Origin of the sequence: Collinsella sp. CLA-ER-H10, assembly GCF_040092475.1 — a bacterium.
Lineage (GTDB): Bacteria > Actinomycetota > Coriobacteriia > Coriobacteriales > Coriobacteriaceae > Collinsella.
The window spans coordinates 57306-114554 of record NZ_JBBNLM010000006.1 but is presented as its reverse complement, the minus strand read 5'-3'; the positions used below and the strand labels follow the sequence as shown (position 1 = coordinate 114554).

52 protein-coding genes and 2 tRNA genes (2 of these 54 running past the window's edge) are annotated in these 57249 nt (G+C 62.7%); 41 read left to right on the top strand and 13 right to left on the bottom strand.

Annotated features, from left to right (window positions below):
* The 12 genes from mltG to AAAX36_RS04555 all read left to right on the top strand — a co-directional run.
* Positions 1-490 carry the end of an endolytic transglycosylase MltG gene (gene mltG / locus AAAX36_RS04610; protein ID WP_349074267.1) on the top strand. The gene continues 896 nt to the left of window position 1, outside the view, so 490 of the gene's 1386 nt are visible here — the last part of the coding sequence; its start codon lies off the left edge, out of view; its stop codon occupies positions 488-490.
* A gap of 1 nt (position 491) precedes the next feature.
* Positions 492-989 (top strand): YqeG family HAD IIIA-type phosphatase, encoded by a 498-nt coding sequence (locus AAAX36_RS04605; protein WP_035138189.1) that lies wholly within the window; start codon positions 492-494, stop codon positions 987-989.
* An 8-nt stretch (positions 990-997) separates the two neighbouring features.
* Positions 998-1531: a shikimate kinase gene (locus AAAX36_RS04600; RefSeq protein WP_035138190.1), complete on the top strand. Its 534-nt coding sequence runs from the start codon at positions 998-1000 to the stop codon at positions 1529-1531.
* The gene (locus AAAX36_RS04595; RefSeq protein ID WP_349074263.1) at positions 1528-2637 is read left to right on the top strand and encodes a hypothetical protein; all 1110 of its coding nucleotides are present in this window, start codon (positions 1528-1530) and stop codon (positions 2635-2637) included. The genes AAAX36_RS04600 and AAAX36_RS04595 overlap by 4 nt, the downstream gene beginning before the upstream one ends.
* A 132-nt stretch (positions 2638-2769) precedes the next feature.
* Complete coding sequence (locus AAAX36_RS04590) at positions 2770-3900, top strand: Xaa-Pro peptidase family protein (RefSeq protein ID WP_349074262.1); 1131 nt, start codon at positions 2770-2772, stop codon at positions 3898-3900.
* Positions 3901-4059: 159 nt separating this feature from the next.
* Positions 4060-4623 carry an elongation factor P gene (gene efp, locus AAAX36_RS04585; protein ID WP_117799248.1) on the top strand — a complete coding sequence of 188 codons (564 nt, stop codon included), beginning with the start codon at positions 4060-4062 and terminating at the stop codon, positions 4621-4623.
* A 24-nt stretch (positions 4624-4647) separates the two neighbouring features.
* On the top strand, positions 4648-5010 hold the full coding sequence (locus AAAX36_RS04580; protein WP_035138197.1) for an Asp23/Gls24 family envelope stress response protein: 363 nt from the start codon (positions 4648-4650) through the stop codon (positions 5008-5010).
* Positions 5011-5013: 3 nt separating this feature from the next.
* Positions 5014-5601, top strand: coding sequence for a transcription antitermination factor NusB (gene nusB / locus AAAX36_RS04575; RefSeq protein ID WP_346963840.1), 588 nt, complete (start codon positions 5014-5016; stop codon positions 5599-5601).
* A gap of 2 nt (positions 5602-5603) precedes the next feature.
* Positions 5604-5843: an exodeoxyribonuclease VII small subunit gene (locus tag AAAX36_RS04570; RefSeq protein ID WP_006233978.1), complete on the top strand. Its 240-nt coding sequence runs from the start codon at positions 5604-5606 to the stop codon at positions 5841-5843.
* A 35-nt stretch (positions 5844-5878) separates the two neighbouring features.
* On the top strand, positions 5879-6682 hold the full coding sequence (locus AAAX36_RS04565) for a TlyA family RNA methyltransferase (protein WP_349074280.1): 804 nt from the start codon (positions 5879-5881) through the stop codon (positions 6680-6682).
* A complete protein-coding gene (locus AAAX36_RS04560) occupies positions 6679-7539 on the top strand; it encodes an NAD(+)/NADH kinase (protein WP_349074258.1) in 861 nt (286 codons plus the stop codon). Before AAAX36_RS04565 ends, AAAX36_RS04560 begins: the two co-directional genes overlap by 4 nt.
* Entirely contained in the window at positions 7529-9157 is a 1629-nt protein-coding gene (locus AAAX36_RS04555) for a DNA repair protein RecN (protein WP_349074256.1), read from the top strand. The genes AAAX36_RS04560 and AAAX36_RS04555 overlap by 11 nt, the downstream gene beginning before the upstream one ends.
* Positions 9158-9377: 220 nt before the next feature.
* Here AAAX36_RS04555 and AAAX36_RS04550 read toward each other — a convergent pair whose 3' ends face one another.
* Positions 9378-10235, bottom strand: coding sequence for a MurR/RpiR family transcriptional regulator (locus AAAX36_RS04550; protein ID WP_349074253.1), 858 nt, complete (start codon positions 10233-10235; stop codon positions 9378-9380).
* A gap of 272 nt (positions 10236-10507) precedes the next feature.
* Between AAAX36_RS04550 and AAAX36_RS04545 the strand changes: the two genes are divergently transcribed.
* The 10 genes from AAAX36_RS04545 (at position 10508) to AAAX36_RS04500 (ending at position 21311) form a co-directional block, all read left to right on the top strand.
* A complete protein-coding gene (locus AAAX36_RS04545) occupies positions 10508-12511 on the top strand; it encodes a fructose-specific PTS transporter subunit EIIC (RefSeq protein WP_349074251.1) in 2004 nt (667 codons plus the stop codon).
* A gap of 522 nt (positions 12512-13033) precedes the next feature.
* A complete protein-coding gene (locus AAAX36_RS04540) occupies positions 13034-13297 on the top strand; it encodes an HPr family phosphocarrier protein (protein WP_022094575.1) in 264 nt (87 codons plus the stop codon).
* Positions 13298-13430: 133 nt separating this feature from the next.
* A complete protein-coding gene (ptsP, locus tag AAAX36_RS04535) occupies positions 13431-15134 on the top strand; it encodes a phosphoenolpyruvate--protein phosphotransferase (RefSeq protein ID WP_035138206.1) in 1704 nt (567 codons plus the stop codon).
* Positions 15135-15208: 74 nt separating this feature from the next.
* Positions 15209-16141, top strand: a complete 933-nt coding sequence (locus AAAX36_RS04530; protein WP_006233969.1) for a 1-phosphofructokinase family hexose kinase — start codon at positions 15209-15211, stop codon at positions 16139-16141.
* 189 nt (positions 16142-16330) lie between these two features.
* Positions 16331-17263, top strand: coding sequence for a 1-phosphofructokinase (locus AAAX36_RS04525; protein WP_138112436.1), 933 nt, complete (start codon positions 16331-16333; stop codon positions 17261-17263).
* 164 nt (positions 17264-17427) lie between these two features.
* Positions 17428-18822: a CCA tRNA nucleotidyltransferase gene (locus tag AAAX36_RS04520; protein ID WP_349074249.1), complete on the top strand. Its 1395-nt coding sequence runs from the start codon at positions 17428-17430 to the stop codon at positions 18820-18822.
* A gap of 127 nt (positions 18823-18949) precedes the next feature.
* Positions 18950-19026 (top strand) — tRNA-Glu (locus AAAX36_RS04515).
* Positions 19027-19048: 22 nt separating this feature from the next.
* A tRNA-Glu gene (locus AAAX36_RS04510) sits at positions 19049-19125 on the top strand.
* A gap of 150 nt (positions 19126-19275) precedes the next feature.
* On the top strand, positions 19276-20583 hold the full coding sequence (locus AAAX36_RS04505; RefSeq protein WP_349074247.1) for a lysylphosphatidylglycerol synthase transmembrane domain-containing protein: 1308 nt from the start codon (positions 19276-19278) through the stop codon (positions 20581-20583).
* Between the two features lie 116 nt (positions 20584-20699).
* Positions 20700-21311 (top strand): TetR/AcrR family transcriptional regulator, encoded by a 612-nt coding sequence (locus AAAX36_RS04500; RefSeq protein WP_175406030.1) that lies wholly within the window; start codon positions 20700-20702, stop codon positions 21309-21311.
* 188 nt (positions 21312-21499) lie between these two features.
* Here the strand turns inward: AAAX36_RS04500 and AAAX36_RS04495 are convergent, their stop codons facing one another.
* The 6 genes from AAAX36_RS04495 to AAAX36_RS04470 all read right to left on the bottom strand — a co-directional run bounded on the left by AAAX36_RS04495 (position 21500) and on the right by AAAX36_RS04470 (position 28563).
* Complete coding sequence (locus AAAX36_RS04495; protein WP_349074244.1) at positions 21500-22933, bottom strand: radical SAM protein; 1434 nt, start codon at positions 22931-22933, stop codon at positions 21500-21502.
* Between the two features lie 188 nt (positions 22934-23121).
* Positions 23122-24324: an ABC transporter ATP-binding protein gene (locus tag AAAX36_RS04490; protein ID WP_349074241.1), complete on the bottom strand. Its 1203-nt coding sequence runs from the start codon at positions 24322-24324 to the stop codon at positions 23122-23124.
* 12 nt (positions 24325-24336) lie between these two features.
* Positions 24337-25359: an iron ABC transporter permease gene (locus AAAX36_RS04485; RefSeq protein ID WP_195503389.1), complete on the bottom strand. Its 1023-nt coding sequence runs from the start codon at positions 25357-25359 to the stop codon at positions 24337-24339.
* A 22-nt stretch (positions 25360-25381) separates the two neighbouring features.
* Entirely contained in the window at positions 25382-26953 is a 1572-nt protein-coding gene (locus tag AAAX36_RS04480; RefSeq protein ID WP_349074238.1) for an ABC transporter substrate-binding protein, read from the bottom strand.
* A gap of 4 nt (positions 26954-26957) precedes the next feature.
* A complete protein-coding gene (locus AAAX36_RS04475) occupies positions 26958-27491 on the bottom strand; it encodes a hypothetical protein (protein WP_035138217.1) in 534 nt (177 codons plus the stop codon).
* Positions 27492-27636: 145 nt separating this feature from the next.
* On the bottom strand, positions 27637-28563 hold the full coding sequence (locus tag AAAX36_RS04470) for a sirohydrochlorin cobaltochelatase (RefSeq protein WP_349074236.1): 927 nt from the start codon (positions 28561-28563) through the stop codon (positions 27637-27639).
* Positions 28564-29021: 458 nt separating this feature from the next.
* Here AAAX36_RS04470 and cobM point away from each other — a divergent pair, with 458 nt between their 5' ends.
* From cobM to cobK, 17 genes are read left to right on the top strand one after another with little or no spacing between them, the layout of a single operon-like run.
* Positions 29022-29813 carry a precorrin-4 C(11)-methyltransferase gene (gene cobM / locus AAAX36_RS04465; protein WP_161161413.1) on the top strand — a complete coding sequence of 264 codons (792 nt, stop codon included), beginning with the start codon at positions 29022-29024 and terminating at the stop codon, positions 29811-29813.
* 1 nt (position 29814) lies between these two features.
* Positions 29815-30999, top strand: coding sequence for a cobalt-precorrin-5B (C(1))-methyltransferase CbiD (gene cbiD / locus AAAX36_RS04460; RefSeq protein ID WP_225093541.1), 1185 nt, complete (start codon positions 29815-29817; stop codon positions 30997-30999).
* Complete coding sequence (locus AAAX36_RS04455) at positions 30992-31225, top strand: hypothetical protein (protein ID WP_195361484.1); 234 nt, start codon at positions 30992-30994, stop codon at positions 31223-31225. The genes cbiD and AAAX36_RS04455 overlap by 8 nt, the downstream gene beginning before the upstream one ends.
* A gap of 42 nt (positions 31226-31267) precedes the next feature.
* Positions 31268-32359, top strand: coding sequence for a cobalamin biosynthesis protein (locus AAAX36_RS04450; protein WP_349074232.1), 1092 nt, complete (start codon positions 31268-31270; stop codon positions 32357-32359).
* Positions 32359-33102 carry a precorrin-3B C(17)-methyltransferase gene (gene cobJ, locus AAAX36_RS04445; RefSeq protein WP_035138228.1) on the top strand — a complete coding sequence of 248 codons (744 nt, stop codon included), beginning with the start codon at positions 32359-32361 and terminating at the stop codon, positions 33100-33102. The genes AAAX36_RS04450 and cobJ overlap by 1 nt, the downstream gene beginning before the upstream one ends.
* Positions 33090-34337 (top strand): precorrin-6y C5,15-methyltransferase (decarboxylating) subunit CbiE, encoded by a 1248-nt coding sequence (cbiE, locus tag AAAX36_RS04440; protein ID WP_349074228.1) that lies wholly within the window; start codon positions 33090-33092, stop codon positions 34335-34337. The genes cobJ and cbiE overlap by 13 nt, the downstream gene beginning before the upstream one ends.
* The gene (locus AAAX36_RS04435; protein ID WP_349074227.1) at positions 34334-35716 is read left to right on the top strand and encodes a cobyrinate a,c-diamide synthase; all 1383 of its coding nucleotides are present in this window, start codon (positions 34334-34336) and stop codon (positions 35714-35716) included. The genes cbiE and AAAX36_RS04435 overlap by 4 nt, the downstream gene beginning before the upstream one ends.
* Positions 35709-36851, top strand: a complete 1143-nt coding sequence (cobT, locus tag AAAX36_RS04430) for a nicotinate-nucleotide--dimethylbenzimidazole phosphoribosyltransferase (protein WP_349074225.1) — start codon at positions 35709-35711, stop codon at positions 36849-36851. Before AAAX36_RS04435 ends, cobT begins: the two co-directional genes overlap by 8 nt.
* Positions 36848-37396 (top strand): bifunctional adenosylcobinamide kinase/adenosylcobinamide-phosphate guanylyltransferase, encoded by a 549-nt coding sequence (locus AAAX36_RS04425; RefSeq protein ID WP_349074222.1) that lies wholly within the window; start codon positions 36848-36850, stop codon positions 37394-37396. Before cobT ends, AAAX36_RS04425 begins: the two co-directional genes overlap by 4 nt.
* Positions 37393-38160, top strand: a complete 768-nt coding sequence (gene cobS / locus AAAX36_RS04420; RefSeq protein WP_349074220.1) for an adenosylcobinamide-GDP ribazoletransferase — start codon at positions 37393-37395, stop codon at positions 38158-38160. The genes AAAX36_RS04425 and cobS overlap by 4 nt, the downstream gene beginning before the upstream one ends.
* A gap of 41 nt (positions 38161-38201) precedes the next feature.
* Complete coding sequence (locus AAAX36_RS04415; RefSeq protein ID WP_324252585.1) at positions 38202-39158, top strand: histidine phosphatase family protein; 957 nt, start codon at positions 38202-38204, stop codon at positions 39156-39158.
* On the top strand, positions 39158-40132 hold the full coding sequence (gene cbiB / locus AAAX36_RS04410; protein WP_195544716.1) for an adenosylcobinamide-phosphate synthase CbiB: 975 nt from the start codon (positions 39158-39160) through the stop codon (positions 40130-40132). Before AAAX36_RS04415 ends, cbiB begins: the two co-directional genes overlap by 1 nt.
* The gene (locus tag AAAX36_RS04405; protein WP_349074218.1) at positions 40129-41352 is read left to right on the top strand and encodes a threonine-phosphate decarboxylase; all 1224 of its coding nucleotides are present in this window, start codon (positions 40129-40131) and stop codon (positions 41350-41352) included. Before cbiB ends, AAAX36_RS04405 begins: the two co-directional genes overlap by 4 nt.
* Positions 41345-42844, top strand: a complete 1500-nt coding sequence (locus AAAX36_RS04400) for a cobyric acid synthase (RefSeq protein WP_349074215.1) — start codon at positions 41345-41347, stop codon at positions 42842-42844. The genes AAAX36_RS04405 and AAAX36_RS04400 overlap by 8 nt, the downstream gene beginning before the upstream one ends.
* The gene (locus tag AAAX36_RS04395; protein ID WP_349074213.1) at positions 42841-43356 is read left to right on the top strand and encodes a cob(I)yrinic acid a,c-diamide adenosyltransferase; all 516 of its coding nucleotides are present in this window, start codon (positions 42841-42843) and stop codon (positions 43354-43356) included. Before AAAX36_RS04400 ends, AAAX36_RS04395 begins: the two co-directional genes overlap by 4 nt.
* On the top strand, positions 43357-43998 hold the full coding sequence (locus AAAX36_RS04390; protein ID WP_349074211.1) for a precorrin-8X methylmutase: 642 nt from the start codon (positions 43357-43359) through the stop codon (positions 43996-43998).
* Positions 43995-44768 carry a precorrin-6A reductase gene (cobK, locus tag AAAX36_RS04385; protein WP_349074208.1) on the top strand — a complete coding sequence of 258 codons (774 nt, stop codon included), beginning with the start codon at positions 43995-43997 and terminating at the stop codon, positions 44766-44768. The genes AAAX36_RS04390 and cobK overlap by 4 nt, the downstream gene beginning before the upstream one ends.
* 211 nt (positions 44769-44979) lie before the next feature.
* On the opposite strand, the gene AAAX36_RS04380 is transcribed toward cobK, so the two are convergent.
* From AAAX36_RS04380 to metK, 6 genes are all read right to left on the bottom strand, one after another.
* Positions 44980-46194: an ABC transporter permease gene (locus tag AAAX36_RS04380; protein ID WP_349074206.1), complete on the bottom strand. Its 1215-nt coding sequence runs from the start codon at positions 46192-46194 to the stop codon at positions 44980-44982.
* Complete coding sequence (locus AAAX36_RS04375) at positions 46191-46964, bottom strand: ABC transporter ATP-binding protein (RefSeq protein WP_349074205.1); 774 nt, start codon at positions 46962-46964, stop codon at positions 46191-46193. Before AAAX36_RS04375 ends, AAAX36_RS04380 begins: the two co-directional genes overlap by 4 nt.
* Positions 46964-48400 carry an efflux RND transporter periplasmic adaptor subunit gene (locus tag AAAX36_RS04370; protein WP_349074203.1) on the bottom strand — a complete coding sequence of 479 codons (1437 nt, stop codon included), beginning with the start codon at positions 48398-48400 and terminating at the stop codon, positions 46964-46966. The genes AAAX36_RS04375 and AAAX36_RS04370 overlap by 1 nt, the downstream gene beginning before the upstream one ends.
* A 132-nt stretch (positions 48401-48532) precedes the next feature.
* On the bottom strand, positions 48533-50266 hold the full coding sequence (locus AAAX36_RS04365; protein WP_349074202.1) for a L,D-transpeptidase: 1734 nt from the start codon (positions 50264-50266) through the stop codon (positions 48533-48535).
* Positions 50267-50415: 149 nt separating this feature from the next.
* Positions 50416-52023 carry an L-serine ammonia-lyase, iron-sulfur-dependent, subunit alpha gene (gene sdaAA / locus AAAX36_RS04360; RefSeq protein WP_349074199.1) on the bottom strand — a complete coding sequence of 536 codons (1608 nt, stop codon included), beginning with the start codon at positions 52021-52023 and terminating at the stop codon, positions 50416-50418.
* Between the two features lie 312 nt (positions 52024-52335).
* Complete coding sequence (gene metK / locus AAAX36_RS04355; protein ID WP_349074197.1) at positions 52336-53616, bottom strand: methionine adenosyltransferase; 1281 nt, start codon at positions 53614-53616, stop codon at positions 52336-52338.
* Between the two features lie 310 nt (positions 53617-53926).
* Between metK and gltX the strand changes: the two genes are divergently transcribed.
* Together gltX and priA are read left to right on the top strand one after the other, a co-directional pair.
* A complete protein-coding gene (gene gltX / locus AAAX36_RS04350; protein WP_349074196.1) occupies positions 53927-55402 on the top strand; it encodes a glutamate--tRNA ligase in 1476 nt (491 codons plus the stop codon).
* Positions 55403-55491: 89 nt separating this feature from the next.
* Positions 55492-57249, top strand: partial view of a primosomal protein N' gene (gene priA / locus AAAX36_RS04345; RefSeq protein ID WP_349074195.1) — the 5' portion only. 696 nt of this gene lie beyond the right edge of the window; 1758 of the gene's 2454 nt are visible here — the first part of the coding sequence; it begins with the start codon at positions 55492-55494; the stop codon falls past the right edge of the window.

The following is a 57249-nucleotide window of genomic DNA, read 5'->3' as shown; positions in this document are numbered from 1 at the left end:
GCCGACGGCCGATGACGTGATTCGCGCCATGCTCGATCAGTTTAAGACCGAGTACAAGTCGCTTGACTTTGCGAGCTGCGAAGCCAAGATCAAGGAACGCTACGGCGTGGAGATGTCCGACTACGACATCGTCAACTTGGCCTCTATCGTTGAGCGCGAGGGCCTCAACGCCGATCAACGTGCGCACGTGGCCTCGGTCTTCTACAACCGCCTTGCCGGCAAACTCGACGGTCTGCGCTATCTCAACAGCGATGCGACCATGATGTATGTCACCGGTGGCGAGGTTACCGCCGACGACCTGCAGAGCGATAGTCCGTATAACACCTATAAGCACGAGGGCCTACCGCCCACGCCCATCTGCTCTCCATCGCTCGAGGCACTCAAGGCCACGCTTGAGCCGACCGACTCCGATGACCTGTATTTCTACATTACGCAGGACGAGGAGTACTTCTCGCAAACCTACGAAGAGCATCAACAGTCTTGGAATTAGCATGAGGATTTTTAGCCCCAAACGATACGTTGCCTCGGTCGATCGCATCGATCTCGATACCCTGTGGGCCGACGGCAAACGCGCCATTCTGCTCGATCGCGATAACACCCTGGTGCCGCGCGACACCGAGCAGGTCCCCGCCGCGATTTCCGCTTGGCTCGACGCCGCCCGCGCCAAAGGCTTTAAGCTGTGCATGGTGTCCAATAACTGGCATCGCGACCAGGTCATGGCGTCGGCACGCGAGCTGGGACTCGAGGCCATCAGCCACGCCATGAAGCCGGCGCCGTTTGCCCTCAAGGCGGGTCTTAAGCGCCTCGGCGCCACGGCTGACGAGGCGGTGCTGATCGGTGATCAGCTCTACACGGACGTGTGGAGCGGCAACTTCGCCGGCGTCGATACCATCCTGGTAAAGCCGCAGGCGACGCAGGACCTGTGGTATACGCAGATCTTCCGTATCTTTGAGCGCCGGGCCCTGCGCGACCTTCCTTGCGAGGAATAGGTCTCGTCATGTCCCAGCACATCAAACACGGCTGCGACCATATCTTCTTTATCGGCTTTTTGGGCGCGGGCAAGTCGACGCTTGCGCGCAACGTGGGCACCATGTTCAAGCGGCGTTTTATCGATACCGACCGTCTGGTCGTGCGCCGTTGCGGCAAGTCGGTAACCGAGATTTTTGAGACCGAGGGCGAGGATCGTTTTCGCGAGCTCGAGACCTCGGCGCTCCGTTCGCTCCAAAGCGAGCGCAGCCTGTTGGTTTCGTGCGGGGGCGGTATCGTCGAAACGCCGGTGAATATTGAACTGATGCACGAAATGGGTACGTGCGTGTACCTCGAGGGCGACTTCGAGGATTCGATTCGACAGATTCGTCGGTCCGACACGCGCCCCGATTTCCGTTCGCCCGAGCATGCTGCGCGCCTGTTTGAGCATCGCCGTCCGCTGTATCGCCAGGCCGCCGACCTTACCCTTGATATTCGCAACAAGTCCTTCGAGGACGTTTCCTACCTTTGTGCCGAGATGCTTTTGGAGCGTGGGCTGCTATGATTCGTCGTCAACTGATCAATTTCCAAAACCGCAGCGTCGATGTCCGTGTCGGATTGGGCGCGTTCGATGAGTTGTCGCGCATGTTTGCCTCGACTGTGGGCAAGCCTAAGCGCGCGATGGTCGTTTGGAAAGACGCCACATCCAAGCGTTTTGGTGAGGTCGTCGAGCATGCGCTGGTCGACGCCGGTTTTGCCGTGTCGCCGCTAGTCCTCGAGGTTTCGCCTGCTGGTGCCACGCTGGCCGATGCCGATGCGATCTTTGGCGCCCTGTCTGCCAACGGCGTTACCTGCGACGATCTGGTTGTCGCCGTTGGCGATGCCGCAACCTGCTCGGTTGTTAGCTGGTGCGCCAACCAGTGGTGTGGCCGAACCGAGTGCGCGCTGCTGCCGACGACCTTCGACGCCATGCTCACGGTCGCGACGACCATGAAGCCGCTCGTCGCCTCGCCGGCGAATGCGCTTCCCGCTATCGCGTTCCGTCCTGAGCCGGGCTTGGTCGTGTGTGACCTCGACCTTGTTCGCGAGGCGGACCCCGAGTACCTCAAGTTCGGCTATGTGGTGCTTGTTGGCACCATGCTTTCGAGCAGCAAGTCCCGCTGGAATCAGTTTACTGAGACCGTTCCCGAGATTCTCGCGGGCGAGGAGGTCGCGCTCCTCAATGCAGTTCAATGGTCTCAGACTGCCCGCAAGGACGTACTGATGGCCACGAACCCGAGCGCCCGCCATGCGCTCGATTTTGGCAAGACGGGGGAGCGTACCCTGCGCGCTTGCTTGGGCGATGCTGCTTCGCAGGTTCCTGCCTACCAGCTGTTGTCCGAGGGCATGCGCTTTGAGGCGCGCCTAGCACATGATGCCTGCGACTTCGATATCGATTACGTCTTTGAGGTCGATGACTGCCTAGAGGACTTTGGTATCGAGGAACTTGCCCTCGATCTGGAGCCTGCCGCATATATCGAGGAGTTCCGCAGGCAGCAGTTCGCTCGCTCGAATCGCAGCATGCTGCCGCTGCCCGCGGCACTCGGCGCCATTCGCCTAACGAGCGTTGAGGACGAGGTTCTTGAGCGCCATGCTCACGCTTACTTGGCTTCTCGCAAAGAACTTCTCTAAGATTTATTGACATCCATCGTCTTTCGTATCATGTTGAGGGACGGGTTTCCAATCGGTTGCGGTTCGCATGCGATTCCGACGTTCGGTTGAGACCCGTCCCGTCTTTATAGAGACAATAAGAAAGGAATCTGCATGTCTGAGTTTGCTGCCGGTCCTGCCGGTCGTATCGAACGTGTCCGTGCCCTGATGGTCGAGCGCGGCTACGACGCTATCGTGGTACGCGACGAGGCCAATCTTCGTTGGCTCACGGGCGTGAAGGGCGTCTTCGACTACACCTTCGAGTTCCCGCACGCGGCGTTTATTACGGCTGACCAGTGCCTGTTCCATACCGACTCGCGCTACCTCAACAGCTTTGAGGAGAACACGCCCGCCGGCAGCCCCTGGGTCTACGACATGGACGAGGGCACCATCCCCGGTTGGGTCGCCGGCAAAATCGCGGCCAACAAGTGCCGCGTCTGCGCTGTCGAGGACGACATGCAGATCAACTTCTATCAGGGTATTCAGCGTGGTCTGGAGGATCGTTCCGTCGCCTGCATGCTGTCGCTGATGCATGCCGACATTCGCAAGATGCGCGCCATCAAGGACGCCGAGGAGATCGAGCTCATGCGCCATGCGCAGTCGATCACCGACGCCGCCTTCCAGCACATGCTCGGCTTTATTAAGCCTGGTATGACCGAGAAGCAGGTTCGCAACGAGCTCGAGAACTTTATGTTCGCCAACGGCGCCGATAGCCTTGCCTTCGGCTCCATCGTGGCGAGCGGTCCCAACACCGCCAACCCGCATGCCGTGCCGAGCGACCGCGTGATCGAGAAGGGCGATTTCGTTCTCATGGATTATGGCGCGGGTTATTGCGATTACCGCTCCGACATGACGCGCACTGTCGTGATGGGCGAGCCCACCCAGGAGCAGCTCGACCTGTACGCACTCGTGCGCCGTACGCACGAGGAGTGCGTCGCCGCCATCCATCCGGGCGTTGAGGGCAACGACATTTTCAAGCTTTCCAAGAAGATCATCGGCGATGCCGGCTATGGCGATTACTACAACCATGGTCTGGGTCACGGCGTCGGTATCGACATCCACGAGCTGCCCAACTTTAACCGCAGCAAGAACACCATCGCGATCGGCTCAGTTATCACCATGGAGCCCGGCGTGTACCTGCCCGGTGTGGGCGGCGTGCGCCTGGAGGACTACGGCGTCGTCACCGAGAACGGATATGAGCCCTTCACCAAGACCCCGCACGACCTGCACGTCATCGATTGCTAGCCCATTTCGATAGATTTTTGGGGCGGGGCGTCCGAAATGATTCGGGCGCCCCGCGTTCTCTTTTTATGCGCTCGCTGCAGGCGCCGTCTGCAAGTGTATAATTTCGGTCGTATGTAATTTGGACGCTTGTGCGTTCTGCCCATAACAAGAAAGGTCGCTATGCCTACCATTTCTACCGCCGACTTCAAGAACGGCCTCGGTCTCCGCATTAAGGACAAGGTCTACACCATCGTCGAGTTCCAGCATGTCAAGCCGGGCAAGGGCGGCGCGTTTGTGCGCTACAAGACCCGCGACATCAAGAGCGGCCGCGTCGTCGAGAACACCTGCAACGCCGGCACCAAGTTCGAGAGCGTCATGCTCACCACCCGTGAGTTCCAGTACCTCTACAACGATGGCACCGACTATATCTTCATGGACAACGAGTCCTATGAGCAGGTTCCCGTTCCCGAGGACATGGTGGGCGAGAACTCCAAGTGGCTGCGCGAGAACGACGTCTGCCAGCTGCTCTTCGCCGACGATGAGCTCATGGGCGTGACCCCGCCGATGTTCATCGAGACCACCATCGTCCAGACCGACCCGGGCTTTAAGGGCGACACCGTCCAGGGTTCCACCAAGCCGGCCACGATCGACACCGGCGCTGTCATCCAGGTCCCCATGTACCTCAACGAGGGCGAGGTCATCAAGGTTGACACCCGCGACGGCAAGTTCGTCTCCCGCGTCTAGCAACCAACTCTTATAGGAGGACTCATGCCCCAGGAAATCAAGATTGACGGCATCGGCATTTCGCCCGATGTTCTGACCGCCATCGTTTCGCGCGCCGTGTCGGATGTCGAGGGCATCGCCTCCGTTGGCGTCAAGGACCTTGCCACCAACCTTGTCTCCATGATGCTCTCGTCTAAGGCCCCGGCTTCCGAGCCGGCGGTCGAGGCCGAGGTCATCGGCGACAAGCTCGCACTCACCGTGCGTGTCGTGGTGTTCTTTGGCTATCCGTTCAAGAAGCTCGCCGAGGCCGTTCGCGCCGCCGTGGTCGCTGCCATCGATGCTCAGGTGGGCGTTGAGGTCGAGCGCGTTGACGTTTGCATTGACGGCCTCGTTTTCCCCAAGGAGTAACCTTTGAGCCTTAAGGTTTATCGCGGGCGCACGCTTGCCCGCAGTCAGGCGCTGCAGCTGCTGTTCCAGGCCGAGGCCACGGACAGTCCGCTCGAGCGCGTCCTCGAGGGCGATTTCCTGATCTCGAAGGGTCCCCTCGACCCCTATGCACTGGAGCTTTGCCGCGGTGCCTACGAGCACATCGATCGCATCGATTGTGCCCTGCGAGCCGTCGCCAAGAACTGGGATCTTATGCGCATGCCCGGTGCCGACCGCAACCTGCTGCGTATCGCCGTCTACGAGATGCGCTTCCTTACCGACGAAGAGGTCTCGGACGCCATCGTCATCAACGAGGCCGTTGAGCTTGCCAAGGCTTATGGTACCGACCAGTCCGCATCGTTTGTCAACGGCGTGCTGGGCAAGATCGCTCGCAGCGAGGAACTGCCGGGCGAGGACCTGTACCAAGAGCTGCTGGCCGAGGATCGCGCTCGCGAGGAGGCACAGGCTGCCGAGGCAGCCGCCAAGGTCGCTGCTGCTCAGGCTGCTGCCGGTGTACTTGCCGAGGACGCGGACGCTGCTGGGGCCGTCGAGGCCGACTCCGTCGAGGAGTAGCCATGCCAGAGGGTTCTGTCCGCAACTTTGACGAGATTTCGGACCGTCTGGACCAGATCATCGCTACCGTTCGCTCCAAGGATACCTCCTTGGAGCGTTCACTCGATTTGTTTGACGAAGCGATTGAGTTGGGTTCCCGCGCGGTCGATATGGTCGACAAGTTTGAGTTGACGCCGCGAGAGGCCGACAAGCTCGAGCAGGAATACGATGAGGATGCGGCAAACGAATCCCAGGATAGCTAGGCCGCATCTCCGGATACGAATGGTTGATGGCATTCATGAAACGCGTGCGTCTTGATGACGAACTGATTTCACAGGGCATCTGCGCCGATCGCGCGGATGCCCTTCGCACTCTTATGGCCGGCTTGGTCTCGAGTGGCGGCGAGCGCTTGACTTCGCCGGGTCTTAAGGTGACCCCGGGCCTGTCGCTGCACGTGAAGGGGTGCATTCCCTATGTTGGCCGCGGCGGTCTTAAGCTCGAAGGCGCACTTGATGCGTTTGGCATCAATCCGACGGGCCTTGCCTGCCTGGATGTGGGCTGCTCTACCGGCGGCTTTACCGATTGCCTGCTCAAGCGCGGAGCTGCGACCGTTGTCTCGGTGGACGTGGGTCGCGCCCAGTTCGATTGGTCGTTGCGTCAGGATGATCGCGTGACGCTGCATGAGCGCACAAACGTGACGCAGCTGCCTGAGCTTGGCTATGCCGGCGCCATCGACCTGGCTGTGTGTGATGTCTCGTTTACCAGCATCGCGAACATTATCGATGCGGTACTGGCGTGCATGGCTCCTACGGGTGCATTCTGTACGCTCGTAAAGCCGCAGTTTGAGGCTCCGGCGGCGCTGGTGGGCGAGGGCGGCATTGTGACCGATCCCGCCGTGCGCCGCGATACACTCGTGGCGGCGGTTGAACTCTTTGCTGCCAAGGGCCTGTTTCCGGTCGATGTGTGCGTGTCACCCATTCATGGTGCCAAGGGCAACGTTGAGTTTTTCCTGTACGGCACGAGGTTTGCCCCCGGCGAACGCACCGACGATGAGCTGCAATCCCAGGTATCGGTTATGAGCGAGAAAGCTGCAACGCTATGAAGGTCTTTCTGGTTCCCAATTACTACAAGCAAGAAGCGGTCGAGAGCGGCCTGATGCTCGAGCTTTGGCTGACGCGCCAGGGCTATGATGTCGCATGGGCTGCCGACCAGCGATCCAAGATTCAGAGCACGCCTGATATTGACGGCTCCGATCTGGTCATTACGCTCGGCGGCGACGGTACGTTGCTACGCGCTGCCCGCATCCTCAACCATCGCGAGATTCCTATCCTCGGTCTTTCCTATGGTCACCTGGGCTTTTTAACAGCTGCGAGCCCCGAGGAGCGCGACATTCTGCAGGTCGTGAGCGACGCCCTTTCCGGCGAGCTGCACGTGAGCCGTCGCGCCACCATCGCCGCGGATATCGTGTCCGTGCGCGAAGACGGTACGAAGGATGTCGTGCGCACCTTCGCCCTCAACGACATGGCGCTTACCCGCGGTCCGCTGTCCGATATGGTCGAGTTTGACATCACGGTGTCGGGCCACCATATCGACCGACTGCGTGGCGACGGCGTGGTCGTGTCCACGGCGACTGGTTCTACGGGTTACGCGCTCAGTGCCGGTGGCCCCATCGTGAGCCCCGACTATACGGGCATGGTCTGCGTACCCATTGCGCCGCACACCATTCAGGCCCGTGCCTTCTTGACTTCGCCGAGTGATGTCGTCGAAATCTTTATGTCTGATGATCGTCCGAGCGTTCCGGCGATCGCTATCGATGGACAGTTTATTACCTGCGATGGCACCGTTGAGAGCGTGGCGGTGCGCCGCGGGCCCGGAGATGTGTTGCTGCTGGATTACGGCCCCGAGAGCTTCTATAACTCGGTGAGCCGCGTATTCTACGGAGTCCGTCATGATCGATGAGCTGCAGGTTTCTAACATTGCGCTCATTCGCGAGGCGACGCTGCTGCCGAGTGCTGGCCTGACTGTCCTGACCGGCGAGACCGGCGCCGGCAAGACCGCGCTGCTCTCGGCCCTCAAGCTTATTTTGGGTGAGCGCGCGGATTCGTCTACGGTGCGCGAGGGCGAGGCGCTGGCGAGCGTCGAGGCGCGCCTGTTTGACGGCCCGCACGACACGGAGGGCTTCACCGTGCAGCGCAGTCTTTCTGCCGAGGGCCGCAGCCGCGTGAAGATTGACGGCCGCATCGCCAGTGTGCGCGAGCTTTCGGAGCGCGTTGGCGTGATGATGGATCTGTGCGGCCAACACGAGCACCAGCGCTTGCTCGATCCGGCGCATCATGTTGCGATGGTCGATGCCTGGGCAGGGCGCCCTGCACTCGAGGCGCTCGAGCACTACCGTGCTTGCTTTAAAGCCTCGCGCGCGGCTGCCAAGGAGGTCCGTCGCGTCGAGGAGGCCTCACGTGCGCAGGGGAGCCGCGTCGAGGAAGCGCGCTTTGCGCTCGAGCGCATCGGCGAGGTCGACCCCAAACCGGGCGAGTATGAGGAACTCGAGGAACTGCTGCCGCGCTCCGAACATGCCGAGGTACTGGTTGCCACGGCTAACGATGCCCATGGATCGCTTGCCGCCGAAGGGGGAGCGCTCGATGCCGTGAACAGCGCCGTGGCAGAGCTTTCCCGCATGGCTACCGTCGATCGCAAACTGGGCGATATTGCCGATGCGCTTTCGGATGCCTGTATTTCCCTTGAGGATTGCGCGAACGAGCTTCGTGCCTATCGCGATGGCGTCGCCTTTGACCCGCGCGAGCTCGCTCGCATGCGTGAGCGGTATTCCGACCTCAAGGGCCTGTTGCGTCAGTGGGGTCCCACCATGGACGATGTTTTTGCCATGCGCGATCGCTCGCAAGAGCTGCTGTCCCTGGTCGATGATGGCGATGAACAGATCAGAAAGGCGCGTGAGGCACTCGGGAGCGCCGAGCACGAGTTGTTTGCCGCTGCCAAGGCACTTAAGCGCGCCCGTAATACGGCGGCCCCGCGCTTCTGCCACGAGGTGGGCCGCCAGATGGCTCGCCTGGAGATGGGCGGCGCCGAGCTCGTCTGGGAGTCACGTGATCTTCCCCGTGCTGAGTGGACGCCGGTTGGTCCTTCGAGCTACGAGCTGCTATACCGCAGCGGTGCCGGTTTGACGCCGCGCCCCCTGCGCCGCATTGCGTCGGGCGGCGAGCTCAGCCGCGTCATGCTGGCAAGCAAGGTTGTTCTCGGCAATGCGGACGGCGTCGACACTCTGGTATTCGACGAGGTCGATGCCGGTGTCGGCGGCTCTACGGCTCGTGCTCTTGCTGGTGTGCTGGCCGATCTTGCCGCTACTCATCAGGTCATCGTCGTAACGCACCTTGCGCAGGTTGCGGTCATGGCCGACAAACATTATGTTGTCAGTAAGGAACCGGGCGATGTTCCCCAGACGCATTTGGACGAGGTAACCGGCGAAGCGCGTACCGCCGAGATCGCCCGCATGTTGAGCGGCGATCAATCGGAGGCAAGCCTGGCGCACGCCAGGCAGATGCTTGCGGAGGCGCGTGCCTAGGCGGAGCCGCCACATGCATGTCCAACCCGGCCGCCACGAAACGGGTCCATCTACTACGTTTGGTAGGGCATCGGCAACTATGCCAAGAATTGCAAAAAGAAAACCGCAGGTAGAACACCTGCGGTTTTCTCTATTTTGGGTGTATGGTTGGCGGTTGCGGTTAAACGTAGTAGATGGGCGGGTTTCGTGACGAGAGGCGTCTATCGGCACCCCAATCTACCTACTCAACGACCTTGTCCGGCTGGATGAGCTCCTCGTAGTAGCTGATATGCTCACGCGCGTCTTCAATCTCGGGCAGCAGGAAGTTGTAGATGACCTCGATGATCATCGTGGCGCTCATCTTGGAGAACGCGAAGTCGCCCGTTGTCAGCAGTGCTTCGTGGTTGACGGTATTAAAAGTGTAGTCTGCCAGGCGCGCGAGTGGAGACTTGCTGTCGCTGCTGATGACGACTACGGTTGCGCCGCAGTCGCGAGCCGCTTTTGCCATGCGATTCAGTCGGCGCGATTTGCCGGAGTTTGAGATTAGCACGATGACGTCACCCGGGCGCAACGTGAGCGCAAAGCCGATTGATGTCTCGCTAATGGTACTCGTCATGCAGCGCAGACCCAGCTGCGAAAACTTAAATGTCGCGTCGAGCGCGACCGCGTTTGTATTGCCCACGGCGGCGAACTCAATAACGCTGGCATTCTTAAGCGCGTGTACAACTGCGGTCAACGTGTCGTGATCAATGCCGTCGATGGTCGCATTAAGCTCACTCACCTTGGCGGCGAGGATATTTTTAAGGCTCTGCTCCATGTTGTCGAGCGAGACCTCGTCGGTCAGGCCCTCGTTGCGCTGACTCTCTAAGTCGCGTGCCAAAGAAAACTGAAAGCTGCGGAAGCTGCCAAAGCCCAGCTTGCGGCAGAAACGCGAAACGGTCGCCTCGGACGTGGCGGCAGCGCGCGAGAGCTGAGCGGCCGTGAGGCGTGGCGCTTCGGACTGGTGCTCCAATATATAGTCGACAATGCGCTGCTCGGACTCGCTGTATCCCTGATGGGTACTAATGAGGGAAAGTGCGCTCTTGCTACTATCGGTCATGGATGGCTCCTGGTTGGCATGAAAATCTAGCTTGATTTGCAATGCCATAGTATACGGGCATTTTCAATTACAAGATACACCTTGCCGTTTCAAGTGTTGATGGTAAACTTTCACTTGCCGTTTACGGTTATGAAAGAACCTTTCACCGGAGAATTGCGCCTTGTCTCTTCTCACTCGGACGGTAGGTTGGTATCTTTCAAGTGTGGAAAAACGCGCATCGAAGCGCGTGTAGGGGAGCGCCCGCGGGCGCTGTACTCAAGAAGGAGGGACACATGGCTAAGTTTGACATCATCGCCGCGACCGGTTGCCCGACCGGCATTGCGCACACCTTCATGGCGAAGGAGGCGCTGGAGAAGGCTGCTGCTGAGCGAGGTCTGACCATTAAGGTCGAGACTCATGGCCAGGTCGGCGTCGAGAACGAGCTCACCAAGAGCGAGATCGCCGGTGCCAAGGCCGTCGTCGTCGCAGCCGATAAGGATGTCCAGGCTGAGCGTTTCGCCGGTAAGCCCATGGTTTCCGTTGGTGTTTCCAAGGCCCTGTCTGTCGAGGCTGCTGGTAAGCTGATCGACCGCGCGCTCGCCGCCAAGGGCGACGACACGGTTGCCGCTGCCGCCGATGTCGAGGACGAGGTCGAGGAGAAGGAGTCCATCGGTCACGTCATCTACAAGCACCTCATGAACGGCGTCAGCCACATGCTGGTCTTCGTCGTTGCCGGTGGTGTTCTGACCGCCATTTCGTTCCTGTGGGGCATCACGTCCTTTGATTCGACGGCTGCCGACTACAACAGCTTTGCCGCGATGCTCAAGATTATCGGCGGTATCGCCATGAACCTCATGGTTCCGGTGCTCTCCGCTTACATCGCCGAGTCCATCGGCAAGCGCCCGGCGCTCGTCCCCGGTTTCGTCGCCGGTATGATTGCCATCCAGGGCTTGCCTGTTAACGCCGATACCGGCATGATCGACGCCGGTGGCGCAGGTGTGGGCTTTGGCTTCCTAGGCGGCATCGTCGGCGGCTTCCTCGCTGGCTATGTCATCCTGCTGCTCGAGAAGGTTTTCTCTAAAATTCCTGCGAGCCTTAATGGCCTGAAGGCAATCTTCCTGTATCCGCTGTGCTCTACCGCCATCGTCGGTCTGGTCATGCTCGGTATTTCCGGCCCCATGGCTGCCATTAACCAGGGCATGATGGATTTCCTGCAGAGCCTCGGTAACTCCGGTCCGGTGATCCTTGGCCTGGCCATCGGCTGCATGTGCGCCTTTGATATGGGCGGCCCGGTCAACAAGGCTGCTTACGCTACTGGCACCTTCCTGCTCGGTACCGCTCTCGAAGCTGGCGTCGGCACCGAGACCTACAACTTCGGCACCAACTTCATGGCTGCCGTCTCCGCCGCTTGCATCGTTCCGCCGCTGATCACCACTTTTGCCGTCGTTGTCGGCAAGAAGTACTTCAGCCAGGAGGATCACGACGCCGGTGTCGTTAACCTCATCCTTGGTTGCACCCACATCACCGAGGGCGCCATTCCGTTCATGACCAAGAACATCTGGCCCGTGATGCCCATCATGATGCTCGGTTCCTCTATCGCTTCGATCCTGACCATTATGTTCAACGTTCACGATCCGGCGCCTCACGGTGGCTTCCTGGTCCTGCCCGTTGTCGAGAACGGTCCGCTGTGGGTCCTCGCGATCCTCATCGGCGCTGTGGTCGGTGGCATCCTGTTCGTGGCCTTCAAGAAGTACGACTTCGAGAAGAATCAGAAGGCCGCTCCTGCAGCCAAGCCGGTTGAGGCTCCCAAGGCCGCTGCCGTCGAGGCCCCCAAGGCCGAGGCTGCCGACTTCGTGAAGGTCGAGAATGTCTTTGTCGCCGAGGACTTCGCTTCTCGTGACGAGGCTCTGAGCTTCGTTTCCAACCAGGCCGTCAAGGCAGGTATCGCCAGCGACGCCGACGCCGTGATGAACGCCTTCCTGGCCCGCGAGGCCGAGGGCACCACGGGCATGATGGAGGGCTTCGCCATCCCGCATGCCAAGTCCGACGCCATTACCGAGGCTGCCGTCATCGTCGTCAAGGACGAGTCCGGCGTGACCGGTTGGGACACCATGGACGGCGCTCCCGTCAACGTGGCTATCGCCCTGCTCATCCCCGGTGCCCAGGCCGGCACTACGCACCTCAAGATCCTGTCCAAGGTCGCCGAGGCGCTCATGGACGAGGACTTCCGTGCCACCGTCAAGGGTTCCACCGACGCCGCCGAGATCGCCAAGACGATCAACGCCCGCCTGGTCTAATCCCCCAGCTCGCGAATAACATCGCCCCCTGTATATAAGGCGGAGTCCCTCTCCAGGGCCTCCGCCTTTTTCATCCCCAAATAAGTTGCGGTGAAATAGGGACTGTTTAAACGATTCAACCCCAAATTCAGTCCCTATTTCACCGCAACTTATAAAAGGGCATAGAGGGGGCTACCTATCGAGTCTTTGTCGCGAACAGATCATCAGCCAGAATTCCGTTCGCACGATATCGCTCTGGACCGACCGAGTTTCCGCAGCTCGCCCGCCGGACGGGGCGATTAAGTTTGTCGCGAGTTCCGCACACAAAGGAAAGCACTTAATGTGCTTTCCGTCTTGCGCAGGACTGTAGAGCAGCAAACTTAATCGCCCCGTCCGGCGGGCGAGCGCAGGGATACGACATCTGTCCAACAATTCGTGTGAAACACAATGAAAAACCGTTTGATGTGAGTTAATATAAACAACGTCGTGAATCTGACTCCTGCCACATGCATGACAGGGGTTAAACACAAAAAGGAGTCAACTATGGTTTCTGAGAAGGCTACCCTCGTTAATCCTCAGGGTCTGCACATGCGTCCGGCTGGTCTGTTCGCCTCCACCATGGGCAAGTACGCCTGTGACGTGACGGTCGTCACCCCCGAGAAGGAGGTCAACGGCAAGTCCCCGATGGCCCTCATGGCTGCTGGTATCCCCTGCGGCACCGAGGTCGAGGTAAAGTGCGACGGCGCTGACGAGGCCGAGGCTCTGGCTGCTGCCATCGAGCTCATCAAGAGCGGTCTTGGCGAGTAGAACTCAAACGGGTCGCATGTTGAACAACTAAGTTCATATTTGGGGGCGCAGTGACCTGTTGTAAGGTAACTGCGCTCTTTTGTCATGGATATGGCAAAACGCTTTATCACATGACACGGAGAGAGGAATGGGAATGTATCAGGGAGTCAACGCTTCCGAGGGCATCGGTATCGGCACCGTCATGGTCGCTGTCGATCCCGACTTGACGTTTGAGCCGCACGAGGTTGCTGATTCGGCAGCAGAGAAGGAGCGCTATCAGTCCGCTCTTTCGGTCTTCTGCGAGAAGACCCAGGCTCAGGCCGACCACATGAAGGAGACGGTGGGCGAGGCCGAGGCCGAGATCATGAGCGGACATATTGTCCTGGCTCAGGATCCGGGTATGACCGACGCCATCAACGCCGCCATTGACGGTGGTACCTGCGCCGAGCAGGCGCTTATGGACACCTCGACCATGTTCGAGAACATGTTCCTGTCCATGGACGACGAGATGTTCCGTCTGCGCGCGGCCGACATCGCCGACATCCGCACCGGTATTCTGGCCGAGCTGCTGGGCAAGGAGGTCGTCGACCTCTCCGTCCTGCCCGAGAACACCGTCGTTGTCGTGCATGACCTCACGCCGTCCATGACCGCCACGATCGATAAGGCCCACGTTGCCGGTATCGTCACCGAGACCGGTGGCCGCACGTCGCACTCCGCGATCATCGCGCGTGCCCTCGAGATCCCGGCTGTCCTTTCGGTTTCCAACAGCTGCACCGCGCTGCGCAACGGTATGACCGTTGTCGTCGACGGTGGCAAGGGTATCGTTGAGGCCGATCCCGACGAGGAGACGCTCGCTGCCTACACTGCCAAGGCCGAGGCCTTCGCTGCCGAGAAGGCAGCCCTCGAGGCCTTCCGTGGCAAGCCGTCCGTGACTGCCGATGGCATCAAGAAGATCATCGCCTGCAACATCGGTAACCCTGATGACGTGCCCAACGCGCTCGATCACGATGCCGAGGCCATCGGTCTGTTCCGCTCCGAGTTCCTGTTCATGGACTCTGCCGAGCTTCCTTCCGAGGAGGAGCAGTTCAACGCCTACCGTAAGGTCGCCAGCGCGCTCAAGGGCGCTCCGGTCATCATCCGCACGCTCGATGTGGGTGGCGACAAGGAGATTCCGTATCTGCACATGGTCAAGGAAGATAACCCCTTCATGGGCTTCCGCGCCGTGCGTTACTGCCTGGCCAATCCCGACCAGTACAAGGTCCAGCTCCGCGCTCTGCTGCGCGCTAGCGCCTTCGGTGACGTAAAGATCATGATCCCGCTCGTCACCTGCGTCGAGGAGGTCTTGGCTGTCAAGGAGCTTGTCGAGCAGTGCAAGGCCGAGCTGACTGAAGAGGGTCGCAAGTTCAACGAGAACATCGAGGTCGGCATCATGGTTGAGACGCCTGCCGCTTCGCTGCTCGCAGACCGTCTTGCCGAGGTCGCCGACTTCTTCTCCATCGGCACCAACGACCTGATCGGCTACACCATGTGCGCCGACCGTGGCAACGACACCATCTCCAACCTGTACCAGGTTTACTATCCCGCCGTGCTCCGCTCGCTCAAGAACATCATCGAGAGCGGCGTGAAGGCCGGCATCATGGTCGGTATGTGCGGCGAGGCCGCTGCCGATCCGCTGCTCGAGCCGCTGCTGATCAGCTGGGGCCTGGAGGAGTTCTCGATGAGTGCTCCGTCGATCCTGCGCGCCCGTAAGACCATCAGCCAGTGGACCAAGGCCGAGTGCGACGAGCTCGCCGAGAAGGCGCTCGCCTGCAACACCGCCGCCGAGGTCAAGGCACTGCTCGAGTCCGCAGCTCGCTAATTTGGTATCAGAGGTAACCGCGTGGTTGGAATGGGCCGGCCACGCGGCCCTCACATATACAGGGGGTACTGTAAATGTTCTACACGCTAACCGCTAACCCGGCTGTCGACATGACGGTTTCGAGCTCTCCGCTCGAGCCCGACGAGAACGTCCGCACCGGTTCGGCCAGCTACACGGCTAACGGCAAGGGCCTCGACGTGTCCTTCGCCTTTAAGAAGATGGGCGTCGACACCGTCGCGCTCGGCTTCTTCGCTGGCTTCACGGGCAAGTTCATCGTCGAGGAGGTCATGAACCTGGGTTGCCTCTGCCGCCCGGTCTGGACCGACGGTATCACGCGCATTAACACCTACGTCAACGATGGCCAGCACGAGTACGGCATCCTGAACCCGGGTGCTCCGATCACGCCGCAGCACCAGGAGGAGCTCTACAACATCCTGGACACCGCGGGCGATCTCGAGTGCCTGATTGTCTCCGGCTCCGTGCCTCCCAAAGCTACGCCCGACTTCCTGGCTCAGGTCATGGAGCACGCTCAGGCTCGTGGCGCTGACGTCGTCCTGGACCTGTCCTCCGACAAGCTCAAGGAGCTCGCTCACAAGAAGCCGCTGCTCATCAAGCCGAACCATCACGAGATGAAGGCCATCTTCGGCGTGCCGGTCGACACCGACGACGAGGTCCGCGTTGCCATGAAGATGGCTCACGACGCCGGCGTTCAGAACGTGCTGCTCACCCGTGGTAGCCGCGGCGACGCTTACTTCTCCAACGGCGAGGACATCTGGTACGCCAAGCGTGAGTTCAACATCAAGCTGGTCTCTTCCGTCTGCGCCGGCGACTGCACCCTCGCTGCGTTCCTGCACAAGTGGTACAGGGATCGCGACAACGTCGAGGAGGCCATGAAGCTCGCTATGGCCACCGGCGCCAACGTTGCCGAGTCCGTCGGCATTGGTGACTTCGGTCACGTCGACGAGTACAGCAAGCGCGTTGCTGTCCGCAAGCTCGATCGTCAGTAATCGAAACGCGACATATTCGTGCGCATGCGGCGCCCCGGTTTCGGCCGGGGCGCCTTTTTTGTTCCGCCATGGGGGAGAGGTGTCCTGCCGTACTTCATCGCTTCCACACCGTTCACCGAGTTGTCCTAGCCTTTTACCGATGCGTGGAATATACTTTCATTAACACGTTGCTTCGTGAAAGGAACATTCATGATTTACACGCTCACTGCTAATCCCGCCATTGATTACAACATCGCCTGCGACGGCCTTACTGCCAATACCGTCACGCGTACCCGCAATGCCGTCTACACGCCCAACGGCAAAGGCCTCAACGTCTCGTTTACGCTTGACCACTATGGTGTCGACACCACGATCCTGGGTTTCTTCGCCGGCTTCTCGGGTGAGTTTATCGTTAAGGGCGCCGAGGCCCTGGGCGTGCCCGTCAAGCCCGTGTGGACCGACGGTATTACGCGCGTCAATGTGTTCCTCAACGCCGGTCCCGACACCGAGTACAACATGGTCAATGCCGGTGCCGCCATCAATGAGGCCAACGAGCAGGAGATGTTTGAACTTATCGATTCGCTCGATGACATGACCTGCCTGGTCATCAGCGGCTCGCTGCCTCCCAACACTTCCGAGGGCTTCTTGGCCGAGGTCCTGCGCCGTGTCAAGGCCAAGGGGGCCGAGTTCGTCCTCGACATCTCGAGCCATCAGCTGGCAGACCTCATTGCTCTGGAGCCACTGCTGATCAAGCCCAATGACGATGAGCTGCTTGACATCTTTGGCATCAAGGTGAGCGGTGGCGACGACGAGTCCGTCAAGGGCGCTATGGCCGAGCTGCACGCCAAGGGCGCCAAGAACGTGCTGCTGACCCTTGGTGGCGCCGGTGCGTACTTCTCCAACGGCGAGCATATCTGGTTTGCCAACCGCACCTTCGACGTCAAGCTGCTGTCGACGGTGTGCGCCGGCGATTCCTCGCTCGCTGCCTTCCTGTCCGTGTGGCACGACGCCCCCGAGCGCGTCGGGGACGCCCTGCGCCTTTCGATGGCCACTGGCGCCAACGTGGTCGAGTGCCCCGGTCTGGGTGATTTTGCCAAGGTGGACGAATATAAGAAGCACATCGAGGTTCGCCAGGTCTGCTAGTTCCGGCACCTTGTCTGAATAGTTTGATTATTTCGCATCCGTCTTAGACTAGGACGGATGCGTTTTTGTTTATCGGACTTGCGTGTGCAGTGGAGGCTGTTTCTTGCTAGACTTCTTGCAGACGCAATCGATAGCCAATTTGATAGTCGCAGGAGGCCATAGGCATGTGCAATGTTTCGCTCAACGGTACTCAACCGTCCGATGCGTCCCTGCGCGTCCTGCGCGCGCTTGAGGCGGCTGGTCTTGAGGCTTGGTACGTGGGCGGTTGGGTGCGCGACGCCCTGATGGGGTACCCCAGCCACGATGTTGATATGTGCTGTAGCGGCCTGTGGCAGGAGTCCAAAGCGGCGCTCGAGGCCGCCGGCATCGCGGTTGTGGAGTCGGGCATTAAATTTGGCGGAATCACGGCTATTTCCGATGGCGAGCGTATCGAGGTCACCACGTACCGTCTGGATGGCTTTTACACCGATGGTCGCCATCCCCAGAGTGTGGAGCGTGCCGCCTCGCTCGAGGACGATCTGGCGCGCCGCGACTTTACCGTCAATGCCATGGCCTGGCATCCCGAGCGCGGGCTTGTCGACCGCTACGACGGCCAGGGTGACTTGGAGCGCAAGCTGATTCGCGCTGTCGGCGATCCCAAGCGTCGCTTTAACGAGGACGCCCTGCGCATGCTGCGTGCTGTGCGCTTTGCCTGCCGTCTGGACTTTATGATTGAGCCCGAGACCAAGCGTGCGCTTGCCGAGTGCGCGCCGCTGCTCGATGCCGTGGCGCGTGAGCGTGTGGGTATTGAGCTCGAGGGCATTCTTTCGACCGGTCACGGGGGAGACGCCATGTTGCGCTACCCTGAGCTCATCTGCGCCGCTGTGCCCGAGTTGGCAGCGGGTCGCGGGTTTGATCAGCGAAGTGTCTATCATGCGTTTAACGTCTACGAGCATATCGCCCGTGTGCTGACGGTTGCAGGGGAGCTGGCGCTGTGCGACGGCGTCGCGCCATCGTCGAGCCTTATGTGGGCGGCGTTTTTGCACGATGTCTCCAAGCCCGAGTGCTTTACGGTCGATCACGCCGGCAGCGGACACTTCTACGGTCATCCCGAGCTCGGCGCCAAGAAAGCGCGCGTCATTATGGATCGCCTGGCACTCTCGCACGACCTGGTGCGCGACGTTTGCCTGCTCATCAAATATCACGATAAGCCGTTGCGCCCCGAGCGCTCCTGCCTGCTCAATATGATGCGCGCGCTTTCGGGTGAGGGCGTCGACACGGCCCGCCTGATTGACGAGCTCATGGACCTCAAGCGTGCTGACACGCTTGGCAAGGCCCCATCGTGCTTCTATTACGTTGAGACGATTGAGGAGATGCGCGCGATGGCGCACGAGCTGCTGAGGGCGGGGGAGCCCTATACGCTCAAGATGCTCGCCATCAACGGCGGCGACCTGATCCGTGCTGGAGTCAAGCCCGGGCCGGAACTGGGGCAGCTTCTCAACTCCGCCCTCGACGCCGTGATCGAAGACAACATTCCCAACGATCGCGAAGCTCTTTTGGTCCATCTCAACTTGAATTAGCTACCTAGTTTACCTGCGTGTTCCATAACCTGCCGACAATTTTTCGGCAATTTGGAATTTCTTCTTGCGCTGACGTTTTTTGTCCCGTAATATATTACCTCGCAGCACGGCAGTGCAGATGTCATGTGGCCCGTTCGTCTAGCGGTTTAGGACGCCGCCCTCTCAAGGCGGAGATCACCAGTTCGAATCTGGTACGGGCTACCACTTCTTTTCTGCTGAGGCTTATGGCCCGTTCGTCTAGCGGTTTAGGACGCCGCCCTCTCAAGGCGGAGATCACCAGTTCGAATCTGGTACGGGCTACCACGCATCTGATACCCGGACTTCCTATGGAAGGCCGGGTTTTTTATTTTTAAACAACCGTCTGCAATTCCCGTTTGAACCAGAGCTTTGCGTTCTGCCTATGGCCCTTACGGGTACAATATCCAAGATATTTTGACTGTTAGAAGGAGTCTCATGACGGAGTCCTCTCAGCATACGTCTAAGCCCCAGGTCGAGGTTGAGGCCTCGGGCGGAGATGACAATAAGAGCGCACGCCGCGGCGCCATCTTTATCGGCGTCGTGCTGGTAGGTTATATCGTCTATCTGGTGGTAACCGGGCAGATGGGGCAGTTCTGGGCCGCTATGTCGAGCGTCCAGGCGTCATGGCTCGTTGTCGCGTGTCTTTGCATGTCCATGTACCTGTTCTTTGGCATTGTGGCCTATGCGATCGCCGTCTGGCTCGATCCCAATTCGCCCGTCGGCATCCGCGACCTGATCTCGGTCGAGGCGAGTGGCATCTTCTTTGGCAACCTGACGCCCATGATGATGGGCTCCACCCCGGCTCAGATCTATCGCCTGACCAAGGCCGGCCAAAACGTGGGCGAGGCCGGCGCCACGCAGTTCACGCGCTTTATCGTGTATCAGTTTGGCCTCGTTGCCTGGGGCGCTATCCTACTGCTTGCTCGCATGCCTTTTTTTGCCGAGCGCTATGGCGACATGACGCTGCTGTGTGTCTTTAGCTTTGGTGGGCACTGCTGCATCTTGCTTGGCATCTTCGCCGTCGCGCTCATGCCTAAGACCGTCACGCGCGTCGCCCATTGCATCATCAATTGGCTCGAGCGCATTGGTGTCTCGGCCACTAAGATCGAGGGTTGGCGCACGTTTGTCGATGGCGAGATCTACTCGTTCTCTGAGAAGTTCAAGCTTTCGGCTGGCCACTTTTCGTCCATGCTGCTCACGGTGGTCATCACCATGCTGCAGCTCGCGTTTTTCTACCTCGTGCCGTATTTCCTGATGCTTGCCTTTGGCCACCATGAGGTCGACTTTTTCTCGGTCATGGCCGCGAGCGCCTTTGTCCAGCTGTTGAGCTCTGCGGTCCCCCTGCCCGGTGGAACTGGTGGCGCTGAGGGCGGCTTTGCATTGTTCTTGGGTCATTTCTTTGGGTCGGCTTCGACCGCCGGCTATCTGCTGTGGCGTCTCATTACGTTTATTGCGCCGACCATTTTGGCTGCGCCCCTGTTGGGACTTAAGAGCGCCCACAACGAGAGCATCCATGCGCGCTGGGATCGCGTGATGCGCAAGCTCGGCCGCACGCCTCAGACGCCCTCTGCGCCCACTAAGCCGCACCCCACTAATGCTGTTACCGTTGATCCCAAGAAGCACGCTCAGAAGGCTTCTGGGACCGCTAAGCCGGCTCATAAGGCCTATGTGCGCCAGACAGGCGATGGTATTCGCGTATCTCCGTCGGCACTCAATAAGAAGAAGCACCCTAAGTCGCAGTAGGGCAGTCGTGCGTTCTTCATGATGCGGGGCATATTTGTACTGTATGGGGGATAATCCTCTTACGTAGATTATCTCTCATCTGTTGATGAATGCTCGCATATCGAAGGGACATGCCCATGGCAACCAGCAAACCGCGTCTTGACCGCCGCATCGTTCGCAGCCGCAATGCCATCCTTTCCGCTTTCGAGCGCCTGCTCATGGAAAAGCCGCTGGCAGACATTACGGTGAGTGCCATCGCGCGCGAGGCCAATGTCGACCGCAAGACCTTTTACGTTCACTTTGGCACGGTTGACGGCCTGCTCGATGCCATTGCCGTCGATGTGGTGGAGATGATTGTCGACTCGGTCGAGAAAACGCTTGCTTCCATGGACGGCGACACCAACGAGCGCGCCCTGGGCGCGGCGGCGACCTTCTTTAAAACCGTTAACGAGGCACTGTGCAACAACTTGGTGCTCAATCGTCAGCTGATCGAGAACATTCCGCTCGATGATTTTATGGCTCGTCTTCGTGCGCCGCTCGAGCACGAGATTGCCGAACGCGATCTGCTGCCCCAAGGTCTCAAGGACGAGATGTTCGACTACTATCTGGCGTTTTTGCTGTCGGGTATTATCGGTATCTATCGCACGTGGGCGCTGTCTGACGGTTCGGTTCCTATCGAGCGCGTCTCTGGGGTCGCCAACGATCTGACTCTCAATGGTCTGTCGAGTCTGGAATCTCGCTTCGAATAGCATCGATAATTCAACAACTTATAGAAGTTGCGGTGGAATAGGGATTATTTTGGTTATTGGAAGGCCGTTCTGGTCCCTATTTCACCGCAACTTAGTAAAACTGTTTTGATGGTAAGGCGGAGCAGCCTCGAAGATGAGCCTCGAGACTGCTCCGCTTCATTTCTGAGCGTTTGTCGTGTAGGGCAGCATTAATCGCCGTTTTTGAGTATGCGGCCCTGTTTTTCGAACTTGTGCATGTCGCTATCGGCCATGCCCTGCGACTTGTCCTCGTGACGCTTGGCGTATAACGGATCGTCGGAGTCGTTCCAGATGCGGTCGGCGACAGGTGACCATGCCTCGGCGGCAGCCTGGGTCTTTTCGCGCAGCTGCTCGGGTGACTCCTTCTCGATTAGGTCGGTGCTCATTGCGCCACTCTCGGCGACCAGTTTGGGCAGCACGTCGGGATTCTCGAGCATGGGGCATGGTTTGAGGTAGTTGTCGTTAAACGGCATGTTCTCGTAGTACTTCATAAAGAGGGGAGAGCGCAGCGCGTCGAGTAAACTCACATCGTGGATGTTGGCGTTTGAGTAGTGGATGAACACGCACGGCTCCACGTCTCCGGCGGCGTTGATGTGCAGGTAGCGGCGGCCGCCGGCGATACATCCGCCTACAAACTCGCCGTCGTTTTGGAAGTCGAGCGTAAACAGCGGCTTCTTCTCACGCATTTCGCGGATAAAGTGATACATGTGCTCGCGCTGCTCGGGCGTGGGCATGAGCTCGGGGGTTGCATTGCGGCCAACCGGCATAAAGTGGAAGTACCAGCAGAAGAGTGCTCCCTCGCCGATCATCCAGTCCATGTTCTCCTCGGTAGCAACCGTATCGGCATTGGCGCTGGTCCAACAGGTGGAGATACCAAACGGCAAGTCGCGCTCGCGCAGGAGTTTCATGGCGTGCTCGATCTTTGCGTAGGTACCCTCGCCGCGACGGGCGTCGGTGGTGTGCTCATTGCCCTCGGCGCTGATGGCGGGGACAAAATTACCTACGCGAATCATATCGTCGCAGAAGGCCTCGTCGATCAGCGTGGAGTTGGTAAAGCAGAGAAACACGCAGTCCTGATGTTTTTCGCAAATTCTGATCAGGTCGTGCTTGCGGACGAGCGGCTCGCCGCCGGTATAGATGTAGATATGCGTACCGAGCCCTTTGCCCTGCGTAACGATAGAGTCGATGTCTTCGAACGAGAGATTCTGCTTGTAGCCGTACTCGGCGGCCCAGCAGCCCGTACAATGCAGGTTGCAGGCGCTCGTGGGATCGAGCAGGATGGCCCACGGAACGTTGCACTGGTACTTTTCGCGGTTCTTTTCCTGCTCTGGCCAAGCTAGCAGGTTGGCGTCGACAATGAGGGTCTTAAGCAGTTTGGTTCGCATCTGGGGATTAAGGCTGAACACACGCATGATCAGGTCATACCAATTGCCGCGGCTCTTGATGACATTGGTGAATGCCTCTCGCTGTACAGGAAATACGCGATTGGGGACCAGCTTGTTCACGAGGTCCATGATTTTGTCGATGTTTTCTTGCGGGTTGTCGTCGAGATAATCGATGAGCTTGTTGAGCGCTGCACGCTCTGCTGACCGTGTAAGCGACATGGGTATATCCTTTCACGTGTGCTTAATGTGTGATAATACCCACTTGTGGATTAAACGAAGTCTAAAGATTTGTAGTGTGTCTATTCAACGAATCAATTTAATTTGGGGTGAAGCGTTATACGCCGACACCTTCTAAGTTGCGGTGAAATAGTGTCAGATGGGGATGCGGACGATTTCTTGGACCGCGCCTAGGCGTATCCATTGGAATCCTCCGATGCGCCTTCGCACGCTTGCATGACCTCGATACCATGCGATCGTGCGAACTCGACGAGCTCTGCGTTGCGGGCGTTTATGGTGCCGAAGGCGGCGGGGCACACGATAAGGCGCGCGCAGTGGACGAGGAGCTCTTTGGCGCGGGCTATGGTTTTATCCCCGATCGGCTCGAAGGCGCGCTCGGCCACGCATTCCGTCGCCAGGTCGCGCGCGAGCTCGCAGTCGATGTCCCCTTCGTGCAGAATGCCCGCGTAGAACGCCTTGCCCTGCCGGATGAGCTGGCGAAACACAGCTGACCCCGTACCTGCGCCGGCGATGACGAACGTGTGCGCATCGCCGTGTGGGCGCCCAATTTCCACGCTGCCGAAGCGCTCGTTGAAGGTGCCATGTTGAAGGCCGTAGAGCTCGCCAATCGTCTCGCGCGTGAATATGTCCTCGGGTGCGCCGGCGCGGAAGACCCGGCCGTCCTTCACGCAAATCACCTTGTCGGCGCTTTTCTGCGCGAGCTCGAGTTCGTGGATGGACATGATGACAGCAACATTCCGCGATTTCGCAAGGTGGCGAAGTATTCGCAGCAGGTCGATCTGGTAGCGGATATCGAGATACGACGTGGGCTCATCGAGCACGAGCACACGCGGATCCTGCGCGATGGCGCGTGCGAGCATGACGCGCTGGCGTTGCCCGTCGCTTATCTGCATGAAGTCGCGCTCGGCGAGCCCTTCCACATGTGCGGTTTTCATGGCCTCGTCGACCCGATTATGGTCATCGGGCGTGAGTGTGCCCATTCGCCCGGTGTAGGGATGCCTTCCCGCCTCTACGATATCGCGGCAGGTGAGGAGCTCGGTCCGGGGGCGATCTGTCAGCATAACGGCAAGGTTCCTTGCGAACTCCGCCGTCTTCCATCGGGAAATCTCTCGCCCGTCGAGCTCGACCGTGCCGGCATGCGGTGCCAGATGGCGTGTGATTGTTTTCAAGATGGTCGACTTGCCCGAGCCGTTCGGCCCGATGAGCGCCACGACGTCGCCCGCGCGAACCTCCAGATCGACGCCTTCGACTACGACCTTCTTGTCGTAACCCGCCGACAGGTCGCTTATGCGGAAAAGCGGCGCTCCGTCAGCCTGCGTTTCGACCGGGGTTTCGAGGTTCGACTCCCCTCCGAGCGTTTTGGGCTGCGGCACGAATTTCCCCATCTACCTCACCCGCTTCTTCAACATGAGTGCGATAACCACCGGCGCGCCGAAGATGGCGGTGACGGCGCTGATGGAAAGCTCGACGGGGGAGAACAGCGTGCGTGCGATCAAATCGCAGCCCGCGCAGAAGATGGCGCCTCCCAAGAAGCACGCAGGAATCACGCGGATGGGCTTCGACGACTTCAGCGCCGACTTAACGAGATGCGGAACCGCGATGCCTACGAACGACACCGGACCAGCGAACGCGGTCACGCAGGCGGAGAGCATGCTTGCTAGAAGGACGAGCACCACGCGGAAGCGTGCGACGTTCACGCCGACGCTTTTTGCGTAGGCTTCTCCCAGCTGGAAGGCGGAAAGGGGCTTCGATATCGCGAATACGCATGCGCTCACGGTGATCACCACGACCGCGATGACCGCGACGTCGTCCCAGCTCGAACCCGAGAAGCTACCCAAAGACCAGTTGTGCAGGTTCACGATGGACTGGTCGTCGGCGAAGGCGATGAGGAAGTTCGTCGCCGCCGAGCAGATGTATCCCACCATGACGCCCGCCACGATGAGCATGGCCATGGAACTTATGCGCCGTGCGATGAGGAGCACGAAGCCGATGGTGATAAGCGATCCCAGAAACGCTGCGGCCACCATGACCGGCGAGGACATGGCCTGGTTCGCGCCCAGAAGCACGATCATCGTAAGCGCGACGACGAACTTTGCGCCCGAGGAGACGCCCAAGATGAACGGGTCGGCGATGGGGTTGTTGAAAAACGTCTGCAGCAGGAACCCGGAGAGCGAAAGTGCCCCGCCGAGAAGTATGGCTGAAAGCACGCGCGGCAGGCGAATCTCCCAGATGACCTGGCTTTCCATGGAATTGGCCGCGCCGCCCGAAAGGATGTCGGGGATGTGGTCTGCGGGCACGAGCACGCTCCCGATGCACAGGTTGGCCCCGACGAGCACGATGAGGGCAACAGCGAGCAGCGCCGTCACGACGCGACACCGCGCGGCGCGCCCCGATTCGTCGTATGCCATGGTAAGCCGGCTTCTCATGGCGCTAGCCGAGCTTCCTCAGATAATGGAAGTCACTCGTGTCATCGCCGGTGAACGCCCCGTGCAGCTCGTCGATAATGTCGGCGGTAGAAGTCATCTGCTGGTACATGTCGGCGCTTGTGACCCAGACGTTGCCGTTCTTCACGGCTTTGAACTGCGACAATAGCGCGTTTTTGCCTACGAAGTCGTTCAAGGTGGCAACCGATTCGTCGATGGTGCCGTTGTAGACGATGATGTCGGCATCCTTCGCCGTCGCGTAGAAGCGCTCCATTTCGAGCGTTACTGACGAACCTGACGTCGACGCCGCCTGCGCGTCATCGAGCGCGTAGCTGCCGCCTGCAAGCTCGATCATCTGCGCCACGTAGTCGCCCGCCCGCCGCGTGACGGCGGCCCCGTTCGAGTTAATGTAGAAATACGCCACGGTTTTACCTGACGACGCGAGCCTCGACGTTTGCTCGACGCGGGCCTTCTGCTCGTTGAACAGGTGCGCGGCCTCGTCTTCCTTGTCGAACAGGACGCCGAAAAGCTTAATCCACTCGACGCGCCCGAGTGCTTCGGGCTCGCTCGACGACTGTTCGGTGAGCACGACGAGCCCGAGCTTCTGCAGCTTTTCCTTCACATCGGGCGTGTGGTTGATCATGGTGTTCTCGATGGCGAGCGTGCAGCCCGAGGCCGATATTCGCTCGTAGTCGGGCGCGCTGTACTTGCCGCCGTAGGCGATCGCCCCACTTTCGAGCGCGCTTTTGAAGCCCCCGACCGAGCAATCGTCGGCCTTCGTGCCCGACATGAGGATATTGTCGTTCGCATCGAGCGCGTCGACCAGGCACATCGTCGCCGACGACACGAGGTACACCTTGTCGGCGGGGCGCCTTATGACCGCGATGTCGGAGCTCAACCCATCAGGTACCTTTGCATTTTGCGGCACCACGAGGAAGCGCTCCCCGTTCGAAATGCAGATAAGCCGCAGGCCGCCTTCGTACTCGTCGACAGTGAAGTGCTTGGCGTATTCAAGCTGAAGCGCCCCCGTCGGCTCCCAGCCGCAGCCCAAATCGGCGTTGTGGAAGTCGGCCGCGGCGCTTGAAGCCGTTCCCGCAGGGGAGTCGCCGCTTGCATCGTCGCCCGTTTTCTTCTTCATGGTGGATGAGTCGAAGTAGAGCGTGTAGTCGATGGTGTGCGGCGTCGACATGGCGACGGTCTCGGCCGACACGGCGATGTCCTCGTCGAGCGTGACGGGTATCTCGAACGTGGAGTTGCCGCCGTCGTTTACGGGCGCGTAGTCTACGCCGTCGACGGTCATCTTGTCGTAGTTCGAACTCGACCAGGTGATGGTCGCGGTGTAGGTGTCGCCATCCTTCACAATTGTGGTGGGTGAGGCGATGCTTGCGCGCCCTGACCCGCCGGAGAGCGAGACGCTCACAGTGTATTCCTGAGAGCCTGCCGTGCCACCGGTCGCGTTCGGGCTCGCACTGCACCCCGCGAAGGGAAGCGCGAGCAGGGCGACGAGAACGCAGGCGATCGCGCGCACCGCGATGCTGCGACGCTTCCTGCTTTCCCCCTTGGGAAGAATCGACCGCATGGCGTTACTTCAGTGCGTCGGCGCGCAGATCGACGCCGGCGGATTCGAACACGAGCGTGCGGTCGTACCACTGCTCTTTTCTAATACTCCACGCGGCGCAGGCGGTGTCCTCGTCGAGCGCTTCAACGGGCACGTCGTAGGTGTACTTGCCTTCCGCGTTTTCCACATAGGGGATGAAGTCGGCCTCGCTCGCGGCGGCAGCCTCGTCGCCCGTGCCCATGAAGAGCTTGCCGTAGCCCGTGCCGGAAAGCGTCATTACGCAGTGCATGGAGCCGTTTTCCACGATGAGCTGGGCGTCCACAATCCTGAACATGTTCGAGCTGGAATCTACGGTGATCGGATAGGTGCCGTCGGCCACCTTGTCGGCGGTGATGGGGGCAGCGCTTGCGCCCTCGGGCGCATCGGCCGCCTGTTCGGTCTTTTCCTGGGAATCGGCATCGCTTGCCTTTGCGCTGTCGATTGAATTTCCGCCGCAGCCGGCGAGCGAGAACGCGAAAAGCGCCGCTGACAGGGCGAAGGCGAGGGTTTTCTTCAACATGGAGGGGGTTCCTTTCAATCGCTTCGACCGCCCGCGCCGTGCGGTGGGCTGACGGGATGCGAATGCAACGGGCATGCGCCGTCAGTCGGGGAAGGCGCATGCCCGTTGCACGGGGACGCGACCGGCGCCCCCGTGCGCGGCGAGTTTACAGCTTGGCGATGGCGTCGTCCACGTGTGAGACGTAGATGTCGTCGACCGCGGCGTTCTGTCCCAGACCCTGGAGCAGGCACGTCACTTCGAAGCCGGCGGCCACGAACTTCGCAGCCCAGCTGTCGGGGTCGGTCTCGTCTGCCATGTCGTTGTTCGCGTGGTCGCCCGCGACCACCATGAACGGCGCGAGCACGGCCTTCTTGTACCCTGCGGCGCTCGCGGCGGCGATAACATCCTCGCAGGTCGGTTCAGCCTCGACGGTGCCGACGAAGAACTGCGTCAAGCCCTCGTTCTTGAACACTTCCTGCATCTTGGCATAGTCGGCGTTGGAACCGGCTTCGGTGCCGTGGCCCATGAGGCACAGCGCCGTCTTGCCGTCGTCGAAGGACGCCATGTTCTCCTTAATGGCGGCGGCCACCTTCTTGTAGTCGTCGTCGGAGGTGAGCAGCGGGTCGCCGAGCGAGATCTTGTCGAACTTGTCGGCGTACTTGTCGAGCTCGTCTTTCACGTCGGCGTATTCCAGGCCAGCCATGAGATGCGTCGGCTGCACGACGATTTCCTTCACGCCGTCTTCCACGCAGCGGTCGAGCGCCTCGGTCATGTTGTCGATCGTGATGCCGTCGCGCTTCTTCAGCTTGTCGATGATGATCTGCGCGGTGAAGGCGCGGCGGATGTCGTAGTCCTGCCAGTACTTCTCGCGGATAGCGTCTTCGATGGCGCCGATGGTGATGTGGCGCGAGTCGTTGTAGCTCGTGCCGAAGCTCGTGACGAGGATGACCGGCTTCACGGCCTTCTCCTTTTCACTCGATTTCTCGGAACTCGCGGAGGTGTTGGAGCAGCCCGCGAGCGCGACTCCGGCGAGCGCGACGACTCCGGTTGCTGCGGCGCCCATGAAGCCGCGGCGTGACATCTGGTCGGACATGGTTTTTCCTTTCCTCGGTTTGCCGGTCCCCCGGCGACAGTTGCTTGTCGGCACAAGCGAAAGAAAAGCGCACCCCTCGGGGTTCACAAGGAGCTAACGCCACGGCGATGCCGTGAGGAAAAGGCGAAGCAGTCTGGCTTGGGGCGCGAGGCGGTTCGCCCGCGCGTCCTATACAGTAATGTCCCTTGCCCAGGATTCCCACCTGGTTCCCTCCGCAAGCCAGCGCAGGCTGTGCGGGCGCCGCGCCGGTCATTTCCTTTTATCCGATTGTCATATGCTCGTTGCCGAAACTTTTACTATGATAGTGGGCACTTGTGAACGTGTCAAAGCCAGGGCGGGCGGCATTGCGCCTCCTGCCTGCGTATTTGCGCCGATTGCCGCCGCAGACGCCGTGTTTTGCCCGCTGCGCGAAGGGCGGCGTAAACGGTTGCGATGAGAAACGGGAAGGGAAGGCTCGGATGATTCATATCGTTGGCGCAGGCTCGGGCGCCGCCGACCTTATCACGCTGCGCGGGGCGCGCCTTCTGCGCGCGGCCGACGTGGTCGTTTGGGCGGGAAGCCTTGTGAACCCCGAGCTGCTCGCTGAGTGCAAGGAATCCTGCATCGTCTACGACAGCGCGCACATGACCTTGGAGGAAGTGCTCGACGTGATGTGCGCGGCGGATGCGCGGGGCGAGGAAGTGGTGCGCCTGCACACGGGCGACCCGTGCCTGTACGGCGCCATCCAGGAGCAGATGGACGCACTCGACGCGCGCGGCGTGGACTACGAGGTGGTGCCCGGCGTGTCGAGCTTTTGCGGTGCCGCGGCGGCGCTTCGCCAGGAATACACGCTGCCGGGAATCAGCCAGTCGGTCGTGATCACGCGACTTTCCGGACGTACCCCCATGCCCGCGGGCGAGGGCATGCGCACCATGGCGGAAAGTGGCTCGACTATGGTCATCTTCCTGAGCTCGGGTATGCTCGCCGAGCTTTCCGCCGAGCTTTTGGCCGCGGGCCGCAGCTCCGACGAGCCGGCCGCGCTCGTGTACAAGGCGACCTGGCCTGAGGAGCGCGTGGTGCGATGCACAGTGGGCACGCTCGCCGATGCGGGCGCGCGAGAGGGCATCGACCGCACGGCGCTCGTGGTGGTGGGCCGCGTGCTCGGAGCTCGCGGCGGGTTTTCGCACAACGGCGCGCAAGCAGAGTCGTACGAGCGCAGCAAGCTTTACGACCCTTCGTTTGCCACGGGGTATCGGAAGGCGAGCAGCTAGCGTGGCCTTCGAGCACTACATATATACCGGGACGACCCGCCTGCGCTGCGGCTACACCACGGGGAGCTGCGCCGCGCTCGCGGCGAAGGCGGCCTGCGAGATGCTTTTGTCACGAAAGCCCGTCGGCCGCGTGTCGATCGTCACCCCCGGCGGGCTGCCCGTCGAGGCGAACGTGGTCGACGCATGCATCGGCGAGGGGTGCGCCCAGTGCGCCGTGCGAAAGGACGCAGGCGACGATGCCGATGTGACTGACGGCGTACTCGTGTACGCGCACGTGGAACATGCGGGGTCGGGCACGGGTGCTGCGGGCAGCAAGGACGTGCCCGCGCGCGAATCGGAAGTTTCCGTCGATGGCGGCGTGGGCGTGGGGCGCGTGACATTGCCCGGGCTCGAGCAGCCGGTGGGGGCGGCCGCCATCAACGCGACGCCGCGCGCGATGATCACTTCGGCGGTGCGCGAGGTGTGCGCCGCGCACGGCTTTTCTGGAAATATTGCTGTGACGATTTCGGTACCCGAGGGTGTTGCCCTTGCCAAAAAGACCTTCAACCCGCATCTGGGGATAGAGGGCGGCATCTCCATCCTGGGCACGACGGGCATCGTCGAGCCGCGCAGCCTCGCTGCCTTGCGCGACAGCATCGAGCTCGAGATCCGGCAGCATGCGGCTATGGGGCGGCGCGGAGTCGTGCTCACGCCCGGCAACTACGGCGGGCAGTTCATCTCGGGGCATTTCCACCTAAACGGTGCGCCGGTGGTCTTCATCTCCAACTTTGTGGGCGATGCGATTGACTGCTGCGTTCGCGAGGGATTTACCAATGTCCTTCTTGTGGGACACATCGGCAAGTTGGTGAAGGTCGCGGGCGGCATCATGGACACCCATTCGCGTACCGCCGACTGCCGCGCGGAGATTCTGGCCGCCCACGCGGCCATGGCCGGCGCGGGCGCGAAGACCGTGCGCGAGATCATGTCGTCCGTCACGACCACGGCGGCGCTCGAGGTAATCGAGGCCGCCGGCGTTGGGGACGCTGCGCGCGCCTCGCTCGCTGCGGCAATTGAGGACAGGTTGCGCCGCCGCGCGGCGGGCGCATGCGACATCGCCGCGGTCGTGTTCGACGCCGAGCGCCGCGAGCTTTTCCGCACGTCGGGCGCCGATGCAGTTATCGGGAAATTGGGGGCGACGTATGAGTAAAGGCGTGCTGTACGAGGTGGGCCGCGCAATCGGCTGGCCGGGGACGAAGGTGGTCATGAAGGCGCGCCGCTCGCTTGCGGACACGAAGCGCATTCTTCGCGAGGAGGGCGCCTTTGACGGTGCCGAGCTCGTAGAGGACTGTGGGCTTCCGGGCGAGCGCGTGTACCGCTCGCTTGACGATGTGCCCGATCGGGGCAGCTACTTCTCGACGATGGTGGTGCGCTAGATGAGGATTTCCTGCATAGCGTTCACTGAGAGGGGGTATGCGTTGGCGGAGCGCACCGCACGCGCGCTTTCCGATTGCGCGCAGACAGGTGAAGATGACCCTGGCTGGGACGTTTCCGTTTCGCGCGGGTTCGGCGAGGGGAAGGCCGACCTGCGCGCATGGACGGCGCTCGCGTGGGAAGCGTCGGACGCGCTTCTGTTCGTGGGCGCGGCGGGCATCGCCGTGCGGGCGATCGCGCCGCATGTCGCTTCGAAGGCAACCGATTCCGCGGTTGTGGTGATTGACGAGGCGGGGCGCTTTGCCGTCCCGCTTTTGTCGGGGCATTTGGGCGGTGCGAACGAGCTTGCGCAAACTGTGGCCCGCGCGGTAGGGGCCATCCCCGTCATCACCACGGCGACCGACGTCCGCGGCGTGTGGGCGGTGGATACGTGGGCGCGCTGTGCGGGGCTCGCCGTTTCGAATCCCGAGGCCATCAAGCGAGTGTCGGCGCGGCTGCTTTCGGGCGGGCGCGTGGCACTCTATTCCGACATGCCGATTTCGGGACAGCCGCCTGAGGGGGTAGACATTGCGTCCGACCGCGCTCGGGCCGATATCGTCGTGTCGCCGTTCGCTGGCGCGAATGCAGGCGCGTTCGTTCGCGCGGCGGAGACAACGGACGAGGTCGTGCCCGCCGGTGAGACGGGGATGCCGGCGGGCATGCGGGCGCAGGCGCCTGCGCCCGAGCCGCTTCGCCTTGTCGTGCCCTGTATCGTTGCGGGCATAGGGTGCCGTCGCGGTGCGTGCGCCGAAGCGATCGGGGAGGCGTTTCTTCTCGCGTGCGGGCAGGCGGGCATCTCGCCTTTGGCCGTGCGCGAGGCGGCGACGATCGACGTGAAGGCGCACGAGGAGGGTCTGCTCGCCTTCTGCCGCGCGCGCAATATCCCGCTTGCGACGTATTCCGCAGAGGAGTTGTCGCAGGTCGAAGGCAGCGTTTCGCCATCTGATTTCGTGCGCGCGACGGTGGGGGTCGACAATGTGTGCGAGCGCGCGGCGCTCGCGGGCGGGGGCAAACTTATCTTCCCGAAGCTCGCTCACGGCGGCGTGACCGTCGCGTTTTCCAAAGTATCTATCGAACTTTCGTTTAAGGAGCGGTGATGGGAAAGCTCTTCGTGGTGGGGATCGGCCCGGGCGGCCCCGACGGCATGACGATTGCGGCTCGGCGCGCGCTCGAGGCGGCCGACATCGTTGTGGGGTACACGAAATACGTGGAGCTCGCGCTCGCCGCCGTGCCCGACGCGGCGCATCTCGCGACGCCGATGATGCACGAGGTTGAACGGTGCCGCCTGGCGCTTTCGCGTGCGCAGAGCGGAGAAGCCGTGGCGCTCGTGTGCAGCGGTGACGCGGGCGTGTACGGCATGGCGAGCCCCGTGCTGGAGCTTGCGGAGGACTACCCCGATGTAGACGTGGAAGTTATCGCCGGGGCCACCGCGGCTCAGAGCGGGTCGGCGGTGCTCGGCGCCCCGCTTGCCCACGACTTCGCGGTCGTGTCGCTCTCCGACCTGCTCACGCCATGGGAGGTCATCGAGCGCAGGCTCGCCGCCGTGGCGAGCGCCGACTTCTGCATCTGTTTGTACAACCCGCGCAGCAGAAAGCGCGCCGACAGGCTCTCACGCGCGGCGAAGATTATGCTCGAATGGAAGGCCCCCGACACGCTCTGCGGCTGGGTACGCAACATCGGGCGCGAGGGGCAGCAGTCGGGCATGTGTAGGCTCTCTGAGCTGGGGGAGATCGACGCCGACATGTTCACCACCGTGTTCGTCGGCAACGCGAACACGAAGCTCGTAGGCGGCCGTATGGTCACGCCGCGCGGGTATCGGGAGATTCCATGCGAAAGGTAACGATCATCGGGGCGGGGCCCGGAAACCCCGACTTGCTCTCGCGCGCGGCGCTCGACGCTATCGACTTCGCCGACGTGGTCATCGGCGCTCATCGCGCGCTTGCCGGCATCGACGTGCCGCCCGACGTGGTGAGATGCGAGCTCGTGAAGACGGCGGACATCGTCGCCGCGCTCACCGATGCGGCGTCGTGGCGGCGCGCCGTGGTCGTGATGACGGGCGATGTGGGGCTGTTCAGCGGCGCGCGCCGCCTGGTGGAGGCGCTCTCCGGCGACGCGCAGGTGGACGTGCGCGTCGTTCCCGGCATAAGCTCAGCGTCTTATCTCGCCGCGCGCCTCGCGCGTCCATGGCAGGATTGGCGCTTCGCGAGCGCTCACGGCGTGGCGTGCGACATCGTGGCCGAGGCCGAGCGCGCAGGTGAGCTCTTTCTCGTCACGTCGGGCGGGGAAGACCCCTCGCGGCTTTCGGGCGAGCTTGTGCAGGCGGGCTTCGGGGATGCGCGCGTGACGGTGGCCGAGCGCCTGTCGTACCCCGACGAGCGCATCACCTGCGCGACCGCAAGTGAAATCGCAGGTCAGACGTTCGACGACTTGAACGTGATGCTTATCGAGTTCGCATCCCGCGCCGCGAGTTCCCGCTGGCCGTACGCTTCCTCGGGCATTCCCGACGAGCTCTTCATCCGCGGCGACGTTCCCATGACCAAGCAGGAGGTGCGCGCAGTCGCGCTCGCGAAGCTGCGCCTTACCGCTACCGACACCGTGTGGGACGTCGGAGCCGGCACGGGGAGCGTGTCGATCGAGGCGGCGCTCGTCGCGCGAGCGGGGTCGGTATGGGCGGTCGAGCGCAACGCGGCCGGCGTGCGGCTCATCCGAGAGAACGCGGATGCATTCGGGTGCGGCAACGTGCATGCGGTCCCCGGTGTCGCCCCCGAAGCGCTCGCGAAACTGCCCGTTCCCGACGCTGTGTTCGTCGGCGGGAGCGCGGGCGAGCTTCCCTCCATCGTGGAGGCAGCGCTCGAGAAGAACTCGCAGGTTCGCCTGTGCGTGCCATGCGTCACTGTTGAGACGCTCACCGAGGCGTGCGCGCTCCTCTCGGGTTCGCGCTTTAAGGGGTTCGAGGCGTGCCAGGTGTCGGCCGCCCGCGCCGAGGCTGTAGGCTCGCACCATCTTATGAAGGCGCAAAACCCCGTGTTCCTCGTCAGCGCGCGTGGTGCAGGTGGGGAAGGCGGCGCCCGGTGAGCACGTCCATCCCGCGCTTCATGGTCGCTGCGCCCTCGAGTGGGAGCGGCAAGACGGTCGTAACGTGCGCGCTCCTGCGCGCGTTCGCGCGCCGCGGCCTTGCATGCGCGGCCTTCAAATGCGGGCCCGACTACATTGACCCGCTCTTTCATCGCCGCGTCGTGGGTGCGCGCTCGGGCAACTTAGACGGCTTCTTCACCGACGCCCCGACGCTGCGCGCCCTGCTCGCACGTGGCGCCGCGGGCGCGGATGTCGCGGTGCTCGAGGGGGTCATGGGCTTCTACGACGGCATGGCGCCAGGCGTGGCCGACGCGAGCAGCTACCAGGTTGCACGCGACACGGAAACGCCGGTCGTTTTAGTGGTGAACGGGCGCGGGGCGTCTTTATCGCTCGCCGCCGTAATCCGCGGCATCGCCGAGTTCCTGCCTTGTGCGAACGTGCGCGGCGTCGTGCTGAACAAGACGAGCGCCGCTGCCTGCGCCTACGCGAAGCCTGCGATCGAGAAGCACACGGGCGTCGCGGTTTTGGGTAATATCCCCGCCGACGAGGCGTTCTCGCTCGAAAGCCGGCATCTGGGACTTGTGACCGCCGACGAAGTCAAGCAGCTCTCCGCGCGCATCGACAAGATGGCCGAGCTGGTGGAAAAGAGCGTCGACGTCGACCTCTTGCTCGAAATAGCGGCGACGGCACCCGATATCCGCGAGGATCCTTACCGGTTGGAGCCGATCGCGGGAGCGCGGCCCATCATCGCCGTCGCGCTTGACGAGGCGTTCTTGTTCTACTACGAGGAGAACCTGCGCGCGCTCGAGGACCTGGGTTGCGAGCTGGCCTTATTCAGCCCCCTGTGTGATAGCGAGTTGCCCCGGGGGACAAGCGCCCTCTATCTGGGGGGCGGCTACCCGGAGCTCCATGCGCGGCGGCTCTCCGAGAACGCGCCGATGCGCGAGGCGATGCGGCGCGCGGTTGAATCCGGCATGCCGACGGTCGCCGAATGCGGTGGGTTTCTGTACCTGCAGCGCGAAATCTCCGATAGCGAGGGGCGGCGCCGGCCTGTTGCGGGCGCCCTTGAGGGCGCAAGCGAGAACGGGGGAAGGCTGTCCCATTTCGGGTACGTGGAGCTCACTTCCCAACGCGACGGGCTCTACGGGCCGTGCGGCACACGCATCCGCGCGCACGAGTTCCACTACTGGCAGTCCACCTGCCCGGGCGGCGACTTCTGGGCGCAGAAGCCCCGGCGCGACAAGGGCTGGCCGTGCATGACGACCACCCCGTCCCTGGTTGCGGGCTTCCCGCATGTGTACTATCCTGCGAACCCCGACGTTGCGCGCGCGTTCGCGTCTGCCGCAGCGTCGTTCGCAGAGAGGAGACGGCATGGCTGAAGCAACCGAAACCGCGCTTGCCAGCATCCGCGAGGAAGTCGAGCGCGCGTTCTCGTCGGCGCCGGGCGCCGTGCTCGAAGCCGCGCTCTCCCGCATCGCGCCCGCAGACGAGTGCGCCCGCGCCGTCGCGTACGCCGCGTGGGACTCCATCGCGCACCCCTTGGGGGGATTGGGCGACTTTGAAGACGCCGTCGCGTGTATCGCCGCAGCTCAGGGGAGCGCCGAGGTGGCCGAGTTTCCCCGTGCGCTCGCGGTATTCTTCTCCGACAACGGGGTCGTTGCCGAAGGCGTGTCGCAAAGCGGGCAAGACGTGACGCGAGCCGTCGCGCGCAACATGTGCGAGGGGGCCACGAGCGCCTGCCGCATGGCGGCGTTCGCGGGTGCCGAGGTCGTGCCCGTCGACGTGGGTATGGCCCGGGGCATAGAAGACGCGCGCATGGTGCGCGCGAACGTGCGGCGGGGGAGCGGCAACATCGCGCACGGCTCCGCCATGTCTCGCGATGGGGCCGTGCGCGCGATCGAGGTCGGAATCGCCGTCGCGTGCGGGCTTGCCCGCGCCGGCGTGCGCCTTCTCGCTGCGGGCGAGATGGGCATCGGCAACACGACCACCTCGGCGGCGGTGGCCGCAGTGCTCATCCGGGCGGACGCGCGGAGCCTCGTCGGGCGCGGCGCGGGGCTCTCGGACGCCTCGCTCGCGCGCAAGCGCGACGTGGTCGAGCGCGCTATCGACGCGAACTCGCCCGATCCCGCCGACCCGATCGACGTGCTCTCGAAGGTGGGCGGCTTCGACATCGGGGCGATGTGCGGCTTCTACCTGGGGGCCGCGGCCTCGAAGGTGCCGGTGCTCCTCGACGGGGTCATATCCTGCACGGCGGCCCTGTGCGCGGTGCGCCTGTGCCCCAACGCCTTGGGCTACCTCGTGGGCACCCACGCATCTAGCGAACCCGCAAGCCAGGAGCTCCTTCGCGAGCTCGGCATAAAGGCACCCCTCGACGCAGGCATGCACTTGGGCGAGGGCGCGGGCGCCATGGCGTATCTGCCCCTTCTGGATTCGGCGCTGCGCGTGTACCGGGATGGGAAGACGTTCACGGCGACTGGCATGGCTGCTTACGAGCATTTCGAGGCTGGGAAATGACGGTGACGTTCGTTATCGGCGCCGCCGCGAGCGGCAAGAGCGCCTATGCCGAGTCCCTGTGCCTCGGGCACGACGGCCCCCGCGTGTACCTGGCAACGATGGAGCCCTTCGGGGAAGAGGGCGCCCGCCGCATCGCGCGCCATCGGGCGCTGCGCGAGGGCAAGGGGTTTTCCACCCTCGAGCGCACGCGTGACGTGGGCGCCGCAGTGCCCGGGCTTCCGTGCGGCTGCACGCTTCTTTTGGAGGACGTGGGCAACCTGGTTGCGAACGAGCTCTTCGCGGAAGGCGGCTTGTCCCCACGTGACCCCGACGCTGCGGCGCGCGAGGTGCTCGGAGGCATCGAACGGGTCGCTCAGGCCGCTGCGTATACGGTGGTGGTCACCGTCGACGTGTTCGCCGATGGGATGCGCTACGATGAGGGGACCGAGGCATGGAGGCGCGCGCTCGCGCGCGTGAACGCGGGTGTGGTGGCGCTGGCCGACCGCGCAGTCGAAGTGGTATGCGGGATTCCCGTGTGGATGAAAGGCGAAGGACCTATAAGGTGAAGATAGCAGAGGCAATCGGCGCGGCGTTCGGAACGTTCTCGCGCATCCCCGTCCCGAAATCGGCCTGGACCGATTTCGGGTCAACCCATGCGCTTGCCGCGTTTCCCCTGGTGGGCCTTGCGGAAGGCTTCCTCATGACGGCGTGGGGGTACGTGGCGAACCTGCTCGGCGTACCCGCGACCATCGTCGCGGCCGTGCTCGCGGCGCTGCCTGTGGCGGTGACGGGAGGCATCCACCTAGACGGGCTCTGCGACACCTCCGATGCGCTTGCAAGTTGGGCCCCGCGCGAGCGAAAGCTCGAGATCATGCACGACCCGCGGGCGGGCGCCTTCGGGGTCATCGGTGTTGTTGTGTACCTTATTCTGCAGTTTTCCCTGTTCACCGCGCTGCCGCTTACGGCGGAGGCGTTCCTCGCGCTTCTGTGCTCGCTCGTGTTCTCCCGCGCGCTTTCGGGGCTCGCCGTAGAATGCTGGCCTGCCGCGCGGGCGGACGGCATGGCCGCGGGGCTCTCGCCTGCGAAGAAGCGCGCGGCGATCGTCGTGCCGCTTTGCGCTTTCGCCGCGGCTTCGGCTGCAGGGATGGTCGCGTGCGCTCAGGCCGTCGGCGTCCTTATGGCGGTGGCGGGGCTTTTGGCGCTCGCGTGGTACCGCCATGTTGCCCTGTCCCGCTTCGGCGGGGTGACGGGGGATTTGGCCGGATGGTTTCTGCAATGGGCCGAGCTCGCGATGCTTGCCATGCTGGTGGCGGGGGGCATGCTCCTATGATTCTCGTGGTAGGTGGCGCGCATTCGGGGAAGAGGACCTTCGTGCGCGAAAAGCTCGGGTTCGCGGCGGACGATTTCGTCGATGCGGCGCAGCTTGCGGAGGGCGGCGTGCCCGCGGCTTTTGCCGGCCGTGTCGCGTACCGTGCTGAGGAGCTCGTACGCGCGCTCGACGCAGACCGGGCGCTCGAGCGGCTGATTGGCTTCGACGCAGTAATTCTGCCCTTGGTCGGCTCGGGGGTCGTCCCCATGCGTGCGGAAGACGCCCAATGGCGCGAGCGCGCGGGGCGCTTAGGATGCGCGCTCGCTGCGCGTGCCGACGTCGTCGTGCGCATGACGTGCGGGATTCCCCAGGTCATCAAAGGAAACCTTGCCGATGCGCCTCGAGGGACGCAGGGCGCGGGCGCGCCTTTGGAAGTCGTCTTCGTGCGCCATGGTGCCACGGCGGGCACGGAAGACCATCGCTACAGCGGGGCGGGCACCGACGAGCCCCTGTCGAGCGCGGGCGAGCGCGCTTTGCGCGACCTCGCGTGCGATCGTGACATGTTCCGTGTTATCACGAGCGGCATGGCCCGCACCGACCAGACGGCGCGCATCCTCTTCCCGAACGCGGAGCTTATGGCGTGCCCCGGTCTGCGCGAGATGGATTTCGGCGACTTCGAGGGGCGAAGCGCCGCCGAGCTTAAAGAGGATGTGCGCTACCGCGCCTGGGTAGACTCCTGGTGCGAGACGCGCTGCCCGCATGGCGAGGGCAAGAGCGATTTCACCCGCCGCGTCGTCGCGGCGTTTCGGGAGGCGTGCGAATCGGAGCGCGCCCAGGGGAGTGGGCGCGCCGTCTTCGTCGTTCACGCGGGTACCGTGAAAGCGCTGCTCTCCGAGCTAGCTGTCCCGAAAATGGGATATTTCGACGTGCATACCGAGCCGGGCGGCGCATGGGCCGCCACCTGGGATGGGCGCTGCCTTCGCGACGTTCGTCCCGCTTCGGGGGGCGATGCCCGGTGATGACGATTCTTGCCGCCGCCGCCGGGTTCGCAGCCGACCTTGCCTTCGGCGACCCGCGCTGGCTTCCCCATCCCGTTGTCGCCATGGGGCGCGCGATCACGTGGGCCGAAGGCCGCCTGCGGGGCTCATTCCCGCAAACGTCCGCGGGCACGCGCGCCGCAGGGCTTGTGCTCGCCGTGGCGCTTCCGCTTGCGTGTGGGCTTTTGACCTTGGGAATCCTGCATCTTTGCGGCATGGTTCACCCCGGCTTGCGCTTCGTGGCCGAGGCATGGGCGAGCTATCAGATTCTCGCGGCATGCGAGCTGCGCCGCCAGAGCCTGGCCGTGGCCCGCGCGTTCTCGAAGGGCGGCCTTGTCGCGGCTCGCGAAGCCGTCGGGCTCATCGTGGGACGCGACACGTCTGTTCTCGACGAGCAGGGCGTTGCGCGCGCCGCCGTGGAAACGGTGGCGGAGAACGCGAGCGACGGCGTCATCGCGCCGCTTTTCTACCTTATGATCGGGGGTGCGCCCTTGGGCATGGCGTACAAGGCGGTGAACACGCTCGACAGCATGGTGGGCTACAAAAACGAGCGCTACATCGACTTCGGCTGCGCCTCGGCGCGCCTCGACGATGCGGTGAACTGGATTCCCTCGCGCTTATCGGCCCTGTTCATGATCGCCGTGTGCCCGATCGTCGGGCTCGATGCTCGCGGGGCGGCGCGCATCTGGCGCCGCGACAGGCGTCGCCATGCGAGCCCCAACTCGGCGCAGACCGAGTCAGCGTGTGCGGGCGCGCTCGGGCTGCGCCTGGCAGGACCCGCGGTGTATTTCGGCAAGCTCGTTGAGAAACCGACGATAGGCGACGCGTCCCGTGAAATTGAGTGGAGCGACATCGCCCGGGCGACTAGGCTCATGCTCGCCGCGTCCGTATGCGCGCTCGTCGTCTTCGGCGCCGCGCGCGCGGCGGTCGTGCTCGCCGTGGGGGCGATGGTATGAGGGAAGACCACGCCGCGCCCCGGGCTGCCGGGGGAATCCTGCGCGCCCGTACGCATGGGGGCAGCTCGCAATCGCTCGGCATCGCTTGCGAAGGGGGCGCCTCCGACCTCATCGACTTCTCGGTGAACGTGAATCCGGCAGGCCCCTCGCCGCGCGCCGTCGCCGCAGCTTGCAAGGCGCTTTCTCGAATCGACGCTTACCCCGATAGGGAAAGCCGCGCCCTCGTTCGCGCCCTAGCGCGCGCCCAGGGCATTCCCGAAGATACTATCGTCTGCGGCGCGGGCGCGTCCGACATCATCTGGCGGCTCGCCGCAGCGGTGCGACCGAAACGCATCGTCGTGTGCGCGCCGACGTTCTCTGAATATGCGGAGGCGGCATCGTACTATGGCGCATGCGTGCAGGAGTTCCCGCTCTCCGAAGCGGACGACTTCGACGTGCCCGCCTCCTTCGCCCGTGCGATCGAGGGGCCGGGAGACGTGGCGTACCTCTGCAATCCGAACAACCCGACGGGTCGCCTCGTCGACCCCCGCGTGATCGATGCCGCGGCTTGCCGCTGCGAGCAGGTGGGCGCGCTGCTCGTCGTGGACGAGTGCTTCCTCGGATTTGCGCCCGACGCCCGCGAAAGGAGCGTGGCCGCACGCGCCGCGTGTTCGCGCCATGTGGCCGTGCTCTCCGCGTTCACCAAGCTCTACGGAATGGCGGGGTTGCGGTTGGGATATCTGATCAGCGGAAACGCCCAACTCATCGATGGGATTCGCCGGGCTGGGCAGGCGTGGCCCGTCTCCTCGGTCGCCGAGGCCGCGGGCATCGCCGCCCTGGAAGACGTCGAATACGTCTCGCGCACGCGCGATGCACTGGCGGTCGAGCGAGCGTGGCTTTCCCACGAGCTCTCCTCGCTCGGGCTTTCCGTCGTGCCGTCGGATGCGAACTTCCTTTTAGTCCGCACGCCGGCGAAAGACATCCCCGAGCGCCTGTATAAACAGGGGGTTTTGGTCCGCACGTGCGACTCGTTTTCGGTACTGTCCCGTTTCTGGTGCCGCGTCGCGGTGCGCACGCGCAAGGAGAACGCCCGGCTTGCGATGGCGTTCAGCCGCGCGCTTCGGGCGGAAGGCGCATCGGGCGAAGGCGAACCCGACGAACGGGGCGGCGCTTCTTGCAGCGACGCTATGGCGGGCGCGGATGGCCGAGGCTCGGCGAAGGAGGTCGATACCCGTGGGTAGGGCGAAGCCCATCATGATCCAGGGCACCATGTCGAACGCGGGGAAGAGCCTGCTTGCGGCGGGGCTGTGCCGCGTGCTTGCGCAGGACGGCCTGCGCGTGGCTCCCTTCAAGAGCCAGAACATGGCGCTCAACAGCGGTGTCACGGCCGACGGGCTTGAGATGGGGCGCGCCCAGATTATGCAGGCCGAGGCGTGCGGCATCGCGCCCGACGTGCGCATGAACCCCATCCTGCTCAAGCCCGAAAGCGACCACCGAAGCCAGCTCATCGTGGCCGGCAAGGCGCAGGGAGCCTTCGCTGCGAGGGACTACTTCGCGCGAAAGAAGGCGCTCATGCCGCAGATTTTGGAGGCGTTCGATTCGCTCGCGGAGGAAAACGACGTCATCGTCATCGAGGGCGCCGGCAGCCCCGTCGAAATCAACCTTGCCGAAAACGACATCGTCAACATGGGGCTTGCGCGCGCCGTGTCCTCCCCCGTGCTGCTCGCGGGCGACATCGATCCAGGCGGGGTGTTTGCCCAGCTCTACGGCACGGTCGCGCTCCTTTCGCCCGAGGATCGCGCGCTTTTGCGGGGGCTTGTGGTGAACAAGTTCCGCGGCGATGTGGAAATCCTGCGCCCGGGTTTGGCTCCGCTCGAGAAAATGTGCGGGGTTCCCGTCGTGGGGGTCGTGCCGTATCTTACGCTCGACCTGGACGATGAGGACTCGCTCGCGCCGCGCCTATCTGCCCGCGAGGCGCGCGGCGTCATCGACGTCGCCGTCGTGCGCCTTCCGCATCTGTCGAACTTCACCGACTTCGACCCGCTTTCGCGCGTGCCCGGCGTGGGCGTGCGCTACGTTTCCTCGACGAACGATCTGGGCCGACCCGACCTGGTGGTGCTCCCCGGCTCGAAGACCACGCTCGACGACGCGCGCTGGCTTGCGGCTAGCGGCATCGGAGCCTGTGTACGCGCGCTTTCGGGCGCGGGCACGCCGGTGCTCGGCATATGCGGAGGCTACCAGCTTTTGGGAGACGAGCTTTCCGACCCGCACGGCAGGGAAGGCGCTGGCACCGCGCGCGGGCTCGGGCTCATTCCTGCAAGTACGGTGTTCAAGGAGGAAAAGCGCCTCGCCCAGTCGGAGCTGCGCATCACGGGCGCCCAAGGCGCGTTCTCGGTGTGGAACGGCATGACGGCGCGCGGGTACGAGATTCACGACGGCGAAACGACCGTCTCCTGCGCCCCTGCGGGCACGATTGGCGGCAAACCAGAAGGCGCGGCCTGCGGAAACGTGTTCGGAACCTATCTCCACGGCCTGTTCGACGAACCGGGGGTGGCGCTCGCCCTCGCGCGCTCGCTCGCGCGCATGCGCGGCCTGCCCGAGAGTGTCGTGGGTGCTGCGCGCGCGGCGTCCGCGGCCGATCACCGTGCGCGCGAGTTCGACCGCCTGGCCGACGTCGTGCGCGGGACGCTCGACATGGAGTATATCTACCGCATTATCGAGGAGGGCGTATGATCCACGTGTATCATGGCGACGGCAAAGGCAAGACCACGGCGGCGATGGGCCTCGCCCTTCGCATGCTCGCCGCAGGCCGCCGCGTTGTCGTCGTGCAGTTCCTGAAAGACGGCGAAAGCGGGGAGGCGCGACTGCTCGCCGAGCATTTCGGCGTGCCCGTGTTCGCGGGGAAGGTGTCGGAAAAGTTTACCTGGTCCATGACGTCGGAAGAACTTGCCGCGACGTGCGAGCTGCACGATGGGAACCTCGCTTCCGCGCTCGCCGAGTTCGAGGGCACGCAGGAGGGGCTGCTCGTGCTCGACGAGGCGCTCGACGCGCTTTCGAAGGGGCTTGTCGACGAGGCGCTCGTGGACCGCGCGCTCGATATGTCCGCGCGCGGCGTCGAAGTAGCGCTCACCGGGCGCGCGCCTTCCCGCAAGATCGTGGAGAAGGCCGACTACATAACCGAGATGCGGTGCGAGAAACACCCCTACGCTCAGGGGATATGTGCAAGGGAAGGGGTGGAGTACTAGATGGATTCCAAGGAGATGGCGCCCGGCGACATCGAGCGGCGCAGCTTCGAGATCATCACCGAAGAGCTCGGCGGCCGCACGTTCCCGCCGCTCGAGGAGCCCGTCGTGAAGCGCGTCATCCACACCACTGCCGACTTCTCGTACGCCGATTCCCTCGTGTTCACCCATGACGCCGCGCACTGTGCGCTCGACGCACTGCGCGCAGGGGCCACGGTGCTCACCGACACGAACATGGCGCTCGCAGGCATAAGCAAGCCCGCGCTCGCGAAGATCGGCTGCCAGGCCGTGTGCTACATGGCCGACCCTGATGTCGCCGCGGCCGCGCGCGCCGCGGGCACGACTCGCGCCGTTGCGAGCATGGACAAAGCTTGCGGCATCGAGGGTCCGCTCATCGTGGCAGTCGGCAACGCTCCCACAGCACTTCTGCGCCTCGCCGAGCTCATGGACGCGGGGAAGATCGCGCCCGCGCTCGTCATTGGGGTGCCGGTCGGGTTTGTGAACGTGGTCGAGGCGAAAGAGGAGCTACTCGCGCGACACGTGCCGGCCATCGTCGCGAGGGGTCGCAAGGGCGGCTCGACCGTGGCGGCCGCCATCATGAACGCGCTGCTCTACCAGATCACGCGCCCAGGCGGCTTGAAGTGACGGCGGCCGCATCCGTGCCGGCGCTGCGCATCTTCGCCGGCACCACCGAGGGCCGCCTTCTGTGCGAATGGGCGAGCGGGGTGGGCATCCCCGCCCGTGCCTACGCGGCAACCGAGTACGGAGGCGAGCTTTTGGGCGAGCTTCCGGGCATCGAGGTGCATGCGGGCAGGCTCGACGAGGCCGACATGGAGCGCGAGCTTTCCGGCGCGCGCATCGTCGTCGACGCCACGCATCCCTTCGCTACGCTCGCAAGCGGCAACATCCGGGCCGCTTCGCTCGCCGTGGGTACACGATTCCTGCGCCTTGCGCGCCCGGTCGAGGCGCTTCCCAAAGGCGTCGTGTCGGTCGCGTCGATCGCCTGCGCGGCGCGCTTTCTCTCCGAGAACCCGGGTCGCGCGCTTCTCACGACGGGGAGCAAGGAGCTTGCTCCCTACACGCGCATCGCCGATTTCGCGGAGCGCTTCTTCGTGCGTGTGCTCCCGCTTCCCGGTGCTATAACGAAGTGCATCGACGCGGGGTTTTCGCCGTCGCACGTCATCGGCATGCAGGGGCCCTTCACCCGCGAGCTCAACGAGGCGATGCTTCGGCAGGTGTGCGCCCAGTGGCTTGTGACCAAGGACTCGGGAACCGTAGGCGGCACGGCCGAGAAGCTCGCCGCCGCGCGCGACGCGGGAGCGCGCTGCATCGTGGTTACCCGTCCCGCCGAGGGAGGCGGGGCCCTTTCGCTTCGGGAAGTGGAAGACGCGCTCTTACGGGAGTTCGCGCGCTAGGCGCTCCCCGCGCCTGCGCGCCCTCCCGCCCGCGAGGAGGAGCGCCTCGAGCAAGCTCGAACCGTACAAGACCGTCATCCGCCAATAGCTCGAGGACGACGCCTGGAACTGGCGCAAGCAGCCCCTCAATAAGTTTCGGTGAAATAGTGTCTGTTTTTGCTGCTAGATAGCATATTCAGTCCCTAATTCACCGCAACTTGTTGGTGGTGGCTTACTGGTAGCGTAGGCACTCCACCGGGTCGAGCTTTGCCGCGCGTCGAGCGGGGTAGAAGCCAAAGATTACGCCGATGCCGACGGAGACGGCGAAGGCCAGCAGCACCGTGGCGATTGAAAAGCTCGGTGTGATTTGCCCGCTGGCACCGAGCTCGCCAAGAATCCCGGATTCGGAGGCAAACATCGCGAGGCCCCAGGCCAGCAGATAGCCAATCAGGACACCCAGCAGACCGCCGGTGATGCACAATGCCGAAGACTCGGCCAAAAACTGCGCGGTGATATCGCGACGACTGGCGCCCAGAGCACGGCGGATGCCGATCTCGCGGATGCGTTCAGTCACGTTGGTGAGCATCATATTCATAATGCCGATACCGCCGACAAGCAGCGAAATGCTGGCGACAGCGCCCATGATGAGCGAGAACGCGCCCATAAAGGAGTTGAGTGCATCGATGGCGCTTTTCATGGATGTCGCCGATACACTGTCGTACTCATCCTCCTTCTCGATGCCCTTCATCGCGCGCACCTTGGACTCGATGGTTTTGCAGAGCTCATCCATGTCCGTGCCCTCGGCGGCAAGTGCCGTCACGCTGGGGAATGAAGGATTCTCGTCGCTAAACAGCCCGGAGATGGTTTCGCGTGGCATATACAGCGTGAGCGAGCCCATGGAGTCGCTGCCACCATCTATCACGCCTACAATCTGCACCTCGCCGTTGGACACCTTGATGGTTTTCCCCAGCGCATCCTGTTCGTTGCCGTAAAGCTGATCGGCGCCGTTGCGGCTAATGAGCGCCACGCGCGAGCCTGACTGGGACTCGGCCTGGGAATAGGTGCGCCCCGCAACGAGCTTGCTGGCCCCCACGGCGTCGAGCATGTCGCTATCGACACCCTGTGCCATGACGGTATAGCTTTTATCGCCGGTCTTATACTCGGTATACGCGCTGTCGACAATGCCGATCTGCTCTATCTGCGGCACCAGTTTTTGAAGCTTCTCGATGTCCGACTCGGTGAGTTCTTGCGACGAATAGATTTGCACCATGCGTGCCGCATTGAGACCCAGACTGTTGACCAGGCTGTTTTGGATGCCGCCGATGAGCGAAGTCATGGCGATTACCGAGGCGATGCCGATGACAATGCCCAGGATGGTGAGCAGGCTGCGCCCCTTGTTGGCCTCGAGCGAGTGAAGGGCTTCCTGGATGAGATCGCAGGCGCTCATGCCATCACTCCTTTCGGCGGGTTGGCGGAGGCGGAAATCATGGGCAGGCTATCTACGGCGCCACGCAGGGTCCGCGGTGCATGTGGAATATACGCGCCGTCGTGAATGCGACCGTCGCGGATGGTCACGGCACGGTCGGCCTCGGCGGCGATGCCGGGGTCGTGTGTGATAAGCACGATGGTTTTGCCGCGCTCCTGAAGTCTATGGAAGGTCTCCATTACAAGCGCTCCGGTAGCGGAGTCCAGGTTTCCCGTCGGCTCATCGGCCAAGATGATGGGCGGGTCATTGACGAGGGCGCGCGCGATTGCGACACGCTGCATCTGGCCGCCCGAGAGCTCGGATATGCGGTGGTCCCAGTGGTCGACCGGTAGCGTGACGGCCTGCAGCGCGTGCACGGCGCGCATCTCGCGCTGGCTACGGGGCACATTGGTGTAGGCCAGCGGCAGCATCACGTTTTCGATAACCGACAGGCGCGGCAGCAGGTTGAAGCTCTGAAAGACAAAGCCAATGCTCAGGGCGCGGACTTCGGTGAGCTCGTCATCGTCGAGCTCGGCCACGTTGAGCCCTTGCAGGTAGTAGTCGCCTGCCGTTGGCTTATCCAGGCAGCCTAGGATGTTCATGAGCGTTGATTTGCCCGAGCCCGAGGGGCCAGTGATAGCGACGAATTCGCCGGGTTCTACCGCCAGGCTCACGTTGTGCAGGATGTGGGCGCAACCCGCCTCGCTCTCAAAGATGCGGTGCATGTTGCGGATGTCGATAACGGGACGCATTACATGCCCTCATCGTCAGACATATTGCCCGAATCCGCGCTGTAGCCGCCGTCAGCCGTTGCGTTCGCTCCGGTGTCCATGACGAGGGTGTCGCCATTGCGCAGCTTGGTAACCGGCACGTTGGGGTTGATCTCGTTGCCCTGGTCGTCGCGCTTGACCTGTGTCTTGCCGACTACGGCTTCGTTGTCGTTTTGCGTCACGACAGTCACCTTCACGCGACGGGTTTGCTTGCCCTCGTCATCGGTCGCCACGTTGACGTAATAGTGTTCGCCGTCTTCGGTCATGAGCGCCATCGTCGGCACCATCACCACGTCGTCGAGCTGCTCGGTCACCACCGATACCTCGGCCGTCATGCCCGGCTTCAGGCGCGCGTCGGGCGCCTCGATGAGAATGTCGACGTTAAAGGTTACGCTGCCGCCGCCACCGTTAGCGGCGTCGGAGTTTGCCACCGACGCGATAGCCGTGACGGTGCCCTGGCTCACGATATCGGGAAACGCGGGATACGTGACGTTGGCGCTCTGCCCAACGGCGATCTTGGCGATGTCCTTTTCGCCCACCTGCACGGTCACCTTCATCTTGGACAGGTCGGCGATCTGCATGCACTGCTTGCCGCCGCTCGTATCGCTTTCGCCCATGATCATGCCGCCTGTAACCGTGGCGCCCACTTTGGCATTGAGCTCCACGATGCTACCCGAGCTCGGGGCCGTGACCGTGCGACTGGAGGCCTTGGCGTTCGCCTGGTCGAGGTTTGCCTGGGCTGATGCGAGGCTGCGCTGCGCGGCGGATACGGCGTTCGTGTCCGCTGATGCGGCGGAGACGCCAGCCGCTGCGGAAGCTCCCTCGACGTCCGTCGTTGGGGTGGCCTGCGCGGCAGCTGCGGCTTTCTGCGCGTTGGCGAGGTCTTCCTGAGCGGCTGCAACTGCACGTTGCGCCTCGGCAACGTTGCGATCGACCTCGTCGTTTTTAATGGTCATAAGCACGTCGCCCTCGTTGACGGATTGGCCTGCCTGCACGTTGATAGAATCGACCGTGCCGTCGACAGAAGGGGAGACCACTGAGGACGAAATGGGTTTGAGCTGGCCTTTCGCCTCGACCGTTGTGGTAAACGTGCCCTCGGTCACCATGTCGGTCACAGGCTCGTTAGCGCCCTGTGGCTGCGCATTGATAACCAGGGTTGCGACAATGGCAATGAGCGCGATGGCACCCACGACGCCGGCGGCAATACCGCGTCGAATCAGCTTTTTGCGTCGACGCTCGGCGCGCTTCGCCTTGAGCTTGGCGTAGGCCTCTTCATCGGAAATCTCGGCCGCATCGTTCGCGCGTCCGCTCTGCTTGTCGGCATGTACGTTTGTAATCAGAGGAAACGTTTCGGTGGCACCTTCGGGCGTGCGCTCGGTATTATCTGGGCCCGGGGTGATCGTGGGGACATTCGGCATAGCGTCTCCTTTATAGAAAGAACCTCGATAATTATATGCGCCCACCGGTTGGGGCGGGCGCATAGGACGGTTTCTTTCGGAACTGTTAGATTGGTCGCAGCGGTTCCACGTTGTAGGAATGCGCGCGTTGCACTACGAGTGGACAACCACGCACAGGCCGACTTTGATGCAATCGTGCAGTGCCTTGGCGTCGGCCAGGCGCAGGTTGATGCAGCCGTGGCTGCCGCACCACTTGTACGACTCGGCGTTATCGAAGCTCTTGTCGTTTTGCCAGGTGGCATCGTGGAAGCCGATCATGTTGCCCTCAAACGGCATCCAGTAGCTCACCGGGCTCTCGTATTTGGGCTTACCGGTCTCGGGGTCCTTGGCTCCGATCAGGGTGCTGCCGCCGTCGTTGCTGTTGATCTGCCACACGCCCTCGGGGGTGGCGTCTTCGCCAGGTTTGCCGGAAATAAAGTTGGCCTCCCAAACGATATTACCGTTCTCGTCATAGTAGCGCGCGTGCTGCTCGGACAGGTCGACGTCGATATACGCCTTCCAGTCGGGCTCTCCCTTTGCGGTAAAGGTGTCGGCCTTCTGGGAGTACTTGATCTCGATCTCGCCGGTCTGCTTGTTGTTAATGGCGTCCTCGACCTGCTTGGCGAGCGAGCTGCTGTCGATGGACCAACCAAAGTCACCGCCTTCGACGGCGCACTGCTTGCCATCGGCGCGCGTCCACCAGCGAGTGGAGCCCACGGTATTAAAGCCGTTGGCGAGCTCGGCTGCCCAGCTACTGATCTGCGACGTATCGAGCGTGGGGTTGGCCGGATCGGCAAAGCTGATCCACTGCAACACGGAGCTGCCGTCGACCTTTCCGGCATCCTCGCCGTTGAGCTTGAGGGTCACGTTGACGCCCAAGAAGTTGTTGGCGGCATCGCATGCGGCCTGAATCTGATCATCGGTCAGCGTGCCATTGAGAGGATCATAGGCATCGTTGCCGAGCTTGGAAAGATCAACGGTCTCGGCCAGCGAGGCAAGCTCGAACTCGGCATACTTAATGACATGCTCGCGGTTGAGTTTTTCGTTGGAGCGCGCCTTCTCGACGGTAAACTTGCCGGCCTGCTCGTCATAGGAGCTATTGGCCTCGAACGTGCCCGAACGGCCCTCGTTAAACTCGTCGATGGCGGCGCCCAGATCCTTCTCAAACTGCTTTTGGTTAAAGGTGTCGGAGAGCATGGACAGGTCGACGTCTTGATCAAGATCGACTTCGTTGGGGGTGGCGGTTGTTTTGGTCTTGCCGCTTAAGGATTCCACAAGGCGGACCGGCCATACAAAGGCTTCGTTGTGGCTGATGATTTCTTTTGCGGCAGCTTCGCCGTCGACGATGGGCTCATCGGACTCGGGCTGATAGGTCCAGCTAAAGTCATCGCCTGTCACGGCGAGCTTATAGTGCTTCCATGCCGAATTGACCTTGGTGGCGGCAGACGAAGCGTTGGAGAACGAGACGTCGACGCCGGCGATGGTGGTGTTGGGGTAGGCTACCTGCGAAAATGCAACGACGCCTACGATATAGACAATGACGATTAGACCCAGGACGACAAATAACGTCGTCTTTTTGCCCGACTTATTGTTCTCGGCGGGTTTGCGCGCGGGGCCGCGATCGCCTCGAGCGTGCGTGGGGGGCTGCTTGGGCGCATTGCCGTTTGCCTGGCGCCGCTGACGTTGTTGACGCTGCTGTCGCTGTTGGTTCGGGTGTTGGGAAGCGTTTGCTGCACTACGCTGCTGACCGTGGCTCGGCGCGATAGGACGCGGCGACTGAACGCCGCCGGTGTGCCTGCTCGGCTGCTGCGGATCGGGAATCAGTTGAGTTCGATCGTTTTGCGACATCGTATGCATATCCTTCGATTTTCGCCTTGCGGTTCATCGTGTTTTTACTGGGCTTGCATTATAGCGATTGCCCTACTGTTTGTGGTACGGAAACGGTGGCATTCGAAAGAGCTGGGACAAATGTCCCACTATCGAGTCGTTCAGGGTCACTACCCGCACACACCGCATTTTGCACAGGCCGAAAGTGCGGCCGGAGCCTGCGCGATGCCGCCCTTTGCCGTCTCGCGCAGCGTTGCCGGCAACGCGTGGCCCACCGAGAGCATGACATGTGCCATCTGGTCAAACGGCACCAGGCTCTTAATGCCTGCGAGGGCGAGTTGTGCCGAGCTAAAGGCCGCTGCCACGCCGATGGCGTTGCGGTTTTGGCAGGGCACTTCCACGAGGCCACCGACGGGGTCACAAACGAGACCCAGCAGGTTACTTAGCGCGATGGAGCTGGCGTCGAGCGCCTGCTCGGGCGTGCCGCCGAGCATCTGCACCAGCGCGGCGGCTGCCATGGCGGCGGCGCTTCCGACTTCGGCCTGGCAGCCGCCCTCGGCGCCGGCAACGCAGGCGCTTGTGGTGAGGTTGAGGCCGATGGCGGCTGCGCAGTAGAGCGCGTCCATGACCTGTTCGTCGTCGAGCTGCAGGCGCTCGGCGAGCGCAAGCACGCAGCCGGGCACAACACCCGCTGAGCCTGCCGTGGGGGCGGCGACGATCACGCCCATGGTGGCGGAGCGCTCGAGCACGGCCATGGCGCGGGCCACGGCGTCGGTCTGAACGGGGCCCATCAGGTTTGCACTCAAATCGTTGCGGCCGGTGGCTTCGACGAGCTTGGCCTCGCCGCCGATAAGCCCGCCGAGTGAGCGCAGCGGATTTGCGAGGGGGGCCGTGGTCTCCTCGCGCATGACGTCGAGCACGCGGCGCATGGCGGCGACGGCGTGGGCCTCGCCGGTCAGACGCGCCTCGCGAACGGCCATGACGGCGCCGATGCTGAGCCCCAGTTCCTCACACGCATCGAGCAGCTGCTCGCCGTCGTCGAAGATTTCCTTGGCCGAGACGCCAGGGGAGAGCGACGAGGCAGAACCGGGGAGCTCGATAAAGGTCGCGTAATCAACATTGTCGAGCTTGCGTAGCATCGGGATAACGGTGTCGTCGGGCGCGCCGTCGGTCTCAAAGACGGAGTAGGCCTGGCCGCCCACTTCGGTGCGGTAGGTGCGGCAGAAGGCGATGTTCACGTGTGCGTAGGCGAGCAGGTTGGTGAGCGCGGCGAGTACACCGGGGACGTCCTTGTGTGCCACGAAGAGCGTGGAGTACATGCCCGAGATGTCGACGCCGACGCCGTTAATGCGGCTGATACGCATCTTGCCGCCGCCCAGGCTCTCGCCGCGGACCTGTGCCGTGGCGCCCGTGTCGTCGACCATGTCGATGTCGACGGTGTTGGGGTGGATGGAGGCGTCGTCGCCCTTGATGTCAAAGTGATATTCGAGGCCCTGCTCGTGCGCGAGGTCGAAGGCTTGCTTGATGTTCTCGTCATCGGTATCAAGGCCTAGGATGCCCGCGACGAGCGCACGGTCGGTGCCGTGGCCGCGGTAGGTGTGGGCGAAGGAGTTCCATAGGCCAAAGGTGACTTTGGTTATGCGGCCTTCCAGCAGGCTGGCGGCAACTTGGGCGCAGCGCAGGGCGCCGGCGGTGTGCGATGAGCTGGGGCCGACCATTACGGGCCCCAAGATCTCGAATGCCGAGGTCGTAGCTAGTGTTTGCGGCTTGCCTGCCATGGGTGCTCCTTTATTTTGTCCCATCGTCCCGAGGGCGGGGCATAAGGTCGCCTGCTCGGACAGTCCTGCTCGCACGGAGAGCACATTAAGTGCCCTCCGGCTCGTGCGGAACTCGCGATCGACCTTATGCCCCGCCCCTCGGGACTAAGGATACATGGTAGAGGCGCGTGTGCTCCAAAATTCATTGGCTGGTGACGCAGCGTAGGCTCATATCGAAACATCTTCATCACCGGATTAATAAAAAAGAAGTACCGGTTTGGACCGGTACTTCTTTTGAAAGAGTGTGTGTGTTGTGACCTTGGCGGTTCTTAATTACAGGCCGCAGGCTGCTTCGAGTTCTTCGACTCGATCGGTTTTCTCCCAGGTGAAGTCGGCGTCTTCGCGGCCGAAGTGACCGTAGGCTGCCGTCTTTTCGTAGATGGGGCGGCGCAGGTCTAGGTCGCGGATGATTGCGCCCGGGCGCAGGTCGAAGGTCTTCTCAACGGCTTCAACGATCTTGTCCTCGGCAACATGTGCGGTACCGAAGGTGTCGACCATGATTGAGAGGGGCTTGGAAACGCCAATGGCATAGGCAAGCTCGACTTCGCAGCGGTCGGCTAGGCCGGCGGCGACCACGTTCTTGGCGACCCAGCGCGCGGCATACGCGGCGGAGCGGTCAACCTTGGTGCAGTCCTTGCCGCTAAAGGCACCGCCGCCGTGACGGCCGTAGCCGCCGTAGGTGTCGACGATGATCTTGCGGCCGGTGAGGCCCGTGTCGCCCATGGGGCCGCCCACGACAAAGCGACCGGTGGGGTTCACGTAGATGTCCGCGTTGTCCCATGGCATGTTCTCGGCGGCCATGACCGGGGTGATGACGTGCTCGATGAGGTCGGCCTTGATCTTGCCCATGTCCTCGATCTCAGCGGCGTGCTGCGTGGAGATGACGATGGTCGTGACCTCGACGGGCTTGCCTTCCTCGTAGCGCACGGTGACCTGGGTCTTGCCATCGGGACGCAGGTAGGCGAGAGTGCCGTCGTGACGCACGGTAGCCAGGCGCTCGGCCAGGCGGCTTGCCAGGTAGTGTGGCATGGGCATGAGGGTCTTGGTCTCGTTGGAGGCATAACCGAACATCATGCCCTGGTCGCCGGCACCGATCAGGTCGATCGGGTCGGTGGTAGCGCCGGTCTGGGTCTCGAAGGACTCGTCAACGCCTTGGGCGATATCGGGCGACTGCTCGTGGATGAGGCTCATAACGCCGCAGGTATCGCAGTCAAAACCGAACTTGGCGCGGTTGTAGCCAATGCGGCGGATAACGCCGCGGGCGATTTCCTGTACGTCGACATAGGCCTGAGTGCGAATCTCGCCGGCGACGATGACGGTGCCGGTGGTCACGAGGGTCTCGCAGGCGCAGCGGACGTTCTCCACGTTGGCAGGCACGCCGTTGGGGGCGATGTAGCCCTGCTCCTGCAGCTCTATTTCTTTGGCGAGGATTGCGTCGAGGACGGCGTCGCTGATCTGGTCAGCGATCTTATCGGGATGACCTTCGGTCACCGACTCCGACGTAAAAACAAAGGACCCGTGTTGGGGCGGGATGGAACGAAGTTCTTCTGACATGATTGTCCTTTCAAAAACGTGTCCCGGCGACCGTTACCATTCCGCCGGGCTCTCTATGCAAGGGCACATCATAGCGCGTAATTCAAACATTCACACCCTTTCCGCACCTACTCATTGGGGACAGACTTAAATGACTAGCCTTACTCATTGGGGACAGACATAAATGACCAGCCTTAAACTAAGAACGTCTCCAACGACTGGTCATTTAAGTCTGTCCCCAATGATTGGGTCGGTGCCCTTTGTGCGGAGGTTGCATTGATGCTTTATACTGGTGCGGTTAGACATCCATCCTGCAATCGAGGAGATTTCCATGGCATCAGACGTTCGCGTCCGCTTTGCACCCTCACCGACGGGCAAGCTGCACATCGGCGGCGCCCGCACCGCTATCTATAACTGGGCTTTCGCCCGTGCTAACGGCGGCACGTTCATCCTGCGCATCGACGACACCGACCCCACCCGCTCTACCGACGAGAACACGCAGATCATCCTGCGCGCCATGCGTTGGCTGGGCCTGGACTGGGACGAGGGTCCCGAGGTGGGCGGCGACTTTGGCCCCTACGCCCAGACCGAGCGCCTGGACCTGTACAAGCAAGCCGCCCAGAAGCTTTGGGACGAGGGCAAGGCCTATCCCTGCTTCTGCACCAAGGAGCAGCTCGACGCCGACCGCAAGGCCGCGCAGGAGCGCAAGGACCCCTTCCAGGGATATCAGCGCCGCTGCCGCGATCTTGATCCCGAGGAGGCCCGCCGTCGCATCGAGGCCGGCGAGTCCTATGTCCTGCGCATCAAGGTGCCCGAGGACCGCGGAGACGTCGTCATCCACGATGCCGTCCACGGCGAGGTGACCTTTGATGCCAAGGAGCTCGACGACTTTGTCATCTTCCGTTCCGACGGCACGCCCACGTACAACTTCGCGACCGTCGTCGATGACGCCATGATGAAGATCACTCACGTCATCCGCGGCGACGACCACCTGTCCAACACCCCGCGTCAAGTCATGGTCTACGAGGCCCTCGGCGCGCCCGTGCCCACGTTCGCCCACATCTCCATGATCCTGGGCGCTGACGGCAAGAAGCTCTCCAAGCGTCACGGCGCCACCTCGGTGGAGGAGTACCGCGACGCCGGCTACCTGTCCGACGCCTTCGTCAACTACCTGGCGCTGCTCGGCTGGTCTCTCGACGGCGAGACCACGATCATCCCGCGCGATGTCCTGGCCAGCAAGTTCTCGCTCGACCGCATCTCCAAGAACCCGGCGACCTTCGACCCCAAGAAGCTCGACTGGGTCAATGCCGAGTACATCAACGGCATGTCCGATGCTCAGTTTGCCGACGAGATCATGGTCCCCGAGCTGCACGAGGTGGGTCTCATCGAAGGTAATGTCGAGTATGGCGAGGACTGGATCGACGCGCTTGCCGCCATCGTCAAGCCGCGCACCAAGATGCCGGCCGACGCCGTGAGCGTCGCCGCTCCCATCTTCGCTACGGCCGATACGCTCGAGTATGACGAGAAGTCTGTCAACAAGGGCCTGGCCAAGGAAGGCATGGGTGCCATTCTGGATGCCGCTAAGGCCGCGCTTGAGGGCGTGGACGAGTGGACGGCTGCCAACATCGATGCCGCGCTTGAGCCTCTGCCCGAGCAGATGGACCTTAAGAAGCGCGTGGTGTTCCAGGCCGTGCGCGTCGCCGTCTGCGGCAACATGGTGAGCCCTCCGCTGGGCGAGACCATGGCGCTCGTCGGCCGCGACGACTGCATGGCGCGCATCGACCGCGCCCGCACGATGGCGCTGTAATCGCTGCGCAAACGTATGTATCCGAGCCCCGTTCACCTCGAGCGGGGCTCTTGTTTCTGTAGACGTATGGGATAGGAGGTGCTGGCGCCATGGCAGAGCAACTTTCGCTGTTTGGTTCGCCGGAACCGGAGGAAGCTCCGAAGTCCGCGGCTCCTGCCGCCGCTCTGGCGCAGCCCGAGCCTGCGGCAGAGCTCATTGCCGCCTATGCGAGCGTGGTCCTCGACATCCCGACCCGTGCGCTGTCCGAGCCATTCGCCTACGGCATCCCCCGGTCCCTTGCCAGCGAGGCGCAGATCGGATCCACGGTCCTGGTCCACTTTGGTAACCGTACGGCCGCGGGCTACATCGTCGACATTGCGCCCGAGCTGGCCGACCTGCAAGGTAACGACGCTCTCGATCCCGCGCGCATTAAAGCCATCGAGGCTATCCTCAGCAAACCGCTCTTTACCGCCGAGGCCGCCCGCATCGCACGCTGGATGAGCCGCGAGTATGTCGCGACGCTTTCCGAGTGCCTGCGCCTGTTCTTGCCCCCGGGCGGCAGCCCGCGTGTGGTCAAGGGCGACGACGGCGTGTGGACGGTTGAGCGCCCCGCCGTCAAGCCTATCCAAAACCGCTGGGTGATGCTTACGCCCGAGGGTTTCGACTATACGCCGCCCAAGACTGCTGTCCGCCAGCGTCAGCTCATCGAGGCGCTCCAGTGCGGGCCGGTCACGACGCGCGACCTCAATCTGCTCTATAACAGCATGTCGGCGACCATCAAGGCGCTCGAAAAACGCGGCGTCGTGGTGGTGGAGGAGCGCCGCGCCTGGCGTGGTTGCAGCGAGCAGACCACGCTGTCCTCGGCAAGCGGCAAGGCGCCAGTCGCACTTACCAACGGCCAGCAGCAGGCGCTCGCGCAGATTGAGCGCGCCCGTCTGGACGCTCATGGCGACGTGGTGCTGGTCGACGGCGTCACCGGCTCCGGCAAAACCGAGGTTTACCTTTCGGCGATTGAGCGCGTGCTGGCAGCCGGCCGTTCGGCCTGCGTGCTGGTGCCCGAGATCTCGCTGACGGCCCAGACCGTCGGTCGCTTTCGCTCGCGCTTTGGCGAGACGGTCGCCGTGTTCCATTCGCGCCTTTCGGCCGGCGAGCGCCTGGACCAGTGGGATATGGTCGCCAGCGGTGCCGCCCGCGTGGTCGTCGGCGCCCGCTCGGCGCTCTTTTGCCCGCTTGACGACCTGGGCCTCATCATCATCGACGAGGAGCACGAGACCAGCTACAAGCAGGGATCAAGCCCGCGCTACCACGCGCGCGAGGTGGCGGCCGAGATGGCGAGGCGCTATCGTTGCCCACTCGTGTTGGGCTCCGCCACGCCTTCTGCTGAGGCTCTCGATCGCTGCCGCCGCGGCACGTATAGCGGCGCCACATGGACGCGCGTCGAGATGCCCGAGCGCCCGGGACACGCCGTGCTGCCCACGGTTCTGATCGCCGACCTGCGCCGCGAGTTCGCACACGGCAGTCGCTCCATGTTCTCTAAACCGCTGATGGAAGGCCTGGAGCGCGTAGTTGAGCGCCGCGAGAAAGCCGTGTTGCTGCACAACCGTCGCGGCTTTGCGCCGTTTTTGATGTGCCGCGAGTGCGGCTGCGTGCCCACCTGCAACCACTGCTCCACCGCGCTCACGTACCACGAGCGCACGCACACGCTGCAGTGCCACACCTGCGGTTCGTCCTGGCGCGTGCAGCCCTATCCGGCGCCCACGAGCCGTTGTCCCAAGTGCGGCAGCCGCTACCTGGCAAAAATGGGCCTGGGCACGCAGCAGATTGAGGACGCACTGCACCAGATGCTGCCCGACGACGTTGCTATCATT

Excerpts from the sequence above, each read along its gene's own strand:
- AAAX36_RS04455 (WP_195361484.1), top strand. The coding sequence starts at position 30,992 with ATGAGTAAAGGCGTGCTGTACGAGGTGGGCCGCGCAATCGGCTGGCCG.
- AAAX36_RS04485 (WP_195503389.1), bottom strand. The coding sequence starts at position 25,359 with ATGGCATACGACGAATCGGGGCGCGCCGCGCGGTGTCGCGTCGTGACG.
- sdaAA (WP_349074199.1), bottom strand. The coding sequence starts at position 52,023 with ATGGCAGGCAAGCCGCAAACACTAGCTACGACCTCGGCATTCGAGATC.
- cbiE (WP_349074228.1), top strand. The coding sequence starts at position 33,090 with ATGCGAAAGGTAACGATCATCGGGGCGGGGCCCGGAAACCCCGACTTG.
- AAAX36_RS04495 (WP_349074244.1), bottom strand. The coding sequence starts at position 22,933 with ATGTCGCTTACACGGTCAGCAGAGCGTGCAGCGCTCAACAAGCTCATC.
- AAAX36_RS04370 (WP_349074203.1), bottom strand. The coding sequence starts at position 48,400 with ATGCCGAATGTCCCCACGATCACCCCGGGCCCAGATAATACCGAGCGC.
- AAAX36_RS04375 (WP_349074205.1), bottom strand. The coding sequence starts at position 46,964 with ATGCGTCCCGTTATCGACATCCGCAACATGCACCGCATCTTTGAGAGC.
- AAAX36_RS04505 (WP_349074247.1), top strand. The coding sequence starts at position 19,276 with ATGACGGAGTCCTCTCAGCATACGTCTAAGCCCCAGGTCGAGGTTGAG.
- AAAX36_RS04380 (WP_349074206.1), bottom strand. The coding sequence starts at position 46,194 with ATGAGCGCCTGCGATCTCATCCAGGAAGCCCTTCACTCGCTCGAGGCC.
- cobJ (WP_035138228.1), top strand. The coding sequence starts at position 32,359 with ATGGGAAAGCTCTTCGTGGTGGGGATCGGCCCGGGCGGCCCCGACGGC.
- AAAX36_RS04405 (WP_349074218.1), top strand. The coding sequence starts at position 40,129 with ATGAGGGAAGACCACGCCGCGCCCCGGGCTGCCGGGGGAATCCTGCGC.
- AAAX36_RS04500 (WP_175406030.1), top strand. The coding sequence starts at position 20,700 with ATGGCAACCAGCAAACCGCGTCTTGACCGCCGCATCGTTCGCAGCCGC.
- AAAX36_RS04605 (WP_035138189.1), top strand. The coding sequence starts at position 492 with ATGAGGATTTTTAGCCCCAAACGATACGTTGCCTCGGTCGATCGCATC.
- cbiB (WP_195544716.1), top strand. The coding sequence starts at position 39,158 with ATGACGATTCTTGCCGCCGCCGCCGGGTTCGCAGCCGACCTTGCCTTC.
- cobT (WP_349074225.1), top strand. The coding sequence starts at position 35,709 with ATGGCTGAAGCAACCGAAACCGCGCTTGCCAGCATCCGCGAGGAAGTC.
- AAAX36_RS04560 (WP_349074258.1), top strand. The coding sequence starts at position 6,679 with ATGAAGGTCTTTCTGGTTCCCAATTACTACAAGCAAGAAGCGGTCGAG.
- metK (WP_349074197.1), bottom strand. The coding sequence starts at position 53,616 with ATGTCAGAAGAACTTCGTTCCATCCCGCCCCAACACGGGTCCTTTGTT.
- AAAX36_RS04570 (WP_006233978.1), top strand. The coding sequence starts at position 5,604 with ATGCCAGAGGGTTCTGTCCGCAACTTTGACGAGATTTCGGACCGTCTG.
- gltX (WP_349074196.1), top strand. The coding sequence starts at position 53,927 with ATGGCATCAGACGTTCGCGTCCGCTTTGCACCCTCACCGACGGGCAAG.
- AAAX36_RS04595 (WP_349074263.1), top strand. The coding sequence starts at position 1,528 with ATGATTCGTCGTCAACTGATCAATTTCCAAAACCGCAGCGTCGATGTC.
- AAAX36_RS04550 (WP_349074253.1), bottom strand. The coding sequence starts at position 10,235 with ATGACCGATAGTAGCAAGAGCGCACTTTCCCTCATTAGTACCCATCAG.
- AAAX36_RS04365 (WP_349074202.1), bottom strand. The coding sequence starts at position 50,266 with ATGTCGCAAAACGATCGAACTCAACTGATTCCCGATCCGCAGCAGCCG.
- AAAX36_RS04555 (WP_349074256.1), top strand. The coding sequence starts at position 7,529 with ATGATCGATGAGCTGCAGGTTTCTAACATTGCGCTCATTCGCGAGGCG.
- AAAX36_RS04600 (WP_035138190.1), top strand. The coding sequence starts at position 998 with ATGTCCCAGCACATCAAACACGGCTGCGACCATATCTTCTTTATCGGC.
- AAAX36_RS04590 (WP_349074262.1), top strand. The coding sequence starts at position 2,770 with ATGTCTGAGTTTGCTGCCGGTCCTGCCGGTCGTATCGAACGTGTCCGT.
- AAAX36_RS04565 (WP_349074280.1), top strand. The coding sequence starts at position 5,879 with ATGAAACGCGTGCGTCTTGATGACGAACTGATTTCACAGGGCATCTGC.
- ptsP (WP_035138206.1), top strand. The coding sequence starts at position 13,431 with ATGTATCAGGGAGTCAACGCTTCCGAGGGCATCGGTATCGGCACCGTC.
- AAAX36_RS04525 (WP_138112436.1), top strand. The coding sequence starts at position 16,331 with ATGATTTACACGCTCACTGCTAATCCCGCCATTGATTACAACATCGCC.
- AAAX36_RS04395 (WP_349074213.1), top strand. The coding sequence starts at position 42,841 with ATGATCCACGTGTATCATGGCGACGGCAAAGGCAAGACCACGGCGGCG.
- AAAX36_RS04425 (WP_349074222.1), top strand. The coding sequence starts at position 36,848 with ATGACGGTGACGTTCGTTATCGGCGCCGCCGCGAGCGGCAAGAGCGCC.
- AAAX36_RS04470 (WP_349074236.1), bottom strand. The coding sequence starts at position 28,563 with ATGTCCGACCAGATGTCACGCCGCGGCTTCATGGGCGCCGCAGCAACC.
- AAAX36_RS04520 (WP_349074249.1), top strand. The coding sequence starts at position 17,428 with ATGTGCAATGTTTCGCTCAACGGTACTCAACCGTCCGATGCGTCCCTG.
- AAAX36_RS04530 (WP_006233969.1), top strand. The coding sequence starts at position 15,209 with ATGTTCTACACGCTAACCGCTAACCCGGCTGTCGACATGACGGTTTCG.
- efp (WP_117799248.1), top strand. The coding sequence starts at position 4,060 with ATGCCTACCATTTCTACCGCCGACTTCAAGAACGGCCTCGGTCTCCGC.
- AAAX36_RS04540 (WP_022094575.1), top strand. The coding sequence starts at position 13,034 with ATGGTTTCTGAGAAGGCTACCCTCGTTAATCCTCAGGGTCTGCACATG.
- AAAX36_RS04480 (WP_349074238.1), bottom strand. The coding sequence starts at position 26,953 with ATGCGGTCGATTCTTCCCAAGGGGGAAAGCAGGAAGCGTCGCAGCATC.
- AAAX36_RS04580 (WP_035138197.1), top strand. The coding sequence starts at position 4,648 with ATGCCCCAGGAAATCAAGATTGACGGCATCGGCATTTCGCCCGATGTT.
- AAAX36_RS04390 (WP_349074211.1), top strand. The coding sequence starts at position 43,357 with ATGGATTCCAAGGAGATGGCGCCCGGCGACATCGAGCGGCGCAGCTTC.
- AAAX36_RS04545 (WP_349074251.1), top strand. The coding sequence starts at position 10,508 with ATGGCTAAGTTTGACATCATCGCCGCGACCGGTTGCCCGACCGGCATT.
- AAAX36_RS04475 (WP_035138217.1), bottom strand. The coding sequence starts at position 27,491 with ATGTTGAAGAAAACCCTCGCCTTCGCCCTGTCAGCGGCGCTTTTCGCG.
- cobM (WP_161161413.1), top strand. The coding sequence starts at position 29,022 with ATGATTCATATCGTTGGCGCAGGCTCGGGCGCCGCCGACCTTATCACG.